The organism is Leptolyngbya sp. FACHB-261 (genome assembly GCF_014696065.1).
Classification (GTDB): domain Bacteria; phylum Cyanobacteriota; class Cyanobacteriia; order FACHB-261; family FACHB-261; genus FACHB-261.
Genome location: NZ_JACJPL010000031.1, coordinates 980418 through 1033884, shown reverse-complemented (window position 1 = coordinate 1033884; position 53467 = coordinate 980418). Strand labels below are relative to the sequence as shown.

Below are 53467 nucleotides of genomic sequence, written 5' to 3'. Positions count from 1 at the left end.
CAGGTGGTAGCAGCTAGCAGGGTGGGGATCATCAGCACGCCGAACCAGCCAATGTAGAGGCGGTTGTTGGTGGAGGTGACCCACTCGCAGAACTGGTCCCACACGCTCACGCTGCCGCGGCGCTCGAGGGTTGCAGTCATTTGAATGATTCCTTGTTTGGTAGTAATCAGGTCTGGTAAACCGTACCTGGAAGGTATGAAATAAACTGTAAGGCTTTTGTTTCAGAATGTAAAGCCCCTCGCTTAATTTTTTTACCTAGCCGGGTAAAGGTGCTGGGATCGTAGGCAGCTGGCACCAACAGGAAAGCCTGGAGCAAACAGCTCCAGGCTTTCCTGTTGGACCAAAGTCCGCAATCGGGGTCAGTCAAGAGATGGGCAGAGAGAGATTTGAACTCTCATGACCGTAAGGTCGCCACATTTTGAGTGTGGTGCGTCTACCAGTTTCGCCATCCGCCCGTGCTGGAGCCAGATCCTTCCGGACTTTTTCCAGACCGCTCCTTATTGTAGCGGTTCTTGAGCAAAGTTCGATACTGATCACCCTGTGCCCAGCGATCAATTTCGCGAGCACGCAGAACTGGGACTGGGTGAGTCAGCTGACTAGTACGCAATTCCTTAAGCATCTGACCCAACTCGTCCATGTCGATCTCGTCATAGGCCCGGGCTTGATCCAGAAATGCCTTGTAATTGAGCTGCGCAGATAGGGAGGGAGAACCACCCGCCAGCTTCATCAGCACTGAAACCATGGGAGCTGGATCTTGAGTGACCAACAGCGCAGCTCGGTCACAAGTAAACTCAGCGCAGCGGACCCAGGCTAGAAGTTGGGCTTGCAAAGTTTGCGCGACAGCCGCACCTAAACCGGGCAGTTGGCCTGCTGCCAGAATTAGCAGATTGGCTGGGGTGAGGTAGACGCTGTGCTCGCACTTTAAGTGGCCTAGCTCATGCGCAATCACGGCTTGAATCTCTTGCTCAGTTAGCAAATCGATTAAAGACGTGTGGAGCACAATGAATGGCTGACGCCCCCGCATGGCAAAGGTATAGGCGTTGGGCGTTGGGTTTTGGCGGACGTAAAGTTGGGGCGGCTCCAAGTCTAGGATGGCGCAGGCTTCCTGGAGCAGGCGGTAGAGGTGAGGAAGCTGATTCTCACCGACTAAAACGCTGGAGGCGATGTTGTCCAAATAGAAAAACTTTTCGCCTAAGGGGCCCAGCAAGTTGCGGACCAGCAGATCTAGCCCCGGAAACTGACGTAACAGTTCTGTTGCCTGCAAGTCTAGAGGATGCCGGAAGTGATCGGCACGTAAACCAGTCAGCAGCGATTTTGATGGCGTGGGCTGAGAAGAGGTGAAGGCGCTGGGGCCTGTGAGAGAAGAATGGAGGGGATTGCTCATGGCGAAGGAGAAGCAGCGCGAGCGTAGGGAATAAACTGCCGATGCCGGTTCAGTAAATAGATCGTAGCGGGTGCAGCCGGGGTCGTGGTGGATGTTGCCTCAGGGCTTGCACTTTGACCATGCAGGCTGCGTACTGTGCTCGCCAGAATTCCGGTGTACTGATAAGCCTGATTTGAGGGAATTTCCCAAAACACGACCTGCCCTGATGTGCGTGCCCCATTACTCAGAAATAGCCCTCGGTCTGAGCTAGCCTCAATTCCTCGCTGGTAGGCTTGTCGGTCGTAGCTAATCTGGTGAGGCATCCCAGCGACTGCGGCTAAGCGGCGGCGCACTTCTGGTCGGTTTAGATTGCGGCGCAGGCTATCTGCCCAGCGGTTGGCTAGCTCGGCAACAGAGCCCGCTCCCTGACTGAGGGCCTCCTCGGGTGTGATCTCTAAGAGGGTCCGGCCATTGATTTGAATCGTGGCGCGAATCACTTCTGGTCGAGGCAGTGGCAAAGGTACGGCAGGGGAGGACGATGGCAGACTGGTCGCAGGGAATGGAGTTGGCCTGGGGGTAGAAGATGCAGGACCGAGAATAGGCACAACCGTTACGGTCAATGCTTGGTTAGGGCTCAGTTCAGCCGCAATTTCTTCTATACGGGTATTCCACTGCTCTAGTTTGGCGATGCCTCCATTGGGCGGAGCCGCCAACTCCAGTACTGGTTGACCAACCACTTCCCAGATCTGGCTAGCTCGTACCAGCGGCGACCAGGGTGGCAAAAAGGGTAGAGTCAGGCTCAGCAGTAGCGAGGCAGCAGTCAACTGGAATCGTGGACGGTAAGCTTGAGGCACTGCCAGCACTATCAATACGCCACTATTAACTTAGCGATAACAGACTCGTGCTGATCAACCAGCCAACCGCTTCGTGAAAACCTCTGGCTCAATCCCCTAGTTCAAAATCCTCTAGTCCAACCTTTAGCGCTACCTGAACAGCAGGAAGCGGAATGAGATAATAGACGCACCCCAAGCTTCGGAGGCGACTGACCATGCAATCCCCTGCAGAATTGTCCAGCGCGCCTATCCAGCCCCGGCCTAGCTCCTTTTTGGATAATCTCTACGGGGTGTGGTTCAAGCCAAAGGCGACGTTTCAAAGTCTCCGCCAATTCCCTCCGGTCGGCCAAGCGGCGGCAGTTGTCGTGCTAGTAAAACTTCTAGAAGTGTTGCGCACGACTGAGGGCAGCTTTGCCCCCTTGGTCATGATTGGTGCAGCTCTTCAAGGGTTGGCTGGCTGGGTGCTACTGACTAGTTTGCTCAATGCACTGGCTTATGTGTTTGGGCGAGCCGTGGCCCTGCCAATTGTGCTGAGTTTGACTGGATTTGCAAGTGTACCCTGGTTGCTGATTGCCCCAGCTCTGGCTCTAGGGCCACCCCTGAGTGGCTTTCTCGTTTTAGCGGTGCTCCTTTGGTTTGTTGTTTGGCAGGTTTGGGCTGCCGCTGTTGCCTTTGAATTACCGCGTCAACAATTAGCCCTCTTAATTCCGCTAACCCTAGTAGGGGGGCTAGTGGCTTTAGGCTGGTTGGTAAATGGTGTGGGTTTTCTGAGCGGGCTGCCTGAGGCGTGAGTTGATCTCGGTTTGCGCTAGCAGGCTAAGACTAAACTGCCTGCGAGAACGCGCAAAACGCCTGCTGGCCTTGACTCGCCCTGCTAGAGCGTGTAGCGTTTTCCTTCATGTTCAATTGAGCGAGGCGTAGGGATGGAGGAAAAATTCTTTGGCTTCTATACAGCCAGGTCATTCTGGGTGGGGGACGCACAAAGCGTCCAGAAGCGTCTGGCTGAGGCTCAGGACGGCTCAAACGAATCAAATATAGGTCTGACCGAACTGATGATTCAGGAGGCGCTGACCTATGAAACTGATGACTATGTTCTGAAGGTCTGCAAGGATGGCATGTTCCTGTTCAAGCTAAAACAGGGATTCCGAGCACCCGATAAAAATCGTGATGCTTATGACCGCCAACTGACTTACCTTGACTACCTAAACTGCATTTATCTTCTGTTTCAAACGGCTGTTTTACAGTTGCCGGATATTCAGTATCTTGAGGTCTCAGAGGTTACTGATAAAGATGTTTTTCTAGTCAAGTTTGAGGCAGACAAATTTCTAGGTTGCTTTGCGCCTCGCTTGAGCTTTGCCCATCGATTCCAGACCGTGCAACTCTCACCAGACTACCGCTATGCCGATAACCTGGAGACACCTAGATTAGAGTTGCCAGAGTCCATTTTTAGTGCTTTGAATACCAACCTTGCGGTAGTGTGCAAGGAATATCGCAGTATCAAAACCCTCTCAGAAATTACCAAAGGTCTGTGCGAGTGTAAGTTTGGCAATTATGCCAATTGTCTCCTGTCGCTTTGGATGTTGATTGAATCCTATTTGTCAGGTTTTTGGAGTAGCCTAATTGAGTCCAAGAACACAGTGTTTGAGGACGGTAGCAAACGGATTAAATCTGAGCGGATGAAGCACCTGCGGGACGGTCGGGTCTATTCGGCTAGCGTAGTCTCAAACATTTTGGAGCTATTTGATCTGCTAGATCTAGAAACCTTTAGAAAAATTGAGAAGGTTAGAGATCTGCGCAATCAGATTATCCACCGCGATGAGAAAGCCCCGTGCAAGCTGGAGCACTGTCAAACCGCTTTTGAGATCGTGCGGGAATTTGTAGCTCAAGAAACGGAAGTCAGTCTCAATTTTGATCTGACCAGCTTGCTTCTCGATCCTATTCACAGTCCAACGCCCAACTAGCTGCCTGGCTGAATTATCCGCTCTCACTTAGTTCTGTTGCTGGAGCTGAATGCGACCTGTCATTTTAACTGGTTTGAGGCGACTAGTTTGAGGTGATCACAGGTCTAGATATGGCGTGCCTTCACAGCTCCAATTACCAAAATGAGCAATAGGGTGACCAGATTCGCGCCGATGATGACCCCGTCATTGCGCAGCAAGCCATAGAGCGCCCACAGGCTGACACTAATACCAAACAGCAGTAGGTAAGGCCAGGAAAAGTCGCGAGCACTACGCGTTTTGATTGTTTTTAGCGCTTGAGGTATAAAGCTAGAGGTGGTAAGTAGAGCTGCAATTAAGCCAATCCACGGGGTCCAGATTTCCAACATTAACGATCCATTGCCTGACCTAAATACCCCGGCAATTTTCGCATAGGTTCTGGCATAAATTTCATCATCAGGAAACGAAGTACTCAGCAGGCCCATCTGACAAAACCTGAGCAGCCTAAATCTGAGTACTTCGTCCTGTAATGACCAAAGCAAATGCTTGAAACTCTAGTAAAACTAGCGCAGGGCAAAGCGCCACCAATGATGACCTGCTTCTTTAATGACACAGTGGCCTGGTTTCGGAGGGAAAGCAGCCTGAGCAACGTCGATCAACTCCTGTTGCTCATCGGGAATATCAATGTAGTACTCTTCGGCACGAGCATCGGTAAAGCCTAGGCAGGGTGCATTAACAACCATGCCGGAGCGAGACAGTTCTTGCCAGATTTGGGCCGCAGCTGCCCGGGTCTGGGTAGAAACAGCAGACTGTGGATCAGCACTGATAGAGTCATAAGCCATGAGTGAATCTCCAGTTATTCAAATGGGCCAAATAGACTAAGCTAATTCCCCTAAGGGATCTAGGCACAGTTCAAACAGACACAGCTCAAACACAGGTAGACAATGAGCAGTCAAGCGCAACTAAGCGTTCGCAAGTGCTGAACAGGGAGTATTTTTTCGAACCGGGTTTGCAGAGAATCAGCAGACTTGCGTAGCTGGATGACCGGCATCTTTTAAGTGCCTTAAGGTTAGCAGTTTGCCCATTGCTTTGCTCGTAGATGAAGCGCCGTTTTGCATAATTTCACGCCCCTTTGTGCTTCTTCGTAAACTTGTATTGCAGACACCGCAGCTCTGTAGCGGCAACTTGGGCTAGGCTGAGGAAGATCACCCTTGAAAATACAAAGTACCGACGCTGAGCTATGGATAGTTCGCTCGCTGCAATTTATCTCTCGACCCTGCTAGCGATACTAGTCGTGGTGGTGATCCTGGTGTTTCGGCAAATCCGACGGACCCGTAGCCTGGAAACCACGATCTCCCGCTTGCAACCCAAGCTGATGGGCAACAAGGGCACGCCCCAGGAGTATTACGAGCTGGGCGCTGTTTACTTAGATAAAAGGCTTTACACCCAAGCCACAGCTCTATTTCAGAAGGCGTTGAAGGCCGAGTCCGAGGACTATGCGCCTGAGGACTATGCACCCATCTACAATGCCTTGGGCTTTTCCTACTTCAACCAGGAGCAGTACGACCTGTCGATCCGGCAATACAAAGAGGCGCTGGAGCGGGTTCCAGACTACGCAACAGCCTTGAACAACCTAGCCCACGCTTACGAGAAGAAAAAGCTAACGGTGCAAGCGTTGGAAGCTTATGAGAAAGTACTCAAGCTAGAGCCCAACAATGAAATTGCCCGTCGCCGCGCTAACTCGCTGCGTAAGCAAGTTGCCCCCAGTGAAGTGGCCTAAGTGAGGCCTAGAGGAGAAACGCAGGTCATGGCAGATTCCTTGATGCATGGCGACGAGAATCACTATGTGGTGCTTGAAACCAACCAGTCAGAGCAATTACTCACCTCTGAAGAAATGGTGGTGAAATTGCGTGATGTTCTGCGTCGGTTGCCGGAGTCGGAACTGCCCTCTGACCTGCTCAGCCTGCCCACTGTAGAAGCCAGAGTGAAGCGGTTGCTGGATACGGTCTGCGAAATCGACCTCGGACCGGGTGAGTTTTTGCAGTGGTATGTGGTGCGTTTAGAGAAGTGAGAAGCTCTAGGGCATTTAGGACAAATTTTTAAGAACTCAATGCTCCCTGCAAGATCCGGGCATCTAGCAAATCGAAGATCTGGCGGTCCTGTCTCAGGTCGAACTTGCGGGCAAAGTGAATATTGTCTTGGCTGAGCGTTGGGTAGTCTTGGGCCGTCAGCACACGAGGTCGGCCATCCTGGCTACCCAGGAAGTCGAAATAGCGCTTAGGATCGTTGCAGAGCTTGAAGCGGCCACTGTTAACCAGAACCGTTTGCATAAAAGATTCTTCAGGCACACAGGTCCTTTGGTAGTAGCGCACGAGATCTGGATTCTGCTGAGCAGATTCATATACAAACTCGGCGCATTTTCTGGACAAGGTCTTGAAGTGCGAGCCGCCATAGCACCGAAAGCTGTCATTGAAGGGAACCTTAGCCCGAGTTCCCAGCATCAGGCTATAGGAAGAATTTAGACGAAGCCAGGGCTGAATGTAGTTGAACAGGATTCGGAAGGGTTTAATGCACAGCCGTTGCCACTCCTCCAGATCGTAACCTGAGCGCCAGTATTGGTAAAAGTAGCGGCTATGCCCCTCATGAATTCGCCACTGGCTTTGCGGAGAGAGGACTTCGAAATATTCGATTAAGCCTTCGTATTGAGTCTGGGCTAAAAATTTTTCAATCTTTGGCAACGGCTGAGTAGGATAGTCCTGTCCAGATAAGTTAATCAGCCAGTCAAACTCAATTTGGTGTTCTAGCAGCCACTGAACTGCGTCCAGGTAGCCCTGGGTTGTAGAAAAGTCACCTCGGCCCCCTTTAGCATTTAAGACCTCAATGCCTAGAGTTTGGCCGAGAGGCTTAAGATCCAAGCCACAACTGAAATCGTGGCTAATCAGAATTCGCGAGGTGTGGCTAGAACGCTGGATCGTTTGAACTAGTCTTTGGATCTGCTCTAAGTTCTGATGCGTTTGGATGAGGTAAACCACTTTCATAGGAGCTAACCCGTAGTTATCAATAACAAGGCAATAACCGACAGAAATTTCTCGCAATCTGGTAATCGGCTCAAGTAATAGTCACCGCCTTAGCTGGCAAGCGTAGGCAGAAATAACTTGACCATGCTGTGGCGTGAGGGCAAAACGGGTACGGTCAACGAACATTGCCCCGTAGTCATTACGTGGTAAACGGCTAGGATTAGCAATCCAGTGCCAACCCAATGCCCCAACTCGTCGGGCTCGGGCATAAGCGATAATTTTGCTAGGCCAGGAATAGTCTCGGTTAGCACTACCACTGTAAGGACCAAACTCACCAAAATACCAGGGCCGTCCATAGGATTGCAGACTGCGTAAATCGCGGCTATTGGCAATGTCGCTAGTGTTGACGTTATTGGTGTTGGAGTAGCGATGCACCTGATAGACCGTGTTATTTGCTGGATCGCTTAGGGACGGAATGCCTGAAAATACCGAAGAATTATAGCGGCCTGAAAGTACGACTATGCCTCGATAACCGCCTGCGCGAACTGCATTCAATAGGTTTTGGTAGCCCACATGGCCACTCGCGAGATCGCCGTCGCGCCACAAAGTCCAAACCTGATTCCAACTGTAGGATCTACCCTGCCAAAAGGGTGCTCGTCTGTTGTCAGGATCAGGCTCGTTGTAGAGCTCTGCCCATACTCGATTTTGTTGCGCTAGCCAGCGGGACCAACGTTGCCAAAAAAGCAAAGTATTGCGAGAGGGTAAATAGTTGGTACTGCGATCAGCAGTGATGTCTAGGTATCCGGTATGAGCGTCTAAAATCGCTAGCATACCTGCCGCATTGATTCGATTGATAAAAGCTTTGACCCGAGCATCGTAATTCGGATCGTAAAACGGGTTGGTTACTAAGCGGCCTCTAGCATCGTAGCCTCTAGGCAAGCTGAACTTCTCAGTGACTGGTACCCGCACAGTGTTGAAGCAGGCCCGTCGCATTGCCGCAATATCTTGAGCTGTGGTGCGATTGCCCTCGATGGGAGAAGGGTTGTTAGCATCAGCAAATTTCTCAAACATATTGCCGACGCTGACGCCAACTGGGATAAAATCACGCCCTCGGGCATCTAAAATTCGTCCTCTTTGTGTTCGAAATTGCGCTTGAACCGGTGAACCCAGCAAGAACCAAATCAGGTTAAAGAAAACTAAGAGGCGAATGTTCATAGTTTGATCCGTGGCTCTCAGTTAATCATTGCTAGTCAATTGTTCTTAGCCAAGCACCAGAGCGGCAAGCGTTAGTCTAGATAATCAGGCTTTGTAAATAACTCGACCAGCCATAAGCAGCCTGATCAAGCTCGGCTGGGCAGCGCATAGAGAGCCTCGAAAGTCTGAGGACGGGTAGCGCGGCGGCGACCACAAGCACCCATACGCTCACGCTCGGCTGGATGCTCCACTAAATAGGTGAGGGCATCAACTAGGCCTGGAAAATCTTGAGGCTCTAGCAGTAAACCGTTACTGCCATTCTCAATAGCGTCGAGAACCCCACCGACAGCATAAGCAACTACCGGTTTGCCAAAATACCCAGCTTCGAGATAAACAATGCCAAAACCTTCAATACTGTGCTGCTGTTCATCGTGCTGGCTCAGCATTACAAAAACATCAGCTGCTTGATAATAAGCAGATAATTCATCGTCTGCGATACGACCAACAAAATGCACTCGATCTGCTACATTGAGCCTCTGCGCTAACTGCTCCCAAGCGGAACGATAAGGACCTTCACCGCCCACGATGTAGTGAACTTTGGCATCCAGTTTAGGCAGAGCTTCAATGATTCGGTCTACGCCTTTACGCTCAACTAAGCGACAAACTGTGAACAGCAGAATGGCCTCTTCAGGCAGATAATGGCGTGTCCGGATGTCAACTGAAGTTTGAGTAAATCGAGCCGGACGCATCGTGGGATTGACTACTAAGGTTGGAACGGATAGAGCTGTGATTTGCCTAAAGAGCGATTCAGTGTAGTGACTATTACAAACAATCAGGCGAGCGCGACTAAATACGAGGCTATAAAACCAGTGGTATAGCCAGTGCGCTTTCAACCTCAGTACATCGTTGCCATGTAGATAGATACTATACTGAATTGGCAAGATGAAGCTGAGAGCAAAGACGACACCAGACAAGTAACCACTGGCACATTCGACAAAGCGGTAGCGATATTTAAACCAGAGCCTCAAGCTATAGGAAAAAGCCAGCAAAGGCACGTAGAACATTCGCAGCCGGGGCAGAGTTTGAGGCCAGCGATGAATAGGAAACGTCTGTTGAATGTCGAAATCCTGACTGCCACCCAAATCACTAGTAAGCACAACCAGTTCGCCTGAATTTTGTAAGCAACGGCTGTAAATATACTCTTGAATACCACCTAAATCAGGCGGAAAGAGGTGGCTAAAAATTAGGATCGGAGGTTTTCTCTCAGCCATTGTCAAGGGGTGCTTGTCCTAACTCTCCAAGAGTTCTTTCCAGCTAAAGTTTCCGACCGTAGAACTTCAAGCGGTAATAGAGCGTTCTCGCTTGAATCTCTAGTTTTTCGGCTAGGCTGAGCTTAGCAAGATATTGCTCAATGGCCTCTCTAGCTTCAGCATCCTTGAGTCGCCAGCAAGTACTAATGCCATTGGCTAGCAACCGATGGGTAAAGCCAGTCAAAGCGGGGAACTTCTGCTTCATCCAATAGGCTGTGAGGATGCGAATTTTGGCTCTCAGTTGCTGCTTGTCGGTTCTGAACGTATAGGCGTTGTTGCCATGAATTCTTTGGATGGCCAAATTCTGAGCCAGACAATAACCCTGGTTGAGAACTAAGGCTGTGAGTTTGAGGTAGTTATCGCTGGTAATGCGGATGACTTCAGGCATGGGCAAGATTTGCGCTAGCAACGAGCGTTTGAAACATAACCCAGAGGTAGGCGGCGGTGAAAAAGGCAGCTTGCCCTGAGGAATTTGCGCTCTAAAATCACAGATCCGAGATGCCCCTTCAGGTTCGCTGTTCGGTAGTAACGTATTGGTTTCGATATCGATTCGCTTGAGCGGATGAAAGCACCAACCGATCTCTGGATGGTCTTTAAAGGTGTGAACGACCTCTGTGACTTTTTCTGGTAGAAACAGATCGTCAGCATCTAAGAAACAAATAATATCGCCCTGGCTTGCTGCAAAACCAGCATTGAAGGCAGAAGCTTGGCCACCGTTCTCCTTCAGTACCGACTGCACTCGGCCCTGATCATTAGCCTGATAACTGGCGATGATTGCACGCGAATCATCGGTGGAACCATCATCTACAACAATGACCTCAATGTGGGGATAGGTCTGGCTGAGGGCGCTATCAATGGCCTGCCGTAGAAACGAACCATAGTTGTAGTTATTGATCAAGATGCTGACCAGCACTGTTCAAACCTCCTGTTTGAAGATAGATTTGCGTTGCTGAAACTAAGGTCGACCAGAAAAACTTCAGCATCGAAGGCGTGAACCGTCGCGCTAGAGATTTAAAGGCTAGTTTGGCAAGCTCTGCTGGTTTTTGTTGCTGGATATAGTAATCTTTGGCGTAAATCGAATCAAAGAAGGCAACTACTGGTTTACGGTTATTCTCCCGAAGCTTGTCGTTGAGAAACTCGTTTAGGGCCAGCGAGAAGCTCTCGGGTTTCGGCCCTGAATTGCCATACCAGTTGTTATTGCCATGAATGCGATATTCCCCCAGAATGCGATTGATGCCATGTACCTCACCAAGCAGTGAGGCAGCCCGAACAATAAAGTCATCCGCTGAGGTACGAATTCCGCGTTCAGGCAGTGGAAAAATTTGTTGGGCTAAAGTGCGGGTCAGCGTAATGCCGCTAGTAGGTGAGGCGGCATAAGGCAGAAAGCCGTATTGACAGGCATAGGTATACAAGTTGCTGGGTAATTCATGAGGAGCTGCTGGAATTTGATAACCCAGACAATTACTGCAGCGATCTACTGCTTGCAGCAGATGGTAGAGCATTGTGCAGCTGTGCTGAGCTAATTTTTCCTGCCAACAAGCGATGAGTTCTTGAACTTTGTGAGGATAGAACACATCATCAGCATCCAAAAAGCAAAGCAACTCTCCCCGACTCGCTGCGAAACCGGCATTAAAGGCCGAAGCCTGACCCCCGTTGAGCTTCAGCACAGGCACAATCTGCTCGCCGTAACTTTTAATCACGGCTAAAGAGTGGTCAGTTGAGCCATCATCGACAACAACAACTTCAACATTGGCGTAGGTCTGATTCAGAGCGCTCTCAATCGCTTCGCCCAAAAACTGCCCGTAGTTGTAGTTGTTGATAACAATACTGACCAGCGGCTCAGCCATGTTGCACCTTCCGTAAACTCTGCATATATCCACCCAGCACCCTCCAGGTTTGAGGCCACAGGGCAATGGCCAATAAGCCCACACCAGCGCCCCAACCCAGGTCACGCCAAAAGAGGGCTAGGGCAAATCCTCCAACCCAAGCAACAGCTATGCCGTAATCTGGCCAACCTACTGCTCGCACCGTATAGATGTGAATGACGATGTAGCTCAGTAGGGTGACAACTTCTGCCCAGCCATAGCCAACGGGTCCCAATCGGGGGACTAGCAGTATGGCCGCTCCTACAAATAGAGCAATATGGACGGCGTGAAAGATCGTTACCTGCCAGTTGTGGCGCAGCACATACAAAGCAGAGGAATGCAGGTTGAAGACCGTGTTGACTAGGTAACTTAAGGCAATGAAGGGATAAACCGTCAAAACCGGTAGCCAAGTTTCGCCAAATACCACAGGTAGCAACCAGGGGCTAACTAAGGCAAAGCCCAACAAAAATGGTCCCAAAGCTAGCACCTGCAAGCGCATGCCCTCGGTGATTGCAGCTGCCAAACGCTGACGATCTCCCTGCAACCGAGCTAGGGTCGCCAGCGAAATTCGCCAGGTTGCGTTGCGCACAAAACTGAGAACCTCGACCCAGCGGATCGCCAGTGCTACGTAGCCTACAGCCTCCGCTCCGGCGAAACGCCCCACTACCAATGGGTTCACCAGGCTACGCAACTGCCAAATCCACATGGACGCCGAGTAACCCAGACCATAGCTCACCATCTCTCGGGCTAGGTCCAGGTTCCAATAAAAGGCCGGTCGATACTTAGCAGCTCGATAAAGGAGCAGGCAGGACAGTAACTGTTGCACCCACCAACCGCCGATCAGCGACCAAGCGCCCCAACCTTGGAAAGCCAAAGGGATAGCAACGGCGTAGGAGGTGGCTTGACCAGCCAATTCGATCAATGCCACCTGTCGGTAATCCAGCTCTCGTTCTAGGCGAGCCAAAGGTACCAAGGTCAAGAGATTCAAGGGCAACCCGCAAATCATCGCTAACGCCAGGGGGCGAAACCCTTCCAGACGTACCCACCAAGCCAGCCAGGGCAGCGCCAGCAGGGCCACTAAGCCAGCTACGACGCCCAACAGCAGCAACAGCGTGAATGCCTGATCGTAGTCCTGACGCTGGGCTTCCCCCTCCCGGCGAATCAGACAAATGCTGATCCCCCACTGGCTGAGCGTGTAGAGGTAGTTGTAAAGGCTGTAGGTGGTCGCGTAGAGGCCATAGGCTTCTGGTCCAATCGTGCGGGTAAGAAAGACAACGCCCACCAGACTGAGCCCCATGCCCAACCCTTGCCGCACCGCCAAATAGGTTCCGCCCCGAAGGACCTGAGTGCGCAGGCTCATGTTGGCTTCCTGCTGAGCTGATTATTCGGGCCAAAACACAAACGCTTCATCGCTGAGTCAGGGCCTGGGTGAGTTGAGCGTTGAGGACCTTGGCTTGAAATGGAGAGAATTCTGCTAAGGCCAACTTTGCTAAAACGATTTGCGAGACAAAGGCTAAATTGCCCACAATGTAGCGAACCCACAAGCGTTTGGGCTCTCGGCTGAGCCGATAAAACCATTCCAAACCTAGATTGGAAATCAAGGTTGGACAGTCAGGGACGACCCCAGCTAAACGGTCGATGACTGCGCCCCCAACCATAATGGCGTTGACATTTAATTTTCTTTGATTGGCACGCACCCAATTTTCTTGAATGGGCATTCCCATACCCACAATCAAAACCTGAGCTTTAGCCTGATTGATTTGCTCAACCACAGCGTTGTTTTCTTCTGCATCCTCAACCGAGAAGTAACCGTGATGACCCGCAATCTTAACGTTGGGATAGCGCTCATGCACTTGTTCAATTGCAATCTCAAGGTGCTCAGGTCGGGATCCCAAAAGAAACACCGATAACCCGTGCTGGTTACAATGCTCCAGAAGCTTTGGCATCAAGAGGGTATAAGAAACCCGATAGGCAATTGGTAACTGCAATCCCATAAAGCGAATTGCCCAGAGAATCCCCATGCTGTCGCAGTGGGTAATGTCTGAATTTTGTAGAGATTCGTAGAACCAGGGCAGCTGCATTGAGAGGTTGAAGCTATGCACGTTGTAATTGAAGATGGTGATCTTTCTTCTCTCAACGCAAGCCGTGTGAATTGCCTGAAGCAAAGTTGGAACTGTGACACAGGTAATCCGTCGCCCCAGTAGTTGTACTTCTAAACTGGGTAGAGTTCCTGACGCCGCGTTTGATGCCACCTGTAATGGACTATTCATAAATGTGATCCAAGCATTGGGAAAGGGGGCAGCCACTCCTGGGCCAAGAGGAAACAATCCAGGTGATCAGCTCAATTTCTTCCCTGCCTGAGGAAGTTGATCTCAACTCACTTACAAGCCAACTTGGCCATCAATTTAACAAGACGATTTAGCAAGTCAATTTGATCAAGAATTAGGCCAGAAGCTTCGGCTAAGTAGACGCTCTAACTGGGCGTTACTGAACCCAGAGATCGCTGGATGAATAGATGGGCTAGAGGCGCTAAGCGGACGGCTGCCAGCGTAACCAACGAGCGGGGATCGCGCCAAAAAATTGAGGCGTCTTCTGCTAAGGCACAGTCCACTAACCGTGTGGCTTCTGCTAGTTTGCCTGCGGTCAATGCCAAACGAGCCAGGTAACGGGCCAGGTATGCGCGAGCTGTAGGCAGCATTGGCCCTACTTGTTCCGGGGATCGTTGATAGGCTGCTGCCAGAACTTGCTCAGAGCAAGACTGCATCTGAGCGATATTAAAGGTGAGCCCTGAGGGGCGCACTCGGTAGCAGCAAAGAGGCTGGGGTTGCCGGTAGAAATTCCAGTGTCCTTGAGCGGCAATTCTCAACCAAAAGTCCAGGTCCTCAGAGCTTGCCAGCGTTTCATCGAATGCACCCACTTCATCAACGATGGACCGTCTAAACACCGCGTTAGAGCCATGACCGATAAAGTTTTTGCACAGTAGAGCGAGTAACGGCTGTTGGTGGATCGGTTTACCGCTTAGACGTAGCCAAGTCGGACGACCGTCCTCACGAATAATGCGTGAGGCGCTGTAGACAACACCCACTTGTGGCTCCGTATCCAGCCGTGTAATATGGCTCGCTAACTTCTCCGGTTCGTAAGCATCGTCTGCATCTAGAAGGGCAATGTAGGCTGCCTGGGCTTGTTGAATGCCGTAGTTCCGAGCAGAAGACAAACCCCCATTGGCTTTACTGAGTAGTCTAAAACGGGGATCTCGTTGGCAAAAGCTTAGGGCTACCTCAGCTGTGCCATCGGTGGAACCATCGTCAACAATCAGAGCTTCAAAGTTGTGCAGAGATTGGCGCTCTAACGAAGTTAAAGCAGCCTCAATATACTGCTGAACATTGTAAGCGGGGATGATCACACTGACCTTAGGGACAGTGACCATAGTAGATACTCCTGTATCCCAAATGACAGAAAAGGCTGGCGAGATCGTTGCAACCCACTTTGGGAAACACGGCACAAGCTTTGCGAGCGAACTCAGGCTACTCTGGAATGGAACTTGGTATCTAAAGTGACCCTGAATCGATGGACCCTAAAATCAAATTAGGGCTTTATGAACGTTCTGTACTCTATCTCAGGGCTATACTCAGTCATCGTTTAACTCCTCACCACAATCATCGAAATCCACCAATTTCTCTGTATAGCTTAATACGTTGTGCTTCTCACATTGGCCTACGGTCAAACACTAATATCATTATTCAAAAGTTGACGACTTTGCTCAAACTGCGGGTGCTTCGATTGAGGGGTTTGACCCAGCAGGGTTAATATTGCAGCTTCAGTTTGAGCTCCTACCCGGTCCCAATTGTAGTAATCAATAACGGCCTGACGGGCATTTTGGGCTAGGCGTTCATAGAGCGAATACTGTTGCTTGAGAGCTAAAATTTGAGCTGTTAAGGCGTCTACATCCCCCACTCCAACTGATAAACCGAAATTAGCGGCAATTCGATGCAGTTCCGGGAAATTAGTGTAAATAATGGGCAAGCCCGAGGCTGCGTAATCGAAAAGCTTGAGCGGTGAAAAGAAAAAGCCATATTGAGACCAGCTAAGGTCTTGATAGAGGCAGAGTCCTACGTGAGCAGAGGCAAATAATCGGGGGGCATCCTGATAGAGGACAGGCGGATAAAAATGCAGATTTTGAGGCAGCTGCTCAGCTAAGTCAGGACGGTCGCCAACGATCACAAAGCTGATTTCAGGGTCTAGATTCTGCATTTTGTGGGCGCAAGCTAGCACAGTGGCAAAATCGTGCCAATTGTAGGAAGTCGAGCCAGCCCAGAGGACGCGAAAGCAATTTTCTAGACCTGCAAAAGCACAAGCGCTGTCTTGAGCAGGTCGAAAGAGTTGGGGATCTGAACCATTGGGTACCAAAATCGCTGACTCAATCCCGAGATCGTGGGCATAGTGCACCAGAGGCTCTGATACACAGAGGGCAGTGCTGGCGCGCTGAGCACTGAGCGGGCGCAAAGGGGCTCCTAGCCTGTCCCGCCAACGCTTTGGACCCGGTAAGATCGCCAATTCATCTAAGGTTGCGTTGATCTCCCAAATCACTGGCTGGTCTGTTTTGAGCCAACCCGGTAGCAGAGACATCAACTCCCAACCCACTCGGCCATCAATCCGGATGTACAGCAGATCGGCTGAACGCACCAAGGATCGCAGCCCTGCTATAGAGCGTGGTAGGCGTTGCGTAAACTGTGATCCCTGCTCGGGTGCAAGGGTCAGCAATTGATGGCCTTGTTTGGCTAGGTAGTGAGAGATTTGATAGGTGTGAACTGTACCGCCGCCACGGGGCGGGGTGGTGTTAACTTTGTGCAGAAATCCAATTTTCACCATTGTCCCCCCGACCACTGCTGATGCCGGCTGCTCGGAACACCGCCTGCCATGAGTTCTTGCCAACTGCGCACAGAGAAAGGTTCCTGTCGGGTTTCGGCTAGGACAGCTCCTAGCCAAACAAAATAGAACCACAGGTAAATCGCCATCCAACTCAAAGGCGTTGCCGCGCACATCAAGTACAGCGCCACTAAACTACCGAATGCTTGGCGAGCTAAGGGATTGCCTTGGCGAGAGGGCTTCCAAAAATCTAGTAGCGTGACGACCAGGGTTGCCAGGAAAACCGCAAAGCCAACAATCCCATGCAGATAGAGCACCGAGGCGTAAGTAGAGAACGAGCCCAGTGCCACTTCATAGGTATGCCAGCGCACAGCTCCTCGGATGATGCCCCAACCCAGCCAGGGCGACTCTTGCCAGGCTTCCAATGTCTTGCGCACTACCAGCTCCCGATCACCTGAAGAGTCGGGGCGAGCCTGCGTAAAAATTGTCAGAGGAGCCTCAATCAACTGGCTAGGCGTGAGGCCAAAGACCGCGCAGAGCAACGAGAACAGAGAAGCTCCCCACAACGAAACCTGACGAGCCAGCGAGCTGCCAAATGCCGCACTGATGAGCAGTGCTAGAGGCAAGCTAATCCAAGCGGAGCGACTAAAGCTCAGAATCAGGGCTAATAGCGACCCGGCCAGGGCTAGCTTCCGTAGTTGCGGCTGTGCCTCTCCCTGGCAGATCAATACACAGCAGACGGCAGCCACGCCCAAGATCGGTGAGTCGGGCGTGTACAGTCCTGTCCGAGGTAGCATGATGCCAAAAAACAGCGACATGTTGGCAAATAACACCTGCATGCTCTGCTTGTCGCCGGGGATCAGCTTGGCTAGGAAAGGGGTATAGCCCTGCTCGCCAATGCCCAGCACCAGCATCACCATCTCAATGGCAATCACCACCAAGTAGCCGGTTGCCATCCAGGCTACTGCCCGTGTGATCACCTGAACCCGTAAGCGAGTCCAGAACGGCAGCGCTATACAGGCGAAAATCAGACAATAGCTTTTGAAGAAAGTGACCGCTTGGGCCGCTACTGCTTTAAAGCCAAAGCCGACATCCAGGAGGCCCAGCCCCCCCGTCCACAGCATCACGGCAGCCATTGCCAACCAGGCCCATGCACAAGCAGGCAAAGAGCCCTTGAGTAGCTTGTCCAGGTCAAAGGCCATCACCAGTAAGCCGATTAGCACCGCCGGGTAAAGCAGCACCTGCAATCCCAAGAGCCACCACAGAGGGCTGAGCAGGGCTAGCCAATAGAGGGTTTGCTCAGCTTGAGACAGCCCTCCTAAAGTCAGTAGTTTGAGCCATGATCTCGGTGCCGATACCGAAGGACTAGCCAGAAGACTCACGCTTGCTGTCCTCCGGATTAAAGTGCTTAACAATTTGCTGGGGATCGCCGATCACCACAACCCTTGCGGGTACTGCTTTGCGGATGATTGCTCCTAGACCGACTACGCTGTCAGCGCCGATGCGCACCCCCTTCATCACAGTTGCCCGAGCCCCGATCCAGACGTTGCGCTCGATCACAATTGGGGCTGAAACCTTGGGACCTGGCGGAGAGTGGCGCAGATGGGGCTCCAAGTTGTGATAGTCGGTATCGACGAGATAGCAGTCGGAGATCAGGCAGTCATCGCCAATGCTGATCGACCGATAACAGCCGATCCAGGGGCCATTGATTAGGGTGTTTCGCCCGATCGTGACCTCACCAGGGCCGCAGATTCGCACCCGCTTATTGAGGCGGCTACCCGCACCAATCACCACGCGCGTCCCTCCAGCCACTTGGAGAGAGCCTCGAATCAGGACTCCCTCACCAATCGAGACCGTAGGATAGCGCAGCCGATAGAACCAACGCTTACCGCCAAAATAAACGTGAGCTAGAGTGCGCAGCAGCGAGGATTTGGGTTGCTTGGCAGCTGTCGGCTCAGCAACCGTAGTTGAGCCGAAGGAATCGGAGACCTGGCTCATGGGTTCACCGTGGAGCCATTGCGCCGATAACGATAAGCCTCAGTTGCCATTTCAACGCCATTAATCACCAAGCCTGCAATCTCAGCGTTGTGGTGAGCAAGCTGTTCGAGGCTCTGATTCACAGCATTGCGATTGCTGGTTCCTGGCCGGACCACAAATAGCACATTGTGGGCTGCCGTTGCCATCAGGGCTGTTTCGCTGGTCAGGTTCACAGGAGCGCTGTCGATCAAGATGTAGTCGTAGTTGCCCTTGCTCTGCCAGCCCGACAAGTAGCGCTCGAATCGCCCACGGGCAACCAGTTCCACCACCTTGCCCTGCTTGGGCGAGGTTGGTACCAAATCCAGACCCGGTCGCAGGGGAATGGCAGCCTGATCGGTATCTGCCCTCTCCGCATAGCCGAGTGTGCGGCTGAGCTGAGCCTGCCGAAAATCGCCATCGATCAGCAGCACCTGAAACCCTAAATCTGCTAGCGCTACCGCTAAGCCCAACGTGACTGTGGTTTTACCTTCGCCAGCCGTTGAGCTGGTAATCATCAAGCGGTGGTTGTCCAAACTGAGCAGGCTGGTCGCCGAGCCCAAACGCTGAAACTCAACTTCGGTATCGGCATCTATTTCTAGCCCCAATCCGGGCCGCTTGAGGCGAGGCAAGCGCACCACCATTGGAAATTCGGTCCCCTGCAGGTCCTTGGGGCTGAGCAGTGGGTTGCGGCCTTCCAGCAGTAGGGCTAAGGCTAGGCTGCCAAACAGTGAGGCGAGTAATCCACCTAAGACTGCGTGAGCCTCTTTCGGGGAGGAAGGGTTGGGATCGACGGTTGGCGAGTCGAGCACCTGTACGTTGGGATAGGTGTTGAAGGCGTCCACACTCGCTTGCTGCACTTGAGCGACTAGCCCCTTGTAGACCCCTTCAGTGATGTCGTATTGCCGCTGTAACTCCAGAACCCGAGCTTGGTTGTTGGGAATTGACTTGAGAGTCTTGCTTAATTGGTTAACCTGTCTCTCCAGTTGCTCTGCCTGACGCCGTTGCGCACGGCTATCGCTTTCGGCCAGAACGAGTTGCTGGATCAGGGCCACTCGACCATCTGAATCGCCCACTGTGGTATCGACGCCAGGAACATTAGCAGCAGCCTGAGCAACATACTGAGCTAATTGAGCCCGTAAAGCCGTTTCCTGAGAGATCAGACCCTGCACACGGGGGTGATTATCTTTGAATTGAGCCCGAGCTTGAACCAACTGTGCCTCGACTTCGGACAGCTTTTGGCGAGTGAACTGATAGCTCTGGTTTTCGCCTAGCCTTAGTGAGCGAATTGCCTGGTCAGGTGTCTGGCTCAGCCGCGCTGCTAGAGCTTGAGTGCGGGCGGCTGCAGACTGAGCTTGAGCTTGCGCTTGAGCTTGGGCTGCAGTCAGACTGCTAATCGTCGAGACAATGCCTTTGGTTTGCTCATCACCATTGACTAAACCGGAGGTGCGTTTGAAGCTTGCCAAAGCTGATTGCGCTTGCGCTAGATTGCGTCGGGATCGCTCCAATTCACTGCGACTAAATTGCTCACGAGCAGCCCCATTGTCTCTGCGCAATTCGTTCAGACGTTGCACATAAGCTTGAGTAAGAGCCGTAGTGCGCTGCTTAGCGAGTTCCGGGCTGGAACCGTTAACTTCCAAAGAAATAATGGTGGACTGTTCTTGCGGGGTTACTTTGAACAAACCCCGATAGCGTCCCAAACCGAATTGTTCCTTCTCTGGATCCTTAGCTAAAACCCGCTTTAGAAGGTCGTCACTCAGCAGAATTGAGGACTGAACTTTGAGCGGACTCACTTGATTAGAAAAGCCAGTCTCGCCATTACTAAGCGATCCCAGCGTTCCCAAATTTGCATCCAGATTGCTAGTGGTGCTGGGTAAAATGAGTTGCGCTTTAGCGGTCCAAGCTCGCTTAGCAAAGGCAATACTGCCAACCGTCGCTGCGAGAATAATGAGGTTCAAACCAAGGAGAGTCTTCCAGTGCCTGCCTACAATTGCAGTAACTTTATTCGTCATTGGTGGCCCCTGGAAATTTTCATGAAAACAGGATGGCTGGGCTAGTCAAGATTCTTTAGAGCACCCAAGATTCCGCAACATCGATCCAATCACCTAGCCACGATTTCGATTGCAAACACTCACCGCTCGTACCATATGGTTTGAGGCTAGTGGCTATGCAGTTTCAAGTCGTGTTTCACATCACTGATAGTTGCTGCGATCTGTTTTCAAGGCTCAGTCGCTGAAAGCACTCAGCTGACTTTGGTCATAATTCTAGATAATAGATTCACATAACTTCAAATGTCACATTAGACACTGTGCTCCGCTGCTTCATCTTCCTTAGGGCAGAAAATGACTGGGCGGCAAGCGCATGGGGTACAGGGTGCAAAGCTCATGACTGCTAGCTGTCTACGCCCAAGTTAGAGCTCCGTCTGCGGTTGGGATGGTGCTGGCTCAGGGTCCCCTGCCTCAGCTTGGCCTCTAAAAGATCGCCTCAGCAAAAAATTGGACGGACTTGACTGAAAGGGGGAACCGAGTGGTATCCTGATAAAGCTGAGAAATCAGTCAATCCTCGGTAGCTCAGTGGTAGAGCGGTCGACTGTTAATCGATTGGTCGTAGGTTCGAATCCTACCCGGGGAGTTTAGGTGGAACTAGGTTGAATGCGAGTTAGGTAGCTACCTGCTTTGCTTGCAACTAGTTGGGTCTAGTTGGGCAGCAACTTCAAAACCAGTTCTCCCTCGTTGACGGTGTGATTAATTGACAGATCAAACACGAGCCCGGCCCCTTGAGCTCCTACTTCAACCGTGGTTGGTAACTCTCCTGCTTTGTTAAAGCTGAGCAGTTGATACAGGACATCGCCAGCCTCAACAGAAGCGCCGAGTTCACAGCGAGCTGAAACTACGCCACCGGCAGGCGCGTGGTAAAGCTGGATCTGGCTCAGTGGCGTAAGTTTGATCCCCTGATAATTCCCCTCGGCACAGGGAAAGCCGGGCTGGTTTAAGACGCCCTTGCGCGCCAAATAATTCAGAATGCCCCGGACTCCTTTAGCCACTGAGGTTGGTTTCATCTGCATAGCGGCGCCCAGTTCCAATGTCCACGCCTCCACCTCTAACTGCACAGTGGCTCGGCTCAGTTCTGAGAGTTGATCTTCCAGCGCCAGCCAAGGTTTCATAAAGGCCTCGTCAAAAGCGCCGCCGTCATATTGATCAAAGCTAATGCCTTGATCGAGTAGAAAATAATTTGCACTCGCTTGTCGACCCCGAAAGCAATACAGATAGTCCAAACCTTGATTACTGCTGCTGTGTAAGTCGATCAAATAGTCAGCATCTAAGCAGAGCGATTGCAGACGATAAGCAAAGCGTTGAGAAACCGAACCCGTTAGAGCCGTCTGTGCGTGCGCTTGAAACACCTGCTGCAATTGCTGCTGATAATTATGCTGAATTGTCTCCAGTGGCAAGCCAATTTGAGTGTGGGCAAACGCCTTCAGATCGAAATGCTCGGTATAGCGCTCCCAAAAAATGCGATTCCAATCCTTGCCGTCGTAGGGGTTATAGCGGCCCGAGGCAAAGTGATGGGCTCGTTGATTCACCGCTAAGGGGTTGCACACGGGCACTAGCCAAATTTCACCTGCTAGCTGGTTAGGCTGGGTGTTTTGCAACTGTTGAATCAGTTGATAGAGGACTGCATTGCCACTGATTTCAGACCCATGTAAATTGGCCTGGAGGTAAACTTTTTTGCCAGGGCTGACTCCGACAAATCGGTAAACCTGAAGCGACAGGATATCTCCCGAAGCCAACTGCAATATTGGTTGGGTTGAGATCACTGGCTTCATAGGGACTGCTTACACCACTTGTCCGATTACCACCTGCGAGCATAGTCGCAAATTTGGCCATTGAAGCTGCCCTGGCTATAGGTTAGGGAGTATCTTGGCAGAAACGACTTGCTGCTCTCTACACCTGTAACCAGAGTGACTTCGCGCCAAGGCTCACCTGCTTCTCCAGGCCCTCAAATTCCAGATAGCCACTATGCCCTCCTAGGCCTGAGTCCTTGGGCTAGCGAACGGGAGATCCGGAACCGCTACCGCGAACTGAGTAAGCTCTATCACCCCGACACCACACAACTGCCAGCTGAGCAGGCAATTGAAAAGTTCAGGCAGCTCAACGAAGCCTATGCCACCCTCAGCAACATTGAGCGCCGCACCCTCTATGACCGCAAGATCGGTTTCTCGCGTCTGTATGTGGCCCAGCCTCCCAAGCCGATCTCCTCTTCTGCTTATCTTGATCCAACCGATCGACCACTATCAGCTGGCGAAATCTTTGCCCTGTTTGTCCTGGCCCTGACTTTTGTTGCCTGTCTAGCCCTAGTGATTGTGATTGGCCTTGTGCGTGGTGAGAAAGCGCTGCAACCCCTGAGTACTCTGGCCGCTCCTCAACCAGTTCAGGAGTGGGTGGAGCAGGAGAATGTTGAGAATAATGTCAGACTAGACAGTGAACAACCCGATTTGCCCTTCGGTTTCCAAGCTCCTGGCTTGAGCTCACCTGACCTTCCTGATTCGACCCATGTCCCTGCCATCCCCTGAAACGCCACTCTATAACCATCCTCTACCGACTATCGAACAGTGGCTTAGTGAGCACGGCTGCCGACAAGACGACGATGACCGCCATTGCTGGCATCTAGAGCACCCAAACTGGAGCGCCGAGCTGTGTTTGGACGTCGAGGAACTCAGCGTAGTCTACTTCAACACCGGTGAAGGCCGTGATATCCGTCGCAGCTTTAAATACTCGCTCAGCCGCCAAGACATTGAGGATGCTGTTTTTTCAGGCCCTTGAGCTTCACCTGAGCTTTAGATTCTTGAGTTCAAGCTCTTGAGGCCGTCAGGCGAAACAGCGATAACTGTCCAGGCTGATCAATTTCACTGGACAGGAGTACCAAGGCCCTGCCGCCACCTGGCAAGCTCGGACCCAGAGACATCGTGCTGAGGTCTGTGTCTAACTGGGCGAGCAGACGCTTTTTAAGAGGCGCAATCTCGGTCACGTTTTGCAAACCTACCAGGTTAGAGGTATCAGTAGCACCTGCGCTAGAGATTTGGTAAAGGCGAGAGCCACCCTGCCCGTCCCGTTCGAGGGCTAAGAAAGTGCCGGGGGTGTCCAGACACAACAACTCTGCTAATTCAGCTCCTGCCTGAATCCCCTCTAGAGGATAAACGTGCTCAGAGATCAGGAGTGGTTTAACATCTCCGATCAGATAGTGCAGCAGACGGTTGCCTACATCACCATCCTGCAACAAGGGTGCTGCGGTCGCCGTAAACAGGCGCTCACCGTCCGAGCTGATGGTCAGTGTTGCCAAGCCTTGACTGGCTTGAACGCCTTTCTCTCCATCTCGGCGATAGCGCTCGGGCAAAGGTAAGCCCTCCTGGAAACGACCGCTCTGCTCAAAAACTTGTACGCTGGGAAGCTCTCCTCGTCCTGATACCACTAGCTTCTGTTGCGGCGTCAGGGCTAGGCCACCTGGTTCTAGAGCCTCAGGGGTGTAGAGTTCTCCGGTTGGCCCTTCTAGTAGGGTGACGTCTTCTACAGTCAAGCCACCGATGCCTTCAGGAGCGAGATCTAGCGCCAAGCGATAAACCCGAGGTGGATTTGATACCCCTTGGCCAGTGGCAACTGCATAGAAGCGGTCTTGGGCGCGATTGTAGGCCAAGCCCTTCAAGCCGGTAACGCTGGTCTGCTGGAAGGCTGCGTCGGCTGGAATCACATATTCGCCCAGTGGCTCCAAAGTCAGAGAGCCAAAAATCCGTGACTCAGCGCTGACTTGGGGCAGGCTACAGGCCCCTAACAGCGCAATCAGACTCATCATCAGCACTACCGTTCGCAGCACTCTCACAAGGTTTAGGGTTCGAGCCACTTCAGTTGCCAAGCCATTCCAAGACGAGGGGACCACCACTTCATAGTAGAAGTGGAACAGCCAGCACACACAAGGTCACTCCACATGGGGCAAAGTCGGGAACCGAAAGTTAACTTGCTTCTCTACCACCTGTTCAAATGGTCGGTAGTGAGTCCGGCTCTACACTTGGCCTTTCGAGGACGGGTTTTTGGTGCAGAACAAGTGCCGCGAGTGGGTCCTCTGATCGTGGTTAGCAACCATGCCAGCCATCTTGACCCGCCACTGGTTTCTTGCTGCGTGCGCCGTCCGGTGGCCTTTATGGCGAAGGAAGAGCTTTTTGAGGTGCCGGTCCTGGGGCCTGCGATTCGTCTCTATGGTGCTTACCCGGTGAAACGAGGTGCCTCTGACCGCAACGCAATTCGGGCAGCATTGGCCTCACTGGAGCAGGGCTGGGCTACAGGTGTGTTCTTGCAGGGCACGCGCACCCCAGACGGTCGCATCACTGAACCTCAGTTAGGGGCCGCGCTACTAGCTGCCAAGAGTGGAGCCTCTCTCCTACCCGTGAGTCTGTGGGGAACCAATGCCATTTTCGGCAAGGGCAGCAAAGTGCCTAACCTGCTTAAGCCAGTAACTGTCCGGATCGCGCCGCCTCTGCCACCCCCTCGTTCAACCAACCGTCAGGAGCTGGAGGCCCTCACGCAAACCTGTGCGGAGACGATCAATGCGCTGCACGCCCTAGGACGCTGATCGGCAAGAACTGGAGATTGCTAGAATGCCTTGACGCTTCTGCAACCACTATCCACCTAATGAATGACCTGAAAGCGCAACTCACCGAGCAGATCGATGAAGCTAAGTGGGAGTGGCTGTTACCCCATGTCGCGCGGGACGCGTTGATCGTGGTGACGCCTGGCCTTGACTTAGCGGAGGTCGGCTTTGCCATGTCTTGTAATCAGGTGGAATTGGTGCAGCGTTGGATCAGTGAAGCTCTGATTCACAAACCCTCCGCCGATCAAATACGTGCCTGGAGCCAGGATCGTCATCAACGCTTTCAGGCTCTCATCCTGGCTCCCTATGTGCTTATCCGGGAGTCTCCTCTAGCCTAAGGAGAACTCCCTGCGTATTTTCCCCTCGCCTACTACAAGGTCGACCGGCTTGAGGACGCGTATTCCGCTTCTTCTAGTTCGCTGCTCTGGTCTAGGAGCAGGTTAGGAGCATCTGCCCCGTTGATTACCGCGCCCAGCAGTTGAACATCAGACTCAAGCAGGTCATTGACTGCCTCAGATAGAGGTTCGTCTTCGGTATAGCCTGGCCTTGTTATCAGGATCATGCCGTCGGTTTGCGGAACTACTAGCTTCGCATCGTTATAGCTGCGCAGGGGGGGTGTATCCAGCACCACGAAGTCAAAGCGGCCTCGAACTTCCTCTAGCAGTCGCCGCAGTTCGCTCGATTCCAAAATCGCGGCAGCACGCTGCTGTGGGCCTGGGCTAGGCAGAATGTAGAGGTTCTCGACTTCAGGGACCAAGCGAATGCAATCGGTAGGACGGCTGTAATAGCGAATGGGGTCTCCAACAGCTGTGACATCAGGCGTGACCTGAAGCAGAGGAGCCAGCGAGCGACTGTGCAGATCGGCTTCGATCAGCAGCGTACGCTTACCTGCGCGTGCGGAGGCAATCGCTAAGTTGAAGGCAGTGAGCGTCTTGCCCTCGCCCTTAAGCGCACTGGTAATCGTCACGGTTTTCAATGTACGCCCACCCACAAAGCGCAGGTTACTACGCAGACGCTCGTAGGGTTCGCCAAAGGGCGAGGCAGAATCGAGCAGAACTGGAAATTGGCTGACGAAGGAAGTCTCAGCACCCCCTTCTACTACCGGCAGAATTCCCAAGACCGGTACATCCCGACGGCGCAGGAGTTCGCGTAGATCCTCCAGGCTGTGCAGAGTTCCGTCCATGGAATCCAGCAGTAGAACCGCACCTGTGCCCAGCAGCAGACCTGCAACAACACCCAGAGCAATAACCGCAAGTTGGTTCGGCGGTGGTTCGGGAGCGGGCTTTTGGCCCCAAGAAACAGGCTTGAGACTGCTAGTGGCCTCGCTTTCAGCCAAGCGAGCATCAAGAAGCTTCGCTTGCATGCGGTCGTAGACGGCACGCTTCAGCGACACAATCTGCTCTAGACGGCTACGCTCCAGTTGCTTGTTCGGAATGGAGACGAAGGCGTTGCGCATTTCCTGCTCTGACTGGGCAGAGGTGAGCAACTGCTGCTGAATAACTTTTTGCTGATCCTGAGCCGTAACCAGTTGATTCGCTAACTGCTGACGCGCAGGATCCAGGCTAGAGGACGAGCGGATGCGTCCCACAGGTAGCGGAGCAGCCAAATTCGCGCCACCAACCACTTCCATGGAGCGCCTCTGGAGCAATTGCTCGGCGACTAGCCTCTGCTTGCGCAGGGAGACCAGGGTTGGGTGCTCAGGTCGTAGGTCTTTCTCCGCAGTAGTAATTTGCGTCTCTAGGTTGTAGAGCTGCGTCCGCATGTTGGCAATAACGGGGTCTGCGCTTAAGGCAGAAGCCGCATAAGCCTCATCAGGGCTAAGACCCAAGCGCTGCTGTAGGCTGGAAATCTGCGCTTGAGAGGTACGCAGGGCCAAACGCAGTTGGCGTTGCTGGTCTTCTGCGGCATTGATGCCGTTGATCACTGAGTTGGTTTGAGCCTGGAGCAAGGCTGGACCTTCACGTTTGTCGTAGTTTTCCAACTGCTGCTCAGCCGCACGCAATTCCTGCTCAACCGTGGGTAGACGGCGTTCAATGAACTCAATAATGTTGCTGACGCGCTCAGTGCTGATTGCCTTGCTCTTCTCAATGAAGGCCTGCATGAACGAATCAGTCATGGCAACTGCCAGGTCGGGGTTCGTATCCGTGTAGGACACGGTGATCAGCCCAGAATCCTCGTCCTGCTCAGCGCTGAATTTAGAACGCACTTCTGAGGCGGGTGGTACCTGTGGAAATTTTTGTGCAACCCGATTGAGCACACTCTCAACCACCTCATCTGAGCGCAGTGCATTGAGGTTGAGATCTTGAGTTTGAGCTGTGGTTTCAGCAAACTCAACTGGTGGTCCTGAATAGGACAGGGTGCCGGACACGAGGTACTGCGGCTGTGCTTTATTGGTTGCCGCATTGAATACCGTAATCCCCACCACCACAGCAAAGCTTGTTAAGCCAACCCACTTATGCCGGTTAAAAGCGCGGAGGTAGCGTGTGAGCGGAGAGGCCATACCCGAAAGTTCCTTGATATTTTTCGCTAGAGGACAGGAAGAGGAGAGGGCGGTCAGCTGCCTGTGACTAGGACTCAATTACCTGCATGGTAGTCCCTAGGCAGCGGTAGTGGCGAGGACAGACTTAAGGTGAGAGTCACTAGGGGTTCCCTTAAATCTCCGTTGCTATGAATGCGGCTAGACAAAACTGTTTGTGGTACGTTGCATGGCTTCAATGGACAGCAGTAGGACCCAGTTTGTAAGACTTCAGGGTAGAACTTCAGGTCTGACTAACCAAGTTTTGAGCGTTGGCCCAGTAACAACTCGTAACCATTTCGAATCCGGTATTGAATTTTCTGGTTACCTCTGGGTCCTGTCACTCACCCATCAATGAATACGTTCACTAGCCACTGTTTAAGCATCACCGCCTACTTAATCATCATCGCCATTACCGCCGCCTACCACGTCAGCTGCATCGTCAATGAAGCTTGTGAAGTCCAACACATCCCGAAACGGCCGCGTAATCGTGTTGAGAACATAAGTAATGCGAGCCAGGAGGTTACGATTAATCACAACGACATCGCTATCCTGAAGCGGCACATTAATCCCTGGATCGCCCTTCAATACTTCCCGAGCGTCAAGGACGGTTGCAATTGGCTTGCCCTGTTGTGGGTCAAAACGAATCAGTCCCACACGGCTCAATCGAGCATTATCTAGACTGGGATTAATTTGGGCAATTGCATCAGCAAAGGTACTGCCGTTCGGCAATTGCACACTCGTCAAGTTGCCTCCCCCATCGCCCCCAATGCTACGTCTGCCAGACCCGCCACGTCCGCCAGCATAGTTCAGGACGCGAATGCTGATTGTGGGGGTTGCAAGGTTAGAGCGCGCTACCAACTGCTGATTGTAAGTCCGATCATCGGCAGACAGTCGAGACACAAGAATGGTGTCACCGTCTTCTAAGCGCACATTCGGTAGTGGTGATCCAGTGGTAAGGGGAGTGAATAGGTCGACCTGACGCTCGATCACTTCACCATTGGCGAGGGTTCGCCGGATGCGCACATCACGCAGATCTGCGTAAGTGGTTGCGCCGCCAGCCTGGGTAATTAGGAGCGCAGGTCCCCGGTTGACGGTATCATTGCCGACTTGGGCTTGATAGAGTCCTGGTTTTTTCACTTCGCCAACAATATTGACACCTACAGGTCGTTGGGTCGTGAGTGAAACGGTGACTTCAGGATCAATGACGTAACGGTTCAGCGCTGTCTCTAGCCGCTGGGCCGCTTCTTGGAGCGTGAGGCCGCTGATGGTTACTGGCCCGACTAGGGGGGCGGTGACGTTGCCATCCGGATCAACTGAGGAACTGAAGTTGAGATCGGGAAACCGGGGAACGGAGACATTTACGCCATCCCCAGGTCCGAGGCGGTAACGATCTTGTCGAACCCCAATATCCAATTGAAAAGGACCACCAGTGCGGGGAGCAGCGAGAGTTGGTGCGGGCGGTGGAATAGAGTTGGCCTGAGCCAGAACCGGCTGGGCAATGCCCCAAGCCATAGCGGTCCAGGCTAGAGAAGATAGTGGGATCAGCGCTGATTTCTTCACAAACTCCCTCGTGTCATTGGTATCACTGCATCCAAAGGCTTATTTTGAGCAATCCAAGAAGGTTTATTACAGCTAGCTACAGATCATTCAGAATCTATATCTGTTCTTCAGAGGCATTGTACTGATTCAGGCCACTTTTCTAACTCCCTCGATCTGTTTGGTCAAGCTGCAACTGTAGGGTGGAGATGATGCGCCGTTAGAAGAAACCTGGATTAGGTTGTGGTCAGGCTTTAAAGTCTCAATGACAACTGTCGGCGAATAGCGAAGCTAATCAGCCGCGCTGGGGTGCTAGAGTTACGAACCACAGGTAGCCGCAAAAAACGTCCAGTTGCTAACCGGGCTAACCCCTTGAATCGAGCTTGTAACCTTGCCGATAAGAAATTTTTGAGCCTACTGCCTGTTTCATCCGTGGCATATAGAGGCTGAAACGCTAAATTACCACATAAAACATCGGCTTGATGGATACCGCTAAAACCATTTTGGCGATGTTCTGGGTTCGGTCTGCCCCCATGTTCGCCGTAGTTGCGAAAAGGAATATAGTTCTTGAGGTTTTTGGCTCGGAGGAAAGTATCTACTTCTGAATCCCAGGTGGAGTAAGTCGTGCCGCTAAGTTTAGTGCTGAAGTCTGCTGCCAGTTCTTCAAGATATCGAGCACTCTGAGGGGTAACTAGGTAAGCCACCATTGAGGTGGAGTAGCCCTCGGCGTAACCTTCCTTAGAGACACTATAAACCTGAGGAGCACAAGTATAAAGCCAGGCAATGCCAGCATTCGACTGCTGAGGATGAAAAGGCACTGGCAAATGGCCTAATCCCACAACTGGGACAAAATCTGCCTCAACAATTAGCGTCAACTTCTGCTCTGCCTGAGTGGCTCGCTCCCAAGCCCGGCAGTGATTCATTAGACATAAATAACTGCGAGAAAACTGTTGGAACTCTGGCTTGTCTTCCTGGCGTAAAACTTCACAATCGAACCCCTCCTGACGCAGAGCATTTTCCAGAAGCTGAGTCGATTCTTTGTAGGCAATGATGAAAGCCTTGCCTACATGCTCCACTAATCGATTCGCTTGAGGGATGGACTTAGTTTTGCTCATATCAACAGATTTAAGGCTCATTAGTTGATGCATCGGCCTAACCGATAACCGCTCTAGCAAAACTCTCTAAGAAAACTTAAGCGGCAGCCTGAAAATACTCACGCTCAAACGCTTTTTGAACTGTGTCACCGAGTTGAGATAACTCTGGCCAAAGCGGCTCAATCGCTGCTAACGGCTCAATAGGAACCACGATTGCAATTGCAACCCAAGGCTGACGCTGTCTTGCCAAACGGGCACGCAAGTCTGCCCAGAACCAGCTCGAAAGCTGAGGGGCTCCCCCATCGGGCCAAGCATACCATTCGAGCACTGCATTGGTTGCCTGAGAGTTCCAACCCCGCAGATAGCGAGCTTGAACCCGGCTGCCTGCCGACAAGGGTCGCTCGCTGAGGCTATCGGTTGTCCAGCTCTGGACCCCCTCTAAATCCATCCATTCCACACGTGGTTTGTCCTCTAGAGCCCGCTGAGGCAACAGCAACAGTAGCGCCTCTTGCCCTGAGCTTAGTGATGATAGTTTCTGAACGAGCCACTTCTGTCCGCCGATCTCGGCTGGAGAAGGAGGGGAGCTCTGCCAGCCCGGTATCGTCAAGCCCTGCTTACTAAAATGTTGTAGGCGCTTCAGCACAGGCGTTGTTGGCGTGGTCTGCCAGCCCCAATGACCAGTTCGATACTCAGGCAGTGCCCCAACCAGGCAGATTACCAGTAGCAAAGCCAGCACTACTAGCTTTGAGGGTTGGGCGAAGCGTTTTGCCAAGGAAACCATTGCTCATACCCATGCACGATTACAACTAACAGACCCAACATTGCTGCTGAATATAAATCTCCGCCCCAGCCATCGTGCAACCAGTGAAAGGCTGCTTCCTGACCTGTTCCGTGAAAGAAAGTTAAAGCCGTGTTGCGCAGAATATTGGCGATCACACTGATAGCAGCAGCACTCAGGGAATACAGAAACCAGCGGCTGCGGTTCCGCCAAGCACCCGTCCAATAGAGCAGCATCAAGCTGACATAGACGCTGGTGAATAGCATTTTGAGCCCCGCGCAGTGGGGCGCAACCTCCACCGTGCGGTTGCCCACTAGCAGGTAAATGCCTGAAACCGTTATGTCAAGGCCGGTGTGGCGTAGGATATAACCTGCACAACTGGCAATAAAGCTCTGCAATGGCAAGATGTAGGGCTCAATCAAGTAGGGGACTGGGGTTGGCGTTGACAGAAATACCAGGAGTAGTGGAAACGCCTGCAGCTTAAGGCCTGGCCAGCCCTTCAAGGCCAGACACAGGCCTGCCAGGATAACCGGCAGCGACAGGTCCACGCTCTCGGGAATTCGCCCTAAGTAGAGGATGGCTCCTAACCCTAGTAATCCCAGACCAAATAACTGAGCTGGATCAAAGCGTCGATTCTCTGGCAATGCTGCCCAGTGATCTCGCTGTTCCCAAACGATATAGGCGGCAAAGGGCAAGCCGATCAGACCGTGGCTGAAGTATTCGTGCTCGATACTGATGCTCTTGTTCAGCCAGCCGTCATACCAGTGAGCTAGCAGAGGACCATACAGAATCGTCAGCAACCCACACAAGACACCCCAAAAAGGCAGTGCCTCTCGATAGGTCACCTTGTTGTTGGTCGCCGTTAACGGTTCTTCTCTGATCATCGGTACATCCCAGTGGTTCTTGCCTTGGGTATAGCCTCTGCTACCGCTGTCGTCACCTGTTGCACTTGCTCCGGACTTAAACCCGGATACATCGGCAAAGATAGAATTTGCTCACAGAGAGCTTCAGCATGAGGAAATTGTCCTCGACTGTAGCCAAGTTCAGTAAAAGCTGGTTGGAGGTGACAGGGAATGGGGTAGTGAATCCCGGTCTGAATCTCCTGAGCCTGAAGACGAGCGCTCAATTCATCCCGGTCTAGGTCAGCATTCTGCACTCGCAGCACATAGAGATGGTAAACATGGCCGTTACCGCTCTGATTGCTAATGGGTTGTACACCCGCTTCAGTCATTGGCTTCAGCAGGGCATCGTAGATCTGAGCCGCTAGCTGGCGCTGCTGGTTCCACTGGTGCAGGTGGGGAAGCTTAGCGAGTAACACGGCTGCCTGGAGGCTATCTAACCGACTGTTGGTGCCCAGTTCTGTGTGGTAATACTTGCGGGGTGCGCCGTAGTTGCGCAAGGAGCGAACTCGACGGGCCACCTCAGGATCACAGGTCACGACCATGCCTCCGTCACCGACGGCCCCTAGGTTTTTGCTGGGATAGAAGCTGAAGGCTGCCGCTGTACCCACTGAGCCAGCTCTGATGCCTTCCCGCTCAGCCAAATGGGCTTGCGCTGCATCCTCGAAGATCAAGATGTCATAGGCTGCAGCGATGGCGCGTAGCCGCAGAGGCGAAACCATCTGACCGTAAAGGTGGACCGGGACGATGGCACGGGTCCGGGGTGTGATCGCAGTCTCCGCCACGTCTAAATCGATCAGGGCAGTCTCAGGATCGCAATCAACCAGGATCGGTGTCGCCCCAGTGCGCAAAACCCCAATGAGCGTTGCTACGAAGGTGTTAGCAGGCACTAGGACTTCATCGCCTTTGCCGATACCGCAGGCTTGTAGCCCCAAGCTGATGGCATCAGTTCCACAACCGACACCGATACCATACAGGGTTTCGTTGCCTGCACAAGCTTGGGCGAACGCGGCTTCAAAAGCAGCAACAGCCTCGCCTAGTACATAATCTCCCCGCAGTAAGACCGATTGGATGGCTTGATCCACTTCAGACTTGCACTGCTGATAGAGAGGCATTAAATCGACAAAGGGCACGGCCATCAGGGTACAGAGCCAGAGGCTACAAGCGGAGTTTCCACCTTTATCCAAGATTTCCCGTAAGCAAGGGGTAAAGTCGGCTTGAAGAAACCGTGAAAGTACTCAGATTGCCTAAGCCTCGACCTCGATCCAAGTGCCTGCCTCTAGCGCTCGTGACAGTGCTACCAAGACTTTGACCAATTCAGCACCTACCCGCCCTGAAGAGACAGTCGAGGGCTGGTTAGAGTGCACACAAGCCAGGAAATGATCGCAAACGTGAGCCAGTGGCTCGGCAGCAGGCACTGGTATCGCCTGGGTAGCCTGTCCTTGGGGCAGAAATTGGCTTGCTCGTTGCTCAAACGCCCCACTGTATAGCGTCACTGGTTGGTCTAGACGTAGCTCCTCAAACACAATCGCGCCCTGGCTGCCCACGACTGTGCTGCGCCGCTGCTTATCAGGGTTACACCAGCACAAGTGCAGGGTTGCCTCAAAGCCACTGGGATACGCCAAACGGGCCCAGACTAGATCGGCCTGCCCTGCCTGCAACCAGCGGTTACCCATCGCCTGCACATGCACGGGCTCACTGCCCGTCCAGAGGTTGAACATGGCGAGGTCGTGAATGGCCAGATCCCAGAGAGCATCAACATCCTGTCGTACAGGTCCCAAGTGGGTTCGGGCAGCGTAACCGTAGCGCAGTTTTCCAATTGCACCGGCCTGAACCTGCTCAGCCACTGCCCAGACCGCTGGGTTGAACAGGTAAGTGTGGTCTACAACTAACTGACGCTGTTGCTGCTGCGCCAACTGACAAAGCGCTTGAGCCTCCAAAACGGTTAGGGTAAGCGGCTTTTCAACCAGGACATGGAGTCCCTGCTGCAAAGCAGCTTGCACTAGTTTGAAGTGGGTGCAGGCTGGAGTCGCGATGACAACTGCCTCAAGCTCAGGTTGTTCTAAAGCTCGTTGCCACTTGTCTGTGAGCAGGGTTGTCGGTGGCAAAGTCAGCTGTTTGTTAAGAGCTGCCAGGGTCTCAGGATTTGGATCGCAGACGGCCACCACCTCTGCTTGAGGATGCTGCTGGAAATTGCGCACCAAATGCATGCCCCAACGGCCTGCTCCAAATACAGCAACCTTGGTATGAATTGTGGAATTAGCCATGCAAAGAGACTGTGGGTTTCAGAGGCTCAGCTTGATTGTCTGAGCTGGTTTCAGCCTGCCGCAGTTCTTCGACTTTGAGCAGAATTAGATATTCATAGAACGCTTGAAGCGTACACCAGGCGAAACCAGCCCGGCCATCTAGCCAGCCACCCAGACCAAAGTACATGTAGAGAAAGCGGAGCAGTGGGCGAAAGGGCAGACGCAGCGACAAGTCTTTCAGCGCTCGACGCCGCTCAACCTCAGTTGTCCCCAACAGCAAGGCGCGCCAGCTGACTGAGCCGTGCTTGAGCTGATACAGAGTTTCTGTCGCTTCGTCGCTAGAGTAGCGGTTGTGTTTGTCGAGCCAACGGCTCAGCCCCTTGCTGGAGGTGTAATGCGGATAGGTCTGTTGCAAAAAGCTCGTGGAGCCTGAGACTTCCTCCCGTTCGGTGTGGCCGTAATCAGAGAACCAAACCTTACCGTGGCGGAACAAGCGCAGTTGGTAGCGGGGGTACTGGGTACTCCGGCGAATCCAGCTCCCCATAAACATGACTCGCTCTGCCACGTAGTAGGCTACATGGTCTGGGGACTTCAGGGCCTCACAGCACTCAGCAAACAGCTCGGGCGTCAGGCGCTCATCCGCCTCCAAGATATAGACCCAGTCGTGCTTGGGCTGGATATTCTCCAGCATCCAGGTCCGTTGTCGCCCGTGGCTCTCGAAGGGGTGTTCAACGACCCGCACCGGGTCGCCACGCTCAGCATAGCTACGGGCGATAGCTAGGGTGTGATCTGTACTGCAAGAGTCTACGACGATGATATCGTCGCTGAAGAGGGCGGACTCAATGCATGCAGCAATGTCTTTCTCTTCGTTATGGGTCAGGATATAGACCGAAAACACGCTGCCCGTCCTTAAATTGTTAGCAATTCGTTTGGTGTACCTACTTACCGCGCCCCAGGTAGCCCAACCCAACTAGACCTGACCAGCCAACCGCACTGTAGCCAATGCCCAGCAGCAGACCACTGAGGGTGATGCGCAAGATGTCCTGTGTCACTTTGGCCTGTACTTGTTTCTCCAGCTGTTGCTGGTTGTTCCGGATATTGAACAAAGCTTGTTTGGCTTGTGCTTCTAGTTGTTCAGAGGTAATCGGAGGGTTGCCCCGTTGTTGACCCTGCTGGAGTTGAGCTTGCGCTTGACCGAGCCGTTGTTGCAGTAGTTGCTCCTGGGCTTGGGCCTGGTTCTGAATATTGGCTAACGCATCCTGTCGCAGACGTTGAGCGCTACTAAAATTCACGCCTGCTGCTAGCAGAAAGACCAAGCCAAGAACCACTGACAGCAACAGAGCCCAGAACTTGGCGTCTCGAGGCGCTTTCGCCGGTGGCCTACCTGCCCCCTGTTGCAACCAAGAGCCCACGAACAGGAAAGCAATGCCCACTAGTGGCACAATTCCCCGGTCAACTAATGTACTGATGTACTGCACCTCCCACTGCTGGTTCAGGAAGTTAGGGGGGATTGCCAGAATCACGTAGTCCAGCAGGACCCCCACAATCAGAACCACGCCTATGATCTGCAGAATCTGACCGGATACGTCAGAGAGCCGTCGATAGTCGTTACTTGCACTCATAGCTACTTCTCCGCTCCCAGGTTTAAGTCTTCCCACGGTAGACCATACTCTAGAAGCAGAACATCTGAGCTGAACCCGGATACATATGGTCAATGGCCAGGAATGGTGAGGCTGCCCCTGCTATAAGAATTACTCAGATCAACTCCTAGATCCATGATGGATCTATAGAGATTTAGGAGGGATTCTGGCCAGAATCTCCAAGCTTCAATGAAGATTCTGGTCTAGGCTATCTAGTCTCTAGTAGTTAGTTCCTACAGGAACTGCGCTTTACGGCAGCGTAGGAGTGCGAGGGCTGGTAGCAGGCTCAGGCTGAGTGCAGACACCAGAATTGGCTCTGCCCCCATAAAGTTCCCTTCTCCAAACGCAGGGGGATCTGGTTCAAGAGCGTTGGGCAAGGAAGTATTAGGCTGAAACCAAGCTTGACGATTCTCAACACCTGAAGGCAGTGGGGGAAAGTAGGTACAGGTGCCTTCTATTCAGAAGAAGCCGGGTAGGATGACCTAGATTAGCTGTGAAGAACTTGGCCTAAAAAACTGGATCTTAAGTTGTAAAAGTGAGTTGGTTCTTAACTCTTGCAAAGAGGTAAGTTTGATGTTTCAGGATCTTGAAAAATCTATTTTTATCGCCTTGAGATGAGACTTTATGCCATTAGAAACGACCTTGCTAGTGTATCCGTTTCAGACTATAGAAGTATCTTTGGTAAATGAACTGATGGGTGTTTTTTAGCGTCGGCTTAAGGTTAAAATGAACTTCGCTGAAGCCGTCAAGCACGTCAGCGTACAGGGTAAGCTCAAGAGCATTAAGCTCCTCAACTGCCCTCTCGATCTGTAATAAACCTGATTTGGGGGGAGCGAAGATGCAGCCGCTATCACTCGCTATTAGCTATGCAAAATCCAAAGCTCTGAGCTTGATAGACCCACGGGTGATAGGGTAAGGGTCAGAGATGGTGGTGATGGGTGGCAGGTGGAGTATGTCGGAGTGTCTTTTAATCATTCAGATTCCCTGCCTCAATGAAGAGCGGACTCTGCCGATGACTCTAAAGGCTCTGCCTCGGCATTTGCCAGGGGTTGACCGGGTCGAAATTCTGATTATCGATGATGGCAGCACTGACGCTACAGTTGAGGTTGCCAGAGCTTGTGGAGTAGATCATATTGTCCACTTCAAGCGCAACCGTGGTCTGGCTGCTGCTTTCCAAGCTGGCATTGATGCCTGTGTCAAATTGGGGGCTGATGTTGTCGTTAATACGGACGCCGATAACCAGTATTACGCGGGTGACATTGCCAATTTAATCCATCCCATTTTGATGAACGAAGCGGACATCGTGGTGGGTGACCGGCAACCGGAGCGAATCCAGCACTTCTCACCCCTGAAGCGACGCTTACAACGCTATGGCAGTTGGGTGATGCGTCATGCCTCCAATACTCCAGTCTGTGATGCTGCTAGCGGTTTCCGTGCTTATTCCCGTGAAGCTCTGTTGCGGCTAAATGTGGTGTCAGAGTTTTCCTACACTATGGAAACCTTGATTCAGGCAGGGCGTAGTGGTTTGACGGTAGCCAATGTGCCGGTGCGCACTAACTTGCCCACCCGTCCCTCCCGCCTGTTTAAGGGTATTGCTAGCTATTTGCAACGCTCAGGTTCTACGATCCTGCGCACCTACACCATGTATCGGCCACTAACGGTGTTCTTGACCATTGGTTGTGTACTGCTGGCAGCTGGCTTTGCCGTCGGCATGCGCTACTTATGGCTAGTGCTAACCGGAGATCCCAGCGGTCGTCTCTCTTTGCCCTTGTCGATTATTCTGCTGGTCACTGGCTTTCAAGTCTGTTTGTTTGGCCTGCTAGCTGACTTAATTCGAGCCAATCGCAAGCTGAGTGAGGAAATTCTCTATCGAGTGCGCAAATTGGAGTCAGAAAGCTCGACTAGAGGAGCATTCTCCAGATCACCGCGCAACAGTGCATCGCAGCGGGGTGAGTGATAGTGTTAGCGCCTTAGATTTGCAATGAATGTATAACCTAGGCTGCGATAGTAGCCTGCGAGTTCCGTCACGATGGACTCGATGCCTTCAGCTTGCTCCAGCCCATAGAGATCGGCTAGTTGAGCTGTTTCAGTGCCAGTCCAAACGCACCGTACCCAGGCGTAGCCAATTGATTCGCCGTCACGTTCGACTACCCAGAATCGCCCCCGCTCTGGATACTTTAGCGCCCTTCGCAAAGCGACATCTGCTTTTTTAAGGGGTTTGCTGGCAGCCTGATAGCGCAGCTTGAGGCATTCACGTAGGAAGGTACGATCGGCTTTGAAGGGAACTCGGACTGAGAACATAGCAACTCGCTCAACCTCTCACACTATCCTGCTACACAGTTTAATTAATAGAGTCTAACCAACCAGGCTTGTCTTGAACTGCTAGCCGAATTTTTTAATGTTTCTAAAAGCAAAATTTCTCTGCTGCGTGGCGAGAAGTCTCGTCGCAAAATCGTGGTGATTGAGAGAGATTCTACCCAGCTGCTGCAACGACTAGATCTGCAAACAGACCCCCTAAAATAATTGCTGTACTGTAAATTTATGTATCCGTGATAACGTAGTGGAGTAAAGATCGGCCGTCAGCAGTCATGATCCATAGACTGCACAAGAATGGCCCTCAATTACTTCTTTGAGATCGAAGCAACTGTAGATTGTAGCGACCGTATCAGTTCGATCCAGTTATATAAGCTTAGCGATCGAGAAAACTAGCCAAAGATCTAGCAAAGGTTAGAAGTTGTAGCTACGCCCTTTGAACAGATTGGAGGGAATGTATTACAGGCTCTGTTTCCCATGACTTCAGGCCAAGTGAGTTCGGGCCAAGTGAGTTCAGGCCAAGAACTGGTTCTTCCCAATCAACACCGTACCTCCACGCTTGAGCAGGGTTCGATCTTTTTTGTTGGAACTGCGACAGTTATTCTGCGCTACGGTGGCTTTACGATTCTGACTGACCCTAACTTTTTGCATCAGGGCGATCATGTTCACCTAGGCTATGGCTTGAAATCAGCCCGAGTAACGAATCCAGCGATTGAAATTGAGGAACTACCGCCCCTCGATTTTGTCTTACTATCGCATTTACACGACGACCATTTTGATCGGATTGCTGAACATAAGCTCGATAAAGACCTACCGATTGTTACTACCGGTCACTCGGCTACTGCCTTGAAGCATAAAGGATTTCGTTTATCCTACGCCCTCAAAACTTGGGAGACCTTAACAGTAACTAAGGGGGAGAGCTTACTGCGCATTACAGCGATGCCTGGTCAGCATGCCCCTGGTCTTCTTTCAGCAATGTTGCCACCCGTAATGGGTAGCATGTTAGAGTTCCCAACCCCTTCTGGAAAAACAGCGTTTCGCCTTTACATTAGCGGTGACACATTGCTGAACAATCAGCTTAGGGAAATTCCTAAACGCTACTCTGAGATTGATTTAGCGCTTCTTCACTTAGGTGGAACCCGGGCTTTCGGCATTATGTTGACAATGGATGGCAAGCAAGGTGTCGAAGCTATCAAAATCATTGCGCCTAAAACCGCTATTCCAATTCATTTCAATGACTACACGGTCTTTAAGTCCCCGCTTGAAGACTTTATTGAAGCCGTCAAAGCAGCAGGGCTTGAACAACAAGTTAAGTATCTCGCTCATGGTGAAACATACACCTTTGATATTCCGCCAGAGCGTTCTCGGTGATACAGATAAATGCATCGCTAGTTCGACCTTTAGTTCAACCTTCGGCTTTTTCTATCTTTCGATACATGCTCCATGCATACAGCTCAGTTGAATAGGAGTAGAAGGCCTCCTTGAGTGAAGTTCTGCACATTCTTGGAGCAGTAACGAGACAAAAGCTTTTTCAGTCTGAATACCTTAGGTCAAACCTTTAACCTTTAACAGTGAGGTCTTAATGAAAACACGCTACTTCGCCCTGATTGTTGGGCTTCTTTTCCTGATGGTCGGTATCTTTGGTTTCTTGCCTGCCTTTGTGACTTTACCCACAGGTGCTCCGGGAATCCAAGTTGATGCCCCAACTCTTTCATTTGATGATGGCTATGGCTATGTGCTGGGACTTTTCCCAACTAACTTTTTGCACAACGCTGTTCATATCGTTGTAGGCCTCTTAGGCATTGCAGCCTTCACAAGCTTCAGTGGCTCTCGGGTATTCAACCAGGGCTTTGCCATTTCCTATATCTTGATTGCCTTGATGGGCCTGTTCCCAGTGACCAATACAACCTTTGGTTTGATGCCCATCTTTGGGAACAACGTCTGGTTTAATGCAATCACTGCGCTTGTTGCCTTCTACTTTGGCTTTATAGAGCCTGCAGCAGAAGCAGAACGGGAAGTCACCGCTGCCAGCTAGGTAAGCCAACCTCCCCAGAACTGATGACTGGCGAACGCTAGGTTCGTTGGTCCACTACCAATAAAAGAATTGCCGTGGCTATTCACTTAGCCACGGCAATTCTTTTATTGGTAGTGGCTAGCAACCCTCCGTTTGGTTAAACCAGCTACAGTTGGATGCGCTCTGACTCGGCAAAATCAGCCATATTGCTTAGGCTGTATTTGAGTAAAATCTCTCTTCAGGGGGAACCCTAATCTAAGCAGAGCCGTGAGAGACCCCCACAGCAACTCTGCTGCACGAACAGAAGCTTGAATTAGGCGACAGTATGTTGGAAAGCAATGTCGGGCTACAGCCTCAGCGTGAGCAGGCCAAGATCACGGACTTGGAGATGACCGATACCGAATACTTGCAGCTCCTGACCCAAGGCCGTAACCCAGTTCAAGAACAGTCTTACCAACTGCAACTCGCCGGTTTCGGAATTCCGCTTGAGGATGCCCGCCAACTCGCCAGCCTATTTGATAAGCCACTTCCTTCGCAAGGCGAGCAGATTCTAGTTGCCAAGGCGCTTAGACATATTTGGCATCAACTCATCAACGAGCCCCTGCGTTGGCGCTCTAACCTACGCTGCTGAGCTCAGCTACTAAGCTCAGTACTCACAATTCCCGACCACTGCACCTGCTTGCGGCTATCGCGTCGGTAGGAGAAAAAGCGTTCTGGCTCGCTGTAGGTGCAGTGAGGAGCGATAGCAATTTGGTCAGCTTGCAGTCCCAGTTGAGCAAGCTGTAAGCCTTGAACCTTACGAATGTCTAGGCGTATCTTGCCCGCCTCAGCGTCGGGTCGGAGCGCGAGGTCTGCTTGAGCTACTGTTAGCGCAACTTGAGAAGCTACGTCTTCTGAAACCTGGTACATGTCGCCTGAGATTGACGGTCCTAGCGCCACCCGTAAGTCTTCAAGGCGGGAACCTGTATTGAGAAAGCGGCGGATAGCCTCTGGCAAAATTTTGGCGGCTGTCCCTCGCCAGCCAGCATGGATCGCGGCACAACTGCCCCGAGTCGTATCAGCGATCAAGGCTGGGGTGCAGTCTGCTGTACACACCCACACTGAATATTGGCCACCGCTAACAAACACCCCATCTGCCTCCAACAACTCATCGCTCTCCTCAGCTAGGTCTTCCACAGCCACAATGGAGTTGCCGTGGACCTGTTTAGCTCGGTGCGGCCTCAGCTCAGGATGCAGAACGGGCGCGATCTCAATTAGAGGCCGAGGCCAAAATTCTCGGGTCAGAAACCCATGAGACCAGGGCTCCAAGAGGCTACAGGTGAGGTAAGGCAAATCTTGCCAGGTGCGCCAGTGCCAGGTGTGCATCGGTTAAAACCTTCGGGCAACGTCGATTATCCTAACGTGGTAGCTTCCTAAAGCAAGATCCTAAGAACCGGGGGAAACGGTTGCTAGAAAATTTGGGTCATGAGTTAGCACTGGGTCGCTTTGGTCGGCCCCTGCACTGTCTAGAGCACACCAACTCTACGAATCAGGTGGCTTGGGATTTGGCTCTGCAGGGTGCGACTACAGGTACCACGGTCATTGCTCAGTCCCAGAATGCTGGACGAGGACAATGGGGCCGAACCTGGCAGTCTCAGCCAGGAGGGCTCTACCTGTCTGTACTGGTTCAGCCCCAAGCGCTTAGCGCCGCCCAGGCTCAGCAACTGACTCTAGCTGCTGCCTGGGGTCTTGCCACCGCACTCAGCGACTATGGCATTCCTGTGCGGCTTAAATGGCCCAATGATCTAATTCTCGAAGGGCAGAAACTCGGTGGCATTTTGACTGAAACCCGTCTCCAGCGTGGCCTAATTCATCAAGCTGTGATCGGCGTCGGTATCAACTGGCGTAATTCTGTGCCGGAGACAGGTATCAATCTAGAAGCATTTCCAGAGCTTGCCTTCTCAACTCTGACCGCAATAGTTCTTAAGGGGCTTGAGCAGGGCTATACCTATTTAGACCAGGGCGAGATCGACGCTATCGTCCCTGAGTATCTAGGCTTTTTGAGCAGCCTGGGTGCCCGGATTCGCTGGGCCGGTCGTGAGGGCACGATTACGGGGGTGACAGCTGAGGGTGACTTGCGCTTACAGTGCGATGACCGAGCAGGGCCTCTTGAAATCCAGCTCAAACCAGGTACGATTCAGCTGGGTTACTCTGGGTCAGGTGAGCCTGATTCTGCCGTTGCCCCGTCAGTTAATCAAGGCCGTTAGCTACTCTCTGCGTGAGGATATTGAAGCATGCGTCGTCTTTCCCTATTGCTACAGGCATTGGGGCTGGCATTAGTTGCTGGTCCGGTCTGTGATCTTGGTGCAGCTTGGGCTGAGTCCTCGCCCACAAGCATGGAACCAAGCACGGCTCCTGTAGAAATGGCTGCGCCTAGCGCCCCATTAGAGGTTGTCTTCGAAACACCCGAGGCGGTCGCTAAGCCTGAGACGATAGCGCCCCAAGCTTCCTCTGCACCAGTAGCCCCTGTGGAGGAACCAGAGCAGCAGATCACAGTTGTGATGGAAAACCGCAGCACGGGCTGTCAGGCCCAGGTTAGCGGCAAGACTCTGTCGAAGCTGCAGAGCAATCTCTGCCAGCGTCCCACGCCGCCTGCCACTCCTACCGCTGCTCTTCCTTCAACCTCAGCACCAACCAGACAGGCTGCAGCCCAGTCGCGACGCGCTCTCAAATCTGCTCCGATTCAGGAGCCCGACCTGGCGACTTTGGCCAGCTACATCATTAACCGCAACACGAAGAACCCAACTTCTTTACGCACTTTTCTCGCCAGCCGTGCTGGGTATCTAAGCCGCTACCCCGGTAATGGCGACTTAGGTTTGCTCTATCCACTGCCCTCCCCGGCAGCAGTGACCTCTGCTTTTGGGCTGCGAGTTCATCCGATCACGGGCCAGGTCACGTTCCATCGAGGCGTTGACTTGGGCGCAGCGGAGGGCACTCCAGTCCTGGCAGCTTTTGCGGGCCGCGTTGCCATCGCTGAATTCCTAGGCAATCTCGGTCTAGCGGTCATTCTGAACCACTCTGATGGCAACGAAACCCGCTACGGCCATCTCTCGCAAGTATTTGTGCAACCTGGCGAGTGGGTTGAGCAGGGACAGGTAATCGGAGCAGTTGGCTCTACGGGATTAAGTACCGGTCCCCACCTGCACTTTGAGCTTTGGCAAAATACAGCTGCAGGCCGTGTGGCAGTAGATATTACAGAGCAGGTACAACTGGCTCTGGGCCAACTTGTTCAGCAGCTCGCCGTCAACTCTGCTGGAGCGGGGCAGAGCTGATCGCCTACAGCAGGCTCAGGAGATAGGTGCAGTAACATATGTAAGCACCATTACACCTCTGGGCCTGCCCTGTGGAGAGTTCATCGCTACCCACTCACTTTTATCTCAGTCATCCACGTACCCTCCTAGGTTCAGTAGCACTGGATTGGATGCCCCAACCCGGAACCTGTGTGGAGTATGCGGACAAAACCTATATGGTCCTAGAGCGCCGTCACCACTACGCGCTTAAGCTAGGACGCTATCACCTCAGCCGCATCTCACTCTATGTCAAGCTCAGCCCTCGCCCTACAGAGCGTAGCTTAGTGGGGGACCGTTGGGTGCTTGGAGAAGCCAATTGCCGCTTCAACGCCCAATCGGAGTTGATCCGCTGTGCGGTCAACCCCCAAGGGCCCTGTGCAGGCTGTCGTCACTTTGAACGGGAAGCCCTCAGCCAGCTCTAGCCTCTGACTTGGCATCTGGAGCCGCATCAGCATTGCCTGAGGCTTCAGGTGCTTTGAACTTGTAACCCACGCCTCTCACAGTTTGGATCAAGGCTGGCTGGCTAGTGTCTAGCTCGATTTTCTTCCGAATCTGACCGATGTGGACGTCCACAACCCGTTGGTCACCGACGTACTCATAGTCCCAGACCTCCTGGATCAGCTCTGCCCGTCGCCAAACTCGCTCCGGATGACTGGCAAGCAGATGTAACAAATCAAACTCCAAGGCAGTCAGAGGCACCAAGGACTCATTGAGGGTGACTTCGCGTCTTACCGGGTCGATGCTGAGACCATTGAAGGTCAAGCATTGTTGCTCGGCGACACTCACGCTGCGTTGACGCTTGAGAATGGCTTGCACCCGCACCCCTAGTTCGCGCAGGCTGAAAGGCTTGGTGATGTAGTCGTCAGCTCCCTGAGAAAAGCCTTGAATTTTATCAGCTTCGTCGGTGCGACTGGTCAGCATCAGCACAAACACCTGAGTCTGGGTCTGCATCTCCTGGCACAGGCGGTAGCCACTGGTATCTGGCAGGTTCACGTCCAGAATCACCAGATCTGGATTGAATTGGGTGAAGGACGCTAAGGCGCTCTTGCCATCCTCAGCGGACTCCATCTGATATCCCTGCTTAGTTAGATAGCGGCAGACAAGGGTTCGGGTTGCCACCTCATCATCTACCACGAGAATTTTGGCTTGGGCCATATGCTAATGCTCGAGATCGCAACAGTAGGGACAGACTACAAGAATCAAAAACCGCTTTCAGACAGCTTCGCCCCGTTCACTCTATTCGACCCAGGCCCTTGAGCATCAGGTTAGACCTCAACACAAATCATTACAATGTGTTGATTTCTGTAAGGCTAACTGTGTCCATTGAGTCTGGACCCTTGCTAATTACTTAGGTCAGTTGAGGTCGCTAGGCTATCTGAACCAGCCTAACAACCCAGCTTACCGAAACCAAACCGAATCGACCACCCGATTACCTACCAGATCTAGCACTAAATGCTCGTGTAGAGTCCGTATTTTCTTGTAAAGACTCAATTAAGCACGAACTCATTGAGAATCCTGCCACGAATTGCTTGTGAAGAAGGGGAGCCCTAAGCTAGCCTGAAGATTCAGCAGCTACTTATCAACTGATGGCCGATGAACGACCAGAGCCCTTACCGGCGTCTCGGGGTGTCAGAAGATGCCTCTTTCGAGGAAATTCGCGAAGTTCGAGATCGTCTAATCGAGCAGCTCGAGGGCGATGAGAAGCAAGTGGCCAGCATTGAAGCTGCCTATGACGCCATCCTCATGGATCGGCTGCGGCTGCGACAAGAAGGCAAGATCAAGGTCCCTGACCGTATCCGCTACCCAGAGCGTTTAGTACAGCCTCCACCCAGCGTTGTCACGGCTCCTGCGCCTAGAGGTCCCGCTTGGTTTCAGCAGCTCGTTGACACTCCGCCTCCCAAGGAAATCGGAGTATCGTTTGCGGTTTTTGCTGGTCTTGGGCTCTGGGGCATCCTGGACCCGTTGCGGGTTACCTTTGCGCTTGCCTTAGGAGTTCTTGCCAGTCTCTATTTCCTCAACCGCAAAGAGCGCAAGCTCGGACGGGCCGTGTTACTTACGCTGGGAGCGCTCGTGGGCGGAGTCCTGCTTGCTGGCTTCGTGGCGGGCTTGCTCAGCCCAGGGATTAATCAATTAGTGTTCTCTGGTCTGACATTCCTGGTTCTGTGGCTTATAGCTTGCTTTTTGCGCTAGCTTTTTGCCTTCAGACCCGTGTGTTCCAGAAAGATTTCGACGGCGGCGGCTAGATCCGGCACGATGTAGTTCGGCTCGTATTTTGCCAACTGTTCCCGGTTGCGGATGCCGGAGAGAACCCCGATCACTGGAATGTTGTGGTTCTTGGCTGATAGCAGATCTGCCTCGGTGTCGCCGACCATCCAAACCGTCTCTGCTACTGGCAACTCTGCTAAGGTGCGAGCCATTAGCAGGGGTTTGTCATTAGTATCGCCAGTTTTGACGTAGTCATCATCTAGACAATAGATGTGAGTTTCAGGAAAGAAGCGGCCCAAGTCATATTGCTCTAACACAGGCAGCAACTCGCGCCTGTGACGCATGGTCATAACACCTAGCTCTACCTCATATTCCTTGAGCATTTCCAGAGCCTCTACTGCCCCTGGTGCAAGTTGGTCGTAGGGAAAATACTCATCAGTGTGAACAGTGGCCCGGCGTAGCTTAGCAAAGGCAGCCGCTTGCTCTTCGTCAAACCCTGAGCGACGAGCAATTTCTACCTCAGGCACCCGGTCGCGTTTAAGCGCCCAGAAATCGGCTTTGCTGAGGGTAGTGACAAGTTGCCCCTGCCGTTTAGTCTGAGCGACGCAGTACAGATAAACCTGGTAGTAGCGCTCTGAGATGTCCATAATCGGACCGTCAAAGTCAGTAAAAAGCCGAATCAACATGGGGCTTTAATGTAGTTAAGTTTTCTGACAGCCTAGAGAAATAATCCATACATCTACGCGCTGTGTGTTTACGCGATGTGTAGCCCCATTCAGCGCGGCTCATTCCAGCTCTAGGAAGCGCTGGAGGGCCGATACTAAGGTTGGTGGCCAGCGACGGGTTTGACTGACCCAATCTAGATCCTTATAGCGGGGATCCAGACCTACGGCGCCAACCCAGTAACTTTCTGCCTCGCCGCGTCGACCTTTCACCCATAAGCTAGCAGCTAAAGCCGCCCGCACATCAGCAAAATTGGGATAGCGGCGAGCCAAGTTGCGCCATTCTCGTTCTGCTAGGAGTGGTTGCTCGGTTTGGTAAAGGGCTAAAGCGTAGTTGGCACGAGCGAAGGCGAAGCCAGGCGCTAGTTCAGTGGCTTTACGATAGTCAGCCAAAGCCTGTTGCCAATCCCCGCGACCGGCCTTAGCGCTACCCCGGTTGTTGTACCCCGCTGCGTCGTTGGGGTTCAGCTCCAAAACCCGGTCGTAGTCAGCGATAGCCTTGTCCCATTCGCTCAGTCCTTCCCAAGCTGTACCCCGATTGAGATAGGGGTCAGGAACGTTGGGAGCTAATTCGACCGCTTGGCTGTAATCGTCGAGCGCCTCGTTGAGTTTTCCCTGACTAACCCGAGCGTTGCCCCGATTGCTCCAGGCTGCTGCGTTGTCAGGAAAGCGTTCGAGAATTTGGGTCCAGAAGCCCTCAGCTTGGGCAAAGCGACCAGCCTCAGTTGCGGCTTCGGCCTGGTTTGCCAGTTCGTCCAGCACTTGATAGCCATCCTCTGCTGCTTGAGCAGGAAGCATCAGCAAAACCAGCATTAGGCACAGAGTCAGGCAGCGCAGCAGTTGCGTTAGCATCGCCAAGGTTTGTAAATCTCCTATGATCTCTGAGACTACTGATTTCTGAGACTACAACACGCTGAGGGGCGGGCTGATGGCAGATGTCGTCCTAGAGAACCTTTATAAAAGCTTCGGGGCAGGGGCAACCGTCCTCAAGCGTATCCATCTCACAGTTGCCGATGGCGAGTTTCTAGTACTAGTTGGACCCTCTGGTTGCGGCAAAAGTACGCTACTGCGTTTAATTGCTGGTCTGGAAAGCGTGACCGCCGGCAATATTCGGATCAGTGGTCGGGTGATCAACGATCTGCCACCTAAAGCGCGGGACATCGCTATGGTGTTCCAGAGCTATGCGCTTTACCCCCACATGAGTGTGTACAACAACCTGGCCTTTGGCCTGCGTCGTACTCTGCCCGCACCCACTTCATCCTCATCCTCACCAAGCTGGGTCTCAAACCTGCTGGTTAGCGCCACCCGTCCGTTGCCTAAGGGGTTACGTTACCTATCGGCTCAGGAAGAAATGGTGAACGAACGGGTACGCATGGTCGCTCAAATGTTGCAGATTGAAGCCCTGCTGGAGCGTTTGCCTAAGCAGCTATCGGGTGGGCAAAAACAGCGAGTGGCTCTGGGGCGAGCGATGGCTCGCCAGCCCAAGGTTTTTCTAATGGATGAGCCTCTGTCTAACCTTGATGCCAAGTTACGTTCTGAAACCCGCTCCCAGATCGTGCAACTGCAACGACGGTTGGGAACAACCACGATCTATGTCACCCATGATCAGACTGAAGCGATGACGATGGGCGACCGTGTGGCGGTGCTGAATGGGGGTGAGGTTCAGCAGGTTGCCAGTCCGCTCGAGCTTTACAACCAGCCTGCCAATCGCTTCGTAGCAGAGTTTATTGGCTCGCCGCCGATGAACTTTATTCCAGTTCAGGTTAAAGCGCCGCTTTTGCTGTTGCACCCTTGTTTCCGCCTGACCCTGCCTGAGAACTGGGGGCCGCTTTTGAGTCGCTATGACGGGCATAGCCTAACTCTAGGAATTCGCCCGGAGCACCTTAGTCTCAGTCCTCCAGCTCCCCGTAACTTGCCTGTACGGGTAGATTTGATTGAGGCTCTGGGCAGTGAAACCCATCTGCTCACTGTATTGGGTGGGGAGCGAATCCCGATCCGGGCGCGCGTTTCACCTGAAGCGGCTGTAGCTTTGGGTGAGGAGATTTACCTAGCCCTGAGAACCGAACATATTCACCTATTCGACCCGGATAGCGGCTTAGCTCTGGTTGCGTAGGACGGCGCTGGAGTTGTAGGATAAGAGACTGTGTTTGTTTGAACCACATTCTAGCCAAGCCCTCCTATGCCCAAGCTCAAGACCCGTCGGGCGGCTGCCAAGCGTTTTCGTGTCTCTGGCAGTGGAAAACTTCTCCGCCGTAAAGCCTTCAAGAATCACTTACTAGAGCACAAAACTACCAAGCGTAAGAGCCGTTTGACCGGTGTGACTGAGGTCAACGAGCGTGATGCTGAGAACGTACGCTTGATGCTGCCTTACCTCTAAATTCAACGTCCAGAACCATTCAAAATCTACTAGGTTAATTAGCCATGACACGGGTCAAACGGGGTAATGTCGCTCGTAAGCGGCGCAAAAAGATTCTGAAGCTGGCTAAGGGCTTCCGGGGTTCCCATTCCAAGTTGTTCCGCACCGCTAACCAACAGGTGATGAAGGCGTTGCGGAATGCCTATCGTGACCGCCGCAAGAAGAAGCGGGATTTCCGGAGCCTTTGGATCATCCGTATCAACGCTGCTGCTCGTCAGCAGGGCTTAAGCTACAGTGCTCTAATCGGCACGCTCAAGAAGGCTGACATTCAAATCAACCGCAAGATGTTAGCTCAGCTTGCGGTTCTCGACCCTGACACCTTTGCTGAAGTCGTGGCTAAGGCCAAAGCTTAGTGCTTTTAAGGTTGGGCATGGTGCTGTTATGGCTGGTACTGGCTTGGAGCCAGCCAGCCATTGCTGCTGATTGGGCCACTATTCAGCAACGACACCAACTCACGATTGCGGTCAAGGATAATCTCCGTCCTCTAGGTTTCAAGGATGTCAGCACTGGCGAACTAGTTGGTTTTGAAATCGACTTGGCTCGCTACTTGGCGCAAGAATTGCTAGGGAACGCTCAGGGGCTCAAACTGCTTCCTGTCAGTAATCTTGAGCGGTTACCAACTCTGTGGTCTGGTGAGGCTGATTTGGTCATTGCCCGCCTGAGTGTAACTGGGCCACGGGCCCGTCTGGTTGATTTCAGCACGCCCTACTACGTGGACGGCACTATGCTGGTTACCCGTCAGACGAGTTTGACCCGCTTGGAAGATCTAACCGACCAGGTGATTGCAGTTCTGGAGGGATCCAGTACCATTGCAGCGTTGCAGGCCACGTTACCTCAGGCAAGGCTAGTGGCGGTGAACTCTTATCAGGCTGCATTGGAAGCTTTAGAAGCAGGGCAGGCTGTGGTGTTTGCTGCTGATGCGAGTGTGTTGAGCGGTTGGATGCAGGAGTATCCAGCTTACCGCCAGGTTGGCCCGTTGCTGTCAGCGGAAACCCTAAGTGTGGCGATGCCCAAGGGTCTTGCCTCGACTGAGCTGCGTGTTCGAGTGAATCGGATTCTGGAACAAGCTCGGACTCAGGGCTGGCTACAGCAGCGTGCTTCCGCTTGGGGGCTTCCTTAGCTCAAGCGCTTCTGCGGCTGCATGGGGAACCTGGAGATGGGTACAGCGTCTGGAAGATCTGGACTTGACTCCATGCCATGCCCATGAGCGATACCCTGTCCCTAGTTTGGCCTGTACCTGTTCTCCCAGCCGGGGCTACTCCCTCGCGAGGATCTGTGCAAGCCGAGAAACTGTCAACTTCTGAACTGGTGCTGCGGTGTCAGCGTGGCTTCCGACCCGATCGGGCTGCCTTTACCGAGCTAATGCGGCGGCATGAGGCCCATGTTGACCGTCTACTCTACCATCTTGCTCCTGATTGGCAAGACCGAGCCGACCTATCCCAGGAGGTCTGGATTCGAGTCTATCGGAACCTTAAGCGGCTCAATGAACCGGAGAAGTTCCGGGGCTGGCTCTCTCGCATTGCCACTAACCTCTTCTACGATGAGTTGCGCAAGCGTAAGCGTAGTACTAGTCCCCTGTCCCTCGACGCCCCTCTATCAGTGGGAGATGGTGAGGTGGGTTGGGAACTTCCTGCCGAGGATCCAGGTCCAGAAGAACACCTGACGACGCAAGAGTTTTATGAGCAGTTGCGAATTGCGATTCGCGATCTGCCTGAAGTATTCAGAACTACGATTATTCTGCGGGAGATTGAAGGGCTTCCTTACGAGGAGATTGCTGAGATTACCGGTGCCTCTCTAGGAACTGTCAAATCCAGAATTGCTCGTGCTAGGCAGCGTCTACAAACACAACTTCAGGCCTATCTTAAAGGCGAGTAAGATTGGGGCCGTCAGGCATCCCCAATCTTGGGTAATAATGTGCTGAGTTGAGTGTAAAGAACTGTGACGTCTCTCGCAGGCTGATCAACCCTTCGGTGGTGATTGCAATGAGTGTTAAGCAGGAGCATAACGAACTGAATCGAGATCGTTTTGAGCTACTCAGCGCCTATCTAGATGGCGAAGTGACAGCTCAGGAGCGGCAGCAGGTGGAACACTGGCTGCTTGAGGATCTTCAGACTCAGCGTTTACATCAACGGTTATTGAGTCTACGGACTGGAATACAGGCTATGCCGACAGAGGCAAGTCCAGTCTCTACTCAGGTCCGGGCGCAACAGGTATTTAACCGTTTAGACCGGCGTGGTCAACGGCGAAATGTGGTCTGGGGTAGTGTTGCTGCCGCTGCCTTGGTGGGCGCAGTGACTAGCGCTCTCATGCCTCATCAGTTGCAGACGGCCTCTGTGCCGACTCAGAATCAGAAAATGACTTCGCCTCAGATGGTCGCTATTACTTTAGAGCGGCCAATCTTGGAAGAGGCGCCTAGTGCTTCTACTAAAGCCCCAGCTCAGTCGGTTGGGGTAGATGCCAAATCTTACCTGTTTGAGAAAAGTGTCCCGGTTAATGCTAATGCCATCCTCTTTGAAAAGCCTTAAACATGCTTTTCTGCGCCTGTTATTGTTGGGACTTTTGAGCACTAATCTAGGTTTGGTTTGGGCTGGAGCCAGCCTTGCTCAGAGCCAAAGCCGAGCTAATTCCAGCTCAGCCGAGCAACTTCAGCAGCAGTTCAACCAGCGGGTTGCCGCTCACAATCGCCGCATCGTGCAGGCCCAGGATGAGCTTCAAGCCCTATTGAATAATCCCAGAGCTACGGACGATCAGATTCGCAACAAGCAGCGAGAGTTGAGTGCCCTACGCACCCAGCGCGAGGAGATGGCAACCGCCCATTTGCTGCGCCTACGCCGCCTGCAAGGTAGTCCCTAGCAGGCCAGCAACGCGCCTATTTCCATCCCTGCGAGTAGCAGAAAGCCAATCCAAACGTTCTGCGCAAACAGTCGACCATAATCGGCTCGACTTAAATTGCGACCCAGCAATTGCCGATACTGCAAGATCCAAAGCCCTGTGGCTACAACTGTAGTCAGAAAAAAGGGCCAGCTCAAACCAAGGTTTATGCCGGTTAAGAGCAGCAGAATCACAGTGCCAGCTAGAAATGCACCGATTGCTTGAGTCACAAATTTACCAAAGAACAGGGCGCTGGACTTGACGCCAATGCGTCGGTCATCCTCGCGGTCGGCCATTGCGTAGATGGTGTCAAAGCCTAGAGTCCATAGCACTGTGGCGGCCCATAGGAGCCAAGCTGCTGGGCTTAAAGCGCCTGTTACTGCACTCCAGCTAATCAACACCGCGAAGCCCCAAGCGAGTGAAAGCACCAGTTGTGGGATGGGAAACACGCGCTTTGCCAACGGGTAAAGCACGATCACCGGCACAGCTGCCACACACAGCGCGTAGCTTAGCGGGTGGAGATAGGCCGCTAGGCCCCAAGCACATAGAAAAGCTACGACAGCCACGACTAAGCCCACCCGTACCGAAAGGGCGCGAGAGGCAAGTGGGCGGTTACGAGTTCGCTCAACTTGCGGATCGATGTTGCGGTCCCACAAGTCGTTGACCACACAACCGGCAGCACTGGTTGCTAAAGTGCCTACAATTACCACCCCCACCAAAACCGGGGGCAGCCTACCGCATTGTCCCAAACTGTGGGCAGCGAGAACCACAGCCCACAAAGCTGGCAGCATTAGAATGAGCCGTCCTGCGGGTTTATCCCAACGCAGCAGGCGGAAGATAACTTGCCAGATTGGCGTAGAAGTAGTGCTGCTCATCAAGGGGAAGCGCTGGAGTACACGGGCAAGGTGAAGTAGAACAAACTGCCTTCACCGTGAGTTGATTCAAAATCAACCGTTCCCCCCTGATTTTCTATCAAGAGCTTGCACAGAGCTAGACCTAGACCAGTGCCTCGAATTTGAGTTCGGTCTGTATGCTCTACCCGGTAGAAGTGCTGAAACAGATAAGGTTGATCAGCCACAGGAATACCCAAGCCATAGTCGCGCACCCAAATCTTGAGCTGGTGGCCGCCTGCACATAAATCAGCGCCTAGCAAGACGGGCGAGGCTTCAGGAGAATACTTAAGGGCGTTAGATACCAGGTTGGTCAAAACCTGAAGCACCTGCCAGTGATCGGCCAAAATCAAGGGCAAATCCGGATCTACTGTTGCTTGAATTGGGGCGCCGGGAAAGAGGTCTAAAGTGTCACAGACCACGTCACAGACGCTGAGGGGTTGGGGACAAGTGCCTAAGGATTCTGAGTCCGGCTGGTGCAAAGCCAACACTTCGGTGAGCAGGCGCTGAAGCTGATGCATCTGCTGCCGCAACAGAGCCAGAAATTCCTGGCGTTGAGCTGCTGATAAATCTGGCTCGCTTAATAGATCTAAACAACCTTGCAGCGAGGTCAGGGGCGTGCTGATTTGGTGAGTGAGCAACGCCATCAGCTGATTGCTCACCTCCACCTGTCGGCGTAGGCGCTGATTCTCCCGCAGCAAAACATCAGGATCCAAGAGGTGATCCTCGGTGGGATCGGGAGTCGGGAACGGCCCCATAACGGCCTAAGCAGGCGGCTTAGTGTAAAGACATGTTTCAGATTATTGCTGTTGCGGCACATTTGTCATCGGACAAGCGGATTAGAAAGGCAAATTTTTAGTAAAAAAATTAGGGGAATATGTAGCAGTGTTAGCTACAATCTAGTGCGTTTCCGGCTTTTTTCATGCCTGTGAACGTGCCCAATTACCCGCCTTTTCCGGTCG

At 52.6% G+C, this 53467-nt stretch carries 58 protein-coding genes, 2 tRNA genes and 2 pseudogenes (1 of these 62 running past the window's edge); 26 read left to right on the top strand and 36 right to left on the bottom strand.

The window, feature by feature from the left end:
• The 4 genes and pseudogenes from H6F94_RS29965 to H6F94_RS29950 form a co-directional block, all read right to left on the bottom strand.
• A pseudogene (locus tag H6F94_RS29965) lies at positions 1-140 on the bottom strand (photosystem II q(b) protein); the annotation flags it as partial.
• Positions 141-371: 231 nt separating this feature from the next.
• A tRNA-Leu gene (locus H6F94_RS29960) sits at positions 372-455 on the bottom strand.
• Positions 434-1384 (bottom strand): M48 family metallopeptidase, encoded by a 951-nt coding sequence (locus H6F94_RS29955; protein ID WP_190805892.1) that lies wholly within the window; start codon positions 1382-1384, stop codon positions 434-436. The genes H6F94_RS29960 and H6F94_RS29955 overlap by 22 nt, the downstream gene beginning before the upstream one ends.
• Positions 1381-2217 carry a hypothetical protein gene (locus H6F94_RS29950; protein WP_190805891.1) on the bottom strand — a complete coding sequence of 279 codons (837 nt, stop codon included), beginning with the start codon at positions 2215-2217 and terminating at the stop codon, positions 1381-1383. The genes H6F94_RS29955 and H6F94_RS29950 overlap by 4 nt, the downstream gene beginning before the upstream one ends.
• A 194-nt stretch (positions 2218-2411) precedes the next feature.
• Here H6F94_RS29950 and H6F94_RS29945 point away from each other — a divergent pair, with 194 nt between their 5' ends.
• Together H6F94_RS29945 and H6F94_RS29940 are read left to right on the top strand one after the other, a co-directional pair.
• Complete coding sequence (locus H6F94_RS29945) at positions 2412-2987, top strand: hypothetical protein (protein ID WP_190805890.1); 576 nt, start codon at positions 2412-2414, stop codon at positions 2985-2987.
• Between the two features lie 132 nt (positions 2988-3119).
• A complete protein-coding gene (locus tag H6F94_RS29940; RefSeq protein ID WP_190805889.1) occupies positions 3120-4157 on the top strand; it encodes a hypothetical protein in 1038 nt (345 codons plus the stop codon).
• 104 nt (positions 4158-4261) lie between these two features.
• Here the strand turns inward: H6F94_RS29940 and H6F94_RS29935 are convergent, their stop codons facing one another.
• Together H6F94_RS29935 and H6F94_RS29930 are read right to left on the bottom strand one after the other, a co-directional pair.
• Positions 4262-4618 carry an SWEET family sugar transporter gene (locus H6F94_RS29935; protein ID WP_242041465.1) on the bottom strand — a complete coding sequence of 119 codons (357 nt, stop codon included), beginning with the start codon at positions 4616-4618 and terminating at the stop codon, positions 4262-4264.
• A 78-nt stretch (positions 4619-4696) separates the two neighbouring features.
• Positions 4697-4975, bottom strand: coding sequence for a hypothetical protein (locus H6F94_RS29930; protein ID WP_190805888.1), 279 nt, complete (start codon positions 4973-4975; stop codon positions 4697-4699).
• A 398-nt stretch (positions 4976-5373) separates the two neighbouring features.
• On the opposite strand from H6F94_RS29930, the gene H6F94_RS29925 reads away from it, so the two are divergent.
• Complete coding sequence (locus H6F94_RS29925) at positions 5374-5913, top strand: tetratricopeptide repeat protein (RefSeq protein WP_190805887.1); 540 nt, start codon at positions 5374-5376, stop codon at positions 5911-5913.
• Positions 5914-5940: 27 nt separating this feature from the next.
• Positions 5941-6204 carry a CRR7 family NDH-1 assembly protein gene (locus tag H6F94_RS29920; protein ID WP_190805886.1) on the top strand — a complete coding sequence of 88 codons (264 nt, stop codon included), beginning with the start codon at positions 5941-5943 and terminating at the stop codon, positions 6202-6204.
• A gap of 28 nt (positions 6205-6232) precedes the next feature.
• On the opposite strand, the gene H6F94_RS29915 is transcribed toward H6F94_RS29920, so the two are convergent.
• From H6F94_RS29915 to H6F94_RS29860, 12 genes are all read right to left on the bottom strand, one after another.
• A complete protein-coding gene (locus H6F94_RS29915) occupies positions 6233-7171 on the bottom strand; it encodes a beta-1,6-N-acetylglucosaminyltransferase (protein WP_190805885.1) in 939 nt (312 codons plus the stop codon).
• An 81-nt stretch (positions 7172-7252) separates the two neighbouring features.
• Positions 7253-8365 (bottom strand): cellulase family glycosylhydrolase, encoded by a 1113-nt coding sequence (locus H6F94_RS29910; RefSeq protein WP_190805884.1) that lies wholly within the window; start codon positions 8363-8365, stop codon positions 7253-7255.
• 125 nt (positions 8366-8490) lie between these two features.
• Positions 8491-9615, bottom strand: a complete 1125-nt coding sequence (locus H6F94_RS29905; RefSeq protein WP_190805883.1) for a glycosyltransferase family 4 protein — start codon at positions 9613-9615, stop codon at positions 8491-8493.
• A gap of 43 nt (positions 9616-9658) precedes the next feature.
• On the bottom strand, positions 9659-10567 hold the full coding sequence (locus tag H6F94_RS29900; protein WP_190805882.1) for a glycosyltransferase family 2 protein: 909 nt from the start codon (positions 10565-10567) through the stop codon (positions 9659-9661).
• Positions 10542-11501, bottom strand: a complete 960-nt coding sequence (locus H6F94_RS29895; RefSeq protein WP_190805881.1) for a glycosyltransferase family 2 protein — start codon at positions 11499-11501, stop codon at positions 10542-10544. The genes H6F94_RS29900 and H6F94_RS29895 overlap by 26 nt, the downstream gene beginning before the upstream one ends.
• Positions 11494-12879 carry an oligosaccharide flippase family protein gene (locus H6F94_RS29890; protein ID WP_190805880.1) on the bottom strand — a complete coding sequence of 462 codons (1386 nt, stop codon included), beginning with the start codon at positions 12877-12879 and terminating at the stop codon, positions 11494-11496. Before H6F94_RS29890 ends, H6F94_RS29895 begins: the two co-directional genes overlap by 8 nt.
• Before the next feature lie 46 nt (positions 12880-12925).
• Positions 12926-13789: a WecB/TagA/CpsF family glycosyltransferase gene (locus H6F94_RS29885; RefSeq protein WP_190805879.1), complete on the bottom strand. Its 864-nt coding sequence runs from the start codon at positions 13787-13789 to the stop codon at positions 12926-12928.
• 203 nt (positions 13790-13992) lie between these two features.
• Entirely contained in the window at positions 13993-14946 is a 954-nt protein-coding gene (locus H6F94_RS29880) for a glycosyltransferase family 2 protein (protein ID WP_190805878.1), read from the bottom strand.
• Between the two features lie 293 nt (positions 14947-15239).
• Positions 15240-16388: a glycosyltransferase gene (locus tag H6F94_RS29875; protein WP_190805877.1), complete on the bottom strand. Its 1149-nt coding sequence runs from the start codon at positions 16386-16388 to the stop codon at positions 15240-15242.
• Positions 16382-17767 carry an O-antigen ligase family protein gene (locus H6F94_RS29870; protein WP_313949399.1) on the bottom strand — a complete coding sequence of 462 codons (1386 nt, stop codon included), beginning with the start codon at positions 17765-17767 and terminating at the stop codon, positions 16382-16384. Before H6F94_RS29870 ends, H6F94_RS29875 begins: the two co-directional genes overlap by 7 nt.
• Positions 17751-18383: an acyltransferase gene (locus tag H6F94_RS29865; RefSeq protein WP_190805876.1), complete on the bottom strand. Its 633-nt coding sequence runs from the start codon at positions 18381-18383 to the stop codon at positions 17751-17753. The genes H6F94_RS29870 and H6F94_RS29865 overlap by 17 nt, the downstream gene beginning before the upstream one ends.
• Positions 18380-20410: a GumC family protein gene (locus H6F94_RS29860; protein ID WP_190805875.1), complete on the bottom strand. Its 2031-nt coding sequence runs from the start codon at positions 20408-20410 to the stop codon at positions 18380-18382. The genes H6F94_RS29865 and H6F94_RS29860 overlap by 4 nt, the downstream gene beginning before the upstream one ends.
• A gap of 547 nt (positions 20411-20957) precedes the next feature.
• On the opposite strand from H6F94_RS29860, the gene H6F94_RS29855 reads away from it, so the two are divergent.
• Positions 20958-21029 (top strand) — tRNA-Asn (locus H6F94_RS29855).
• A 64-nt stretch (positions 21030-21093) separates the two neighbouring features.
• Here the strand turns inward: H6F94_RS29855 and H6F94_RS29850 are convergent.
• Positions 21094-22221 carry a succinylglutamate desuccinylase/aspartoacylase family protein gene (locus tag H6F94_RS29850; RefSeq protein ID WP_190805874.1) on the bottom strand — a complete coding sequence of 376 codons (1128 nt, stop codon included), beginning with the start codon at positions 22219-22221 and terminating at the stop codon, positions 21094-21096.
• 135 nt (positions 22222-22356) lie between these two features.
• Here H6F94_RS29850 and H6F94_RS29845 point away from each other — a divergent pair, with 135 nt between their 5' ends.
• Together H6F94_RS29845 and H6F94_RS29840 are read left to right on the top strand one after the other, a co-directional pair.
• Positions 22357-22968 (top strand): J domain-containing protein, encoded by a 612-nt coding sequence (locus H6F94_RS29845; RefSeq protein ID WP_190805873.1) that lies wholly within the window; start codon positions 22357-22359, stop codon positions 22966-22968.
• Positions 22949-23218, top strand: a complete 270-nt coding sequence (locus H6F94_RS29840; protein ID WP_190805872.1) for a DUF3143 domain-containing protein — start codon at positions 22949-22951, stop codon at positions 23216-23218. The genes H6F94_RS29845 and H6F94_RS29840 overlap by 20 nt, the downstream gene beginning before the upstream one ends.
• Positions 23219-23246: 28 nt before the next feature.
• Here the strand turns inward: H6F94_RS29840 and H6F94_RS29835 are convergent, their stop codons facing one another.
• Positions 23247-24359 carry an esterase-like activity of phytase family protein gene (locus tag H6F94_RS29835; protein ID WP_190805871.1) on the bottom strand — a complete coding sequence of 371 codons (1113 nt, stop codon included), beginning with the start codon at positions 24357-24359 and terminating at the stop codon, positions 23247-23249.
• A 15-nt stretch (positions 24360-24374) separates the two neighbouring features.
• On the opposite strand from H6F94_RS29835, the gene H6F94_RS29830 reads away from it, so the two are divergent.
• Together H6F94_RS29830 and H6F94_RS29825 are read left to right on the top strand one after the other, a co-directional pair.
• Entirely contained in the window at positions 24375-25016 is a 642-nt protein-coding gene (locus tag H6F94_RS29830; protein ID WP_190805870.1) for a lysophospholipid acyltransferase family protein, read from the top strand.
• Positions 25017-25075: 59 nt separating this feature from the next.
• Complete coding sequence (locus H6F94_RS29825; protein ID WP_190805869.1) at positions 25076-25372, top strand: DUF2288 domain-containing protein; 297 nt, start codon at positions 25076-25078, stop codon at positions 25370-25372.
• Between the two features lie 32 nt (positions 25373-25404).
• Here H6F94_RS29825 and H6F94_RS29820 read toward each other — a convergent pair whose 3' ends face one another.
• From H6F94_RS29820 to H6F94_RS29780, 9 genes are all read right to left on the bottom strand, one after another.
• Positions 25405-27534 (bottom strand): GumC family protein, encoded by a 2130-nt coding sequence (locus H6F94_RS29820; RefSeq protein WP_190805868.1) that lies wholly within the window; start codon positions 27532-27534, stop codon positions 25405-25407.
• Positions 27535-27945: 411 nt separating this feature from the next.
• Positions 27946-29112, bottom strand: coding sequence for a polysaccharide biosynthesis/export family protein (locus H6F94_RS29815; protein WP_190805867.1), 1167 nt, complete (start codon positions 29110-29112; stop codon positions 27946-27948).
• Between the two features lie 230 nt (positions 29113-29342).
• Positions 29343-30224, bottom strand: a complete 882-nt coding sequence (locus H6F94_RS29810) for an LPS biosynthesis glycosyltransferase (protein ID WP_242041464.1) — start codon at positions 30222-30224, stop codon at positions 29343-29345.
• A 55-nt stretch (positions 30225-30279) separates the two neighbouring features.
• Positions 30280-30963, bottom strand: a complete 684-nt coding sequence (locus H6F94_RS29805; RefSeq protein WP_190805866.1) for a cyanoexosortase B system-associated protein — start codon at positions 30961-30963, stop codon at positions 30280-30282.
• Positions 30921-31844: a cyanoexosortase B gene (crtB, locus tag H6F94_RS29800; protein ID WP_190805865.1), complete on the bottom strand. Its 924-nt coding sequence runs from the start codon at positions 31842-31844 to the stop codon at positions 30921-30923. The genes H6F94_RS29805 and crtB overlap by 43 nt, the downstream gene beginning before the upstream one ends.
• Positions 31841-32998, bottom strand: a complete 1158-nt coding sequence (locus tag H6F94_RS29795; RefSeq protein WP_190805864.1) for a DegT/DnrJ/EryC1/StrS family aminotransferase — start codon at positions 32996-32998, stop codon at positions 31841-31843. The genes crtB and H6F94_RS29795 overlap by 4 nt, the downstream gene beginning before the upstream one ends.
• A 108-nt stretch (positions 32999-33106) precedes the next feature.
• On the bottom strand, positions 33107-34126 hold the full coding sequence (locus H6F94_RS29790; protein WP_190805863.1) for a Gfo/Idh/MocA family protein: 1020 nt from the start codon (positions 34124-34126) through the stop codon (positions 33107-33109).
• Positions 34119-35003: a glycosyltransferase family 2 protein gene (locus H6F94_RS29785; RefSeq protein ID WP_190805862.1), complete on the bottom strand. Its 885-nt coding sequence runs from the start codon at positions 35001-35003 to the stop codon at positions 34119-34121. The genes H6F94_RS29790 and H6F94_RS29785 overlap by 8 nt, the downstream gene beginning before the upstream one ends.
• A gap of 40 nt (positions 35004-35043) precedes the next feature.
• On the bottom strand, positions 35044-35727 hold the full coding sequence (locus H6F94_RS29780) for an HpsJ family protein (protein ID WP_190805861.1): 684 nt from the start codon (positions 35725-35727) through the stop codon (positions 35044-35046).
• Between the two features lie 970 nt (positions 35728-36697).
• On the opposite strand from H6F94_RS29780, the gene H6F94_RS29775 reads away from it, so the two are divergent.
• Entirely contained in the window at positions 36698-37702 is a 1005-nt protein-coding gene (locus tag H6F94_RS29775) for a glycosyltransferase family 2 protein (protein ID WP_190805860.1), read from the top strand.
• A 5-nt stretch (positions 37703-37707) separates the two neighbouring features.
• Here H6F94_RS29775 and H6F94_RS29770 read toward each other — a convergent pair whose 3' ends face one another.
• Positions 37708-38046 carry a hypothetical protein gene (locus H6F94_RS29770; RefSeq protein WP_190805859.1) on the bottom strand — a complete coding sequence of 113 codons (339 nt, stop codon included), beginning with the start codon at positions 38044-38046 and terminating at the stop codon, positions 37708-37710.
• 72 nt (positions 38047-38118) lie between these two features.
• Here H6F94_RS29770 and H6F94_RS33675 point away from each other — a divergent pair.
• From H6F94_RS33675 to H6F94_RS29750, 4 genes and pseudogenes are all read left to right on the top strand, one after another.
• Positions 38119-38268, top strand: a pseudogene (locus H6F94_RS33675) (DUF167 domain-containing protein); the annotation flags it as partial.
• Between the two features lie 267 nt (positions 38269-38535).
• A complete protein-coding gene (locus H6F94_RS29760) occupies positions 38536-39429 on the top strand; it encodes an MBL fold metallo-hydrolase (RefSeq protein WP_190805858.1) in 894 nt (297 codons plus the stop codon).
• 211 nt (positions 39430-39640) lie between these two features.
• The gene (locus tag H6F94_RS29755) at positions 39641-40093 is read left to right on the top strand and encodes a DUF4383 domain-containing protein (RefSeq protein WP_190805857.1); all 453 of its coding nucleotides are present in this window, start codon (positions 39641-39643) and stop codon (positions 40091-40093) included.
• Between the two features lie 304 nt (positions 40094-40397).
• The gene (locus H6F94_RS29750) at positions 40398-40703 is read left to right on the top strand and encodes a hypothetical protein (RefSeq protein ID WP_190805856.1); all 306 of its coding nucleotides are present in this window, start codon (positions 40398-40400) and stop codon (positions 40701-40703) included.
• Positions 40704-40705: 2 nt separating this feature from the next.
• On the opposite strand, the gene pgeF is transcribed toward H6F94_RS29750, so the two are convergent.
• Positions 40706-41437 (bottom strand): peptidoglycan editing factor PgeF, encoded by a 732-nt coding sequence (pgeF, locus tag H6F94_RS29745; protein WP_190805855.1) that lies wholly within the window; start codon positions 41435-41437, stop codon positions 40706-40708.
• Positions 41438-41517: 80 nt separating this feature from the next.
• Here pgeF and H6F94_RS29740 point away from each other — a divergent pair, with 80 nt between their 5' ends.
• The 3 genes from H6F94_RS29740 (at position 41518) to H6F94_RS29730 (ending at position 43823) form a co-directional block, all read left to right on the top strand.
• Complete coding sequence (locus tag H6F94_RS29740) at positions 41518-42318, top strand: biotin--[acetyl-CoA-carboxylase] ligase (protein ID WP_190805854.1); 801 nt, start codon at positions 41518-41520, stop codon at positions 42316-42318.
• Between the two features lie 27 nt (positions 42319-42345).
• Positions 42346-43383 carry a M23 family metallopeptidase gene (locus H6F94_RS29735; RefSeq protein WP_190805853.1) on the top strand — a complete coding sequence of 346 codons (1038 nt, stop codon included), beginning with the start codon at positions 42346-42348 and terminating at the stop codon, positions 43381-43383.
• Between the two features lie 71 nt (positions 43384-43454).
• Complete coding sequence (locus tag H6F94_RS29730; RefSeq protein WP_190805852.1) at positions 43455-43823, top strand: DUF6464 family protein; 369 nt, start codon at positions 43455-43457, stop codon at positions 43821-43823.
• Here H6F94_RS29730 and H6F94_RS29725 read toward each other — a convergent pair.
• Complete coding sequence (locus H6F94_RS29725) at positions 43810-44556, bottom strand: response regulator transcription factor (RefSeq protein ID WP_190805851.1); 747 nt, start codon at positions 44554-44556, stop codon at positions 43810-43812. The two genes, H6F94_RS29730 and H6F94_RS29725, sit on opposite strands and share 14 nt — an antisense overlap.
• 438 nt (positions 44557-44994) lie before the next feature.
• On the opposite strand from H6F94_RS29725, the gene H6F94_RS29720 reads away from it, so the two are divergent.
• On the top strand, positions 44995-45591 hold the full coding sequence (locus H6F94_RS29720) for a CPP1-like family protein (protein ID WP_190805850.1): 597 nt from the start codon (positions 44995-44997) through the stop codon (positions 45589-45591).
• On the opposite strand, the gene H6F94_RS29715 is transcribed toward H6F94_RS29720, so the two are convergent.
• Together H6F94_RS29715 and H6F94_RS29710 are read right to left on the bottom strand one after the other, a co-directional pair.
• Complete coding sequence (locus H6F94_RS29715; protein WP_199320701.1) at positions 45588-46292, bottom strand: HAD family hydrolase; 705 nt, start codon at positions 46290-46292, stop codon at positions 45588-45590. The two genes, H6F94_RS29720 and H6F94_RS29715, sit on opposite strands and share 4 nt — an antisense overlap.
• A gap of 99 nt (positions 46293-46391) precedes the next feature.
• A complete protein-coding gene (locus H6F94_RS29710; RefSeq protein WP_190805849.1) occupies positions 46392-47180 on the bottom strand; it encodes a tetratricopeptide repeat protein in 789 nt (262 codons plus the stop codon).
• A 76-nt stretch (positions 47181-47256) separates the two neighbouring features.
• On the opposite strand from H6F94_RS29710, the gene H6F94_RS29705 reads away from it, so the two are divergent.
• From H6F94_RS29705 to H6F94_RS29675, 7 genes are all read left to right on the top strand, one after another.
• Entirely contained in the window at positions 47257-48441 is a 1185-nt protein-coding gene (locus H6F94_RS29705) for an ABC transporter ATP-binding protein (RefSeq protein ID WP_190805848.1), read from the top strand.
• Between the two features lie 66 nt (positions 48442-48507).
• Positions 48508-48705: a 50S ribosomal protein L35 gene (rpmI, locus tag H6F94_RS29700; protein WP_190805847.1), complete on the top strand. Its 198-nt coding sequence runs from the start codon at positions 48508-48510 to the stop codon at positions 48703-48705.
• Between the two features lie 44 nt (positions 48706-48749).
• Entirely contained in the window at positions 48750-49097 is a 348-nt protein-coding gene (rplT, locus tag H6F94_RS29695; RefSeq protein WP_190805846.1) for a 50S ribosomal protein L20, read from the top strand.
• Positions 49098-49114: 17 nt separating this feature from the next.
• Entirely contained in the window at positions 49115-49864 is a 750-nt protein-coding gene (locus H6F94_RS29690) for a transporter substrate-binding domain-containing protein (protein WP_190805845.1), read from the top strand.
• Positions 49865-49947: 83 nt separating this feature from the next.
• On the top strand, positions 49948-50619 hold the full coding sequence (locus tag H6F94_RS29685) for a sigma-70 family RNA polymerase sigma factor (RefSeq protein ID WP_190805844.1): 672 nt from the start codon (positions 49948-49950) through the stop codon (positions 50617-50619).
• 107 nt (positions 50620-50726) lie between these two features.
• Positions 50727-51269 (top strand): anti-sigma factor family protein, encoded by a 543-nt coding sequence (locus tag H6F94_RS29680; RefSeq protein WP_190805843.1) that lies wholly within the window; start codon positions 50727-50729, stop codon positions 51267-51269.
• Positions 51244-51597 (top strand): hypothetical protein, encoded by a 354-nt coding sequence (locus H6F94_RS29675; protein ID WP_190805842.1) that lies wholly within the window; start codon positions 51244-51246, stop codon positions 51595-51597. The genes H6F94_RS29680 and H6F94_RS29675 overlap by 26 nt, the downstream gene beginning before the upstream one ends.
• Here the strand turns inward: H6F94_RS29675 and H6F94_RS29670 are convergent.
• Both H6F94_RS29670 and H6F94_RS29665 read right to left on the bottom strand, forming a co-directional pair.
• Positions 51594-52490 (bottom strand): 4-hydroxybenzoate solanesyltransferase, encoded by an 897-nt coding sequence (locus H6F94_RS29670; RefSeq protein WP_190805841.1) that lies wholly within the window; start codon positions 52488-52490, stop codon positions 51594-51596. The genes H6F94_RS29675 and H6F94_RS29670 overlap by 4 nt on opposite strands.
• Positions 52490-53263 (bottom strand): sensor histidine kinase, encoded by a 774-nt coding sequence (locus H6F94_RS29665; RefSeq protein ID WP_190805840.1) that lies wholly within the window; start codon positions 53261-53263, stop codon positions 52490-52492. Before H6F94_RS29665 ends, H6F94_RS29670 begins: the two co-directional genes overlap by 1 nt.
• 164 nt (positions 53264-53427) lie before the next feature.
• Between H6F94_RS29665 and H6F94_RS29660 the strand changes: the two genes are divergently transcribed.
• Positions 53428-53467, top strand: partial view of a Ppx/GppA phosphatase family protein gene (locus H6F94_RS29660; RefSeq protein WP_190805839.1) — the start only. The gene runs 1631 nt beyond the window's last position; only the first 40 of its 1671 coding nucleotides appear in the window; it begins with the start codon at positions 53428-53430; its stop codon lies beyond the right edge, outside the window.

Bases quoted from the DNA above. Each gene is read 5' to 3' on its own strand.
- H6F94_RS29935 (WP_242041465.1), bottom strand. From the start codon at position 4,618: ATGGGCCTGCTGAGTACTTCGTTTCCTGATGATGAAATTTATGCCAGA.
- H6F94_RS29795 (WP_190805864.1), bottom strand. From the start codon at position 32,998: ATGGCCGTGCCCTTTGTCGATTTAATGCCTCTCTATCAGCAGTGCAAG.
- H6F94_RS29955 (WP_190805892.1), bottom strand. From the start codon at position 1,384: ATGAGCAATCCCCTCCATTCTTCTCTCACAGGCCCCAGCGCCTTCACC.
- H6F94_RS29715 (WP_199320701.1), bottom strand. From the start codon at position 46,292: ATGTTGATTCGGCTTTTTACTGACTTTGACGGTCCGATTATGGACATC.
- H6F94_RS29940 (WP_190805889.1), top strand. From the start codon at position 3,120: ATGGAGGAAAAATTCTTTGGCTTCTATACAGCCAGGTCATTCTGGGTG.
- H6F94_RS29725 (WP_190805851.1), bottom strand. From the start codon at position 44,556: ATGGCCCAAGCCAAAATTCTCGTGGTAGATGATGAGGTGGCAACCCGA.
- H6F94_RS29915 (WP_190805885.1), bottom strand. From the start codon at position 7,171: ATGAAAGTGGTTTACCTCATCCAAACGCATCAGAACTTAGAGCAGATC.
- rplT (WP_190805846.1), top strand. From the start codon at position 48,750: ATGACACGGGTCAAACGGGGTAATGTCGCTCGTAAGCGGCGCAAAAAG.
- H6F94_RS29860 (WP_190805875.1), bottom strand. From the start codon at position 20,410: ATGACGAATAAAGTTACTGCAATTGTAGGCAGGCACTGGAAGACTCTC.
- H6F94_RS29880 (WP_190805878.1), bottom strand. From the start codon at position 14,946: ATGGTCACTGTCCCTAAGGTCAGTGTGATCATCCCCGCTTACAATGTT.
- H6F94_RS29675 (WP_190805842.1), top strand. From the start codon at position 51,244: ATGCCATCCTCTTTGAAAAGCCTTAAACATGCTTTTCTGCGCCTGTTA.
- H6F94_RS29665 (WP_190805840.1), bottom strand. From the start codon at position 53,263: ATGGGGCCGTTCCCGACTCCCGATCCCACCGAGGATCACCTCTTGGAT.
- H6F94_RS29925 (WP_190805887.1), top strand. From the start codon at position 5,374: ATGGATAGTTCGCTCGCTGCAATTTATCTCTCGACCCTGCTAGCGATA.
- H6F94_RS29810 (WP_242041464.1), bottom strand. From the start codon at position 30,224: ATGAGCCTTAAATCTGTTGATATGAGCAAAACTAAGTCCATCCCTCAA.
- H6F94_RS29760 (WP_190805858.1), top strand. From the start codon at position 38,536: ATGACTTCAGGCCAAGTGAGTTCGGGCCAAGTGAGTTCAGGCCAAGAA.
- H6F94_RS29830 (WP_190805870.1), top strand. From the start codon at position 24,375: ATGGGGCAAAGTCGGGAACCGAAAGTTAACTTGCTTCTCTACCACCTG.
- H6F94_RS29710 (WP_190805849.1), bottom strand. From the start codon at position 47,180: ATGCTAACGCAACTGCTGCGCTGCCTGACTCTGTGCCTAATGCTGGTT.
- H6F94_RS29705 (WP_190805848.1), top strand. From the start codon at position 47,257: ATGGCAGATGTCGTCCTAGAGAACCTTTATAAAAGCTTCGGGGCAGGG.
- rpmI (WP_190805847.1), top strand. From the start codon at position 48,508: ATGCCCAAGCTCAAGACCCGTCGGGCGGCTGCCAAGCGTTTTCGTGTC.
- H6F94_RS29720 (WP_190805850.1), top strand. From the start codon at position 44,995: ATGAACGACCAGAGCCCTTACCGGCGTCTCGGGGTGTCAGAAGATGCC.
- H6F94_RS29790 (WP_190805863.1), bottom strand. From the start codon at position 34,126: ATGGCTAATTCCACAATTCATACCAAGGTTGCTGTATTTGGAGCAGGC.
- H6F94_RS29685 (WP_190805844.1), top strand. From the start codon at position 49,948: ATGAGCGATACCCTGTCCCTAGTTTGGCCTGTACCTGTTCTCCCAGCC.
- H6F94_RS29930 (WP_190805888.1), bottom strand. From the start codon at position 4,975: ATGGCTTATGACTCTATCAGTGCTGATCCACAGTCTGCTGTTTCTACC.
- H6F94_RS29770 (WP_190805859.1), bottom strand. From the start codon at position 38,046: ATGTTCTCAGTCCGAGTTCCCTTCAAAGCCGATCGTACCTTCCTACGT.
- H6F94_RS29885 (WP_190805879.1), bottom strand. From the start codon at position 13,789: ATGAATAGTCCATTACAGGTGGCATCAAACGCGGCGTCAGGAACTCTA.
- H6F94_RS29825 (WP_190805869.1), top strand. From the start codon at position 25,076: ATGAATGACCTGAAAGCGCAACTCACCGAGCAGATCGATGAAGCTAAG.
- H6F94_RS29680 (WP_190805843.1), top strand. From the start codon at position 50,727: ATGAGTGTTAAGCAGGAGCATAACGAACTGAATCGAGATCGTTTTGAG.
- H6F94_RS29875 (WP_190805877.1), bottom strand. From the start codon at position 16,388: ATGGTGAAAATTGGATTTCTGCACAAAGTTAACACCACCCCGCCCCGT.
- H6F94_RS29905 (WP_190805883.1), bottom strand. From the start codon at position 9,615: ATGGCTGAGAGAAAACCTCCGATCCTAATTTTTAGCCACCTCTTTCCG.
- H6F94_RS29920 (WP_190805886.1), top strand. From the start codon at position 5,941: ATGGCAGATTCCTTGATGCATGGCGACGAGAATCACTATGTGGTGCTT.
- H6F94_RS29805 (WP_190805866.1), bottom strand. From the start codon at position 30,963: ATGGTTTCCTTGGCAAAACGCTTCGCCCAACCCTCAAAGCTAGTAGTG.
- H6F94_RS29850 (WP_190805874.1), bottom strand. From the start codon at position 22,221: ATGAAGCCAGTGATCTCAACCCAACCAATATTGCAGTTGGCTTCGGGA.
- H6F94_RS29780 (WP_190805861.1), bottom strand. From the start codon at position 35,727: ATGAGTGCAAGTAACGACTATCGACGGCTCTCTGACGTATCCGGTCAG.
- H6F94_RS29750 (WP_190805856.1), top strand. From the start codon at position 40,398: ATGTTGGAAAGCAATGTCGGGCTACAGCCTCAGCGTGAGCAGGCCAAG.
- H6F94_RS29820 (WP_190805868.1), bottom strand. From the start codon at position 27,534: ATGGCCTCTCCGCTCACACGCTACCTCCGCGCTTTTAACCGGCATAAG.
- H6F94_RS29865 (WP_190805876.1), bottom strand. From the start codon at position 18,383: ATGAGCCAGGTCTCCGATTCCTTCGGCTCAACTACGGTTGCTGAGCCG.
- H6F94_RS29840 (WP_190805872.1), top strand. From the start codon at position 22,949: ATGTCCCTGCCATCCCCTGAAACGCCACTCTATAACCATCCTCTACCG.
- H6F94_RS29690 (WP_190805845.1), top strand. From the start codon at position 49,115: ATGGTGCTGTTATGGCTGGTACTGGCTTGGAGCCAGCCAGCCATTGCT.
- H6F94_RS29735 (WP_190805853.1), top strand. From the start codon at position 42,346: ATGCGTCGTCTTTCCCTATTGCTACAGGCATTGGGGCTGGCATTAGTT.
- H6F94_RS29910 (WP_190805884.1), bottom strand. From the start codon at position 8,365: ATGAACATTCGCCTCTTAGTTTTCTTTAACCTGATTTGGTTCTTGCTG.
- H6F94_RS29890 (WP_190805880.1), bottom strand. From the start codon at position 12,879: ATGAGCCTGCGCACTCAGGTCCTTCGGGGCGGAACCTATTTGGCGGTG.
- H6F94_RS29755 (WP_190805857.1), top strand. From the start codon at position 39,641: ATGAAAACACGCTACTTCGCCCTGATTGTTGGGCTTCTTTTCCTGATG.
- H6F94_RS29775 (WP_190805860.1), top strand. From the start codon at position 36,698: ATGTCGGAGTGTCTTTTAATCATTCAGATTCCCTGCCTCAATGAAGAG.
- H6F94_RS29670 (WP_190805841.1), bottom strand. From the start codon at position 52,490: ATGAGCAGCACTACTTCTACGCCAATCTGGCAAGTTATCTTCCGCCTG.
- crtB (WP_190805865.1), bottom strand. From the start codon at position 31,844: ATGATCAGAGAAGAACCGTTAACGGCGACCAACAACAAGGTGACCTAT.
- pgeF (WP_190805855.1), bottom strand. From the start codon at position 41,437: ATGCACACCTGGCACTGGCGCACCTGGCAAGATTTGCCTTACCTCACC.
- H6F94_RS29945 (WP_190805890.1), top strand. From the start codon at position 2,412: ATGCAATCCCCTGCAGAATTGTCCAGCGCGCCTATCCAGCCCCGGCCT.
- H6F94_RS29895 (WP_190805881.1), bottom strand. From the start codon at position 11,501: ATGGCTGAGCCGCTGGTCAGTATTGTTATCAACAACTACAACTACGGG.